Below are 55,815 nucleotides of genomic sequence, written 5' to 3' on the forward strand. Positions count from 1 at the left end.
CTGGGGAAGCACACCGTTCGTTCCTTGGGGGGCTGGCCCTCTGGCGACAGCCGGATTCCCCTCGGCCGCGGTTGTGGTCGGCGTGGCGCGGGCGTATGGCCGCGAGCCTGTGGTTTGCCCTGGTCGCCGCTCCGATCCCGAGCGTGGCCAGCATACCGCACTGGGCGAGCTGGCCCAGGGTGGCGGATGCCGAGCTGGCTGAATTGCGCGGCGGTTTCGTCGGCAATGATTTTCGCATTGATTTCAGCTTCGAGCACATTGTCCGGATCAACGGCGAACTAAGGGCGCACACCGTCATGCGCCTGCCGCTGGATGCCGCGAACGGTGGGGGTGCCGGCGTACAGCTGGTGCAGAACGGTGCTGGCAACCAGGTCGCGCTGCAGGCGGGGGACGGGGCGCGGCTGGCGCGGGGGCTGGGCGCGCTGACGGTAGGCCCGGGCGGGGTACAACACGGTGCCACGGCGATGGCGACGGTGATCCAGAACACGCTGGATAATCAACTGATTCAGAACCTGAAGCTCATCCGGGTGGATTTGTCCGGGCTGGGAAGCATTCGCCAGATGGGCTGGCAACAGCGGGTCGATCAAGGGGTGGTGGAGTCGCTGCGCTGAGGCGTGGCGCGGGGCACCCGGTAGGGGCCGGTCATCCACCGGCCCCTGCGCTACCGCGTCCTACCAGCTCATAGGCAGCTTGAGGGTGAGTTGGAGATCTGGCGCCTGCTCGGTAACGCCTATTCCCAGCGACAGGTTCAGATTGGTGGCCGCGCTCAGACGGTGGGAGACGCCCAGCAAGAAGCTGCCCACCTGAAAGCGATCGAAGGTGGCGTCGATGCCGGCATCGTTTTCCCGCCGCGTCTCGAACACGATGCTGTGGTCATAGCCCAGGCTGAAGGAGGTGCGGTCGTTGATGGCGAAACCCAGCCCGAAGCCAAAGCCCAGCGCATCGCCCGGATCGATCTTGCCGATGGTGCCGCCCACGTCCCGTTCGATATTCCACAAATAGCTGATGCTGCCGTAGAGGATGGCGGGGTCGCTGGGGTACAGGAAGGTGAGGCTGGGCTGCACCGACCAGAAGCCCGAGCCGGTAGGCTGTTCGGCGAAGACTTCGCTGATCAGCACCCCATCCTTGTCGCGCAGTTGCTGTCGGTCCACCTCGAACGGGTCCCGGCCGGTGCGCGATTTCACCCGCAGATTGCCAATGACGTAGGGCCAGCCATTGCGGGCCTGGTTGAACTGGTAATGCAGACCGAACTCGATGTCCCCCAGCCCACTGCCATCGGAGTCCCGGATCAGGTCGCTGTTGTTGCCCTGCAGGAGCTCTCGCTCGCGCACGCTCTCTTCCTTGTAGGTCCACGGCACGCGCAGGTCCACATCCAGCCGTCGGCTCAGGCCGTAACGAAACCCCAGGCCCAGGGTGAGGGTGTCGCGCTGGGTTTCGCTGACATTGATCAAGCCGATGGCGATGGCAGGGATGACCGTGTAGCCATCGATGGCGACCTGGGTGGCAGTGGAATGGACGTACTGCAGGGAGGGTTCGAAAATCAGCTTGCCCTGGGGGGTGAGTACGCTGCGTTCATCGAAGATCGCCGCGACATCGGCCTGCCCGGGGGCGCTTGGCTCGGGTGTGTCGTCCGCCTGTGCCAGGCCCCAGGTACTCGCGGCCAGCAGCAGGCTGGTGAACTTTCGCATGGTCAAACTCCATTTTATTGTGGCGGGCGTCCTGGCCCTTCCCCGCAAGGCTTCGCGGGGCCCTTGTTGCCGCCGCGCTGCTCGTCCCAGAGCGTGACGCGGCGTGCCGGCCGATGATCGACTGCGGCCTGTTGCTTGCGGTCCCGTGCCTTGGCTGCTGTCCGCTTCGACGCCATCCGCTGGTGCCCCCTTCCCGGCTCGGCCGTTACTCCTGGGGAGACACAAGCAAACACTTTGCCATCTCGCAACCGGCTGATATGGCGGCCTTTTTTTCAGGGCGCCCGGCCGCGCCCTGCATCAGTCTTGTGGCGCCTGTTCAGTGGCTGAGGCGGAACTTGTCCATCAGCCGGTACAGGGTGACGCGGGAAACACCCAGCCGGCGGGCGGCCTGGGAGACGTTGCCGCGGGTATGCTCCAGGGCTTGCTGGATTGCGGCCTGCTCGGCCTGGGCACGGGCCTGGCTGAGGGTGGTGGCGCCGATTAACCCGGTGCCACGCTCCAGCCCCAGTTCGGCGGGTCCGATCAGGCGTTTTTCGCACATGATCATGCTGCGGCGCACTCGGTTGATCAGCTCCCGGACATTGCCCGGCCAGTGGTGTTCGCGCAGACTCTGCAGCGCCTGCTGGCTGAAGCCGCGCACCTGGGGGTTGCGATCGGCGCTGAAGCGTTCGAAGAAAAAACGCGCCAGGGTCTCCACATCGTCCAGCCGCTCGCGCAGCGGGGGCATGTCCAGTCGCAGCACATTGAGGCGGTAGTACAGGTCTTCCCGGAAATGGCCTTCCCGCACCGCCTGTTCAAGGTTGACATGGGTGGCGGCGATGACGCGTACGTCCACGTGGATGCTCTGGTTGGAGCCCACCCGCTCGATTTTCTGCTCTTGCAGGAAACGCAGCAGGCTGGTTTGCTGATCCAGCGGCAGATCGCCGATTTCGTCGAGGAACACGGTGCCGCCGCTGGCGGATTCGAGGCGGCCGAGCTTGCGCTGCTGGGCCCCGGTGAAGGCGCCCTTTTCATAGCCGAACAGCTCGGATTGAATCAGGTTGGCGGGCAGGGCGCCGCAGTTGACCGCGACGAAAGGGCCGTTGGCTCGCTCGGAGCGCTCGTGCACCGCCAGGGCCGCCAGTTCCTTGCCGGTGCCGCTCTCGCCCTGGATGAGCACCGGTGCGTCCACATGAGCCACCTTGCGGATGTTTCGGAACAGCCGGCGCATGATCGGACTCGCGCCCACCATCTGGTACTCGCTCTGGGGGCCTTCGCTGGGCGGCGTGCTGGTCTTCAGGCTGGCCATGCCGTAGGCATGGCCCAGGGTGACCTCGAGCCGGTCCAGGTCCGCGGGCAAGGTGTGAAAGTCGAAAAAGCAGCTCTGGATAAGGCGCCGCAGGCCCTCGTGGGCAAGCCCGCTGGCGGGGAGCATGGCGACCCATTCCACCGGGCTGTCGGCCAGGACGGTGTCCTGGTAGCCGGCGTCCGCCTTGTCGCCAAGCAGCGCGAGGCCCACCCGGAAATCACCGCTGGCGCTGAGCTCGCGTAAACGCTTGGTATCGGAGATGGTGAGTACGTCCCAGTGTCGGTTCAGGGACTGAAGATCGAAACCCGCTTCCACGCCATCGGGTTTCAGGCATAAGAGTTTTCGTTCACCCATAAAACAAGCCTTCCCTGCTCGTTTGATTGGAGTTTTTTATCGGCCTTGCTGTACCGCAACGCAACATGGATGATCCACTTTCTTGCGCCACTATGCAATCCCCCGTGGTCGGCGTAAAAACTCTCCGAGGGGTAGTCGCTGTCTGGTTCGGTGCCGTGGAGATTCGCTGGTGATTCGAACTGCGGGACTGGAGGATTTGTCGGCACTGCTGGTGCTGGAGGCGCAGGCTTTCGCCGGCGACAGGATCAGCCGGCGAAGCTTCCGCCATCTGCTGACACGGGCTCATGCACTGACTTTGGTGGACGAACGGGACGGGGGGCTGGCCGGTTACGTACTGTTGCTGTTTCGCCGCGGCCTGTCGTTGGCGCGGTTGTACTCCATCGCGGTGGCGCCTGACTGGCGTGGCCAGGGAGTGGCGAGCGGGCTGGTGACGGCGGCGGAGCACGCGGCGCTGGATCATGGCTGTGTGCTCATGCGCCTGGAGATCCGCCGCGACAACGCGCCCTCCCAAGCGCTGTTCGTCGGCCTGGGCTACCGGCCCTTCGGCGAGATAAGCCATTATTACGAGGACGCGGCGGATGCGCGGCGTTACGAGAAGTATCTGCACGCCCAGCCCGGCGCCCCGGTACGCCGCGTGCCCTACTACCCGCAGAGCCTGCCCTTTACCTGCGGGCCGGCCTGCCTGCTGATGGCCATGGCGGCGCAGGACCACAGCCTGCGCCCCGACCGGCTCGAGGAACTGCATTTGTGGCGCGAGGCCACCACCATCTACATGAGCTCGGGCCATGGCGGCTGCGGCCCGCACGGTCTGGCGCTGGCAGCGCACCGGCGGGGATTCGATGCGAGCCTGTACCTGGGTGCGCCGGGGCCGTTGTTCATGGATTCGGTGCGAGACCCGGGCAAGAAGGCGGTCATGGCGTTGGTGCAGGAGGATTTCATGGCCCAGTGCCGCGCGGCGGGTCTGGCCGAACATTTCGGGGCGCTGGGCCTGGACGTGCTGGAGGCGTGCCTGCGCGACGGCGGCCTGGTGCTGGTATTGATCAGCTCCTGGCGTTTCTATCGGGAGAAGTCTCCCCATTGGGTAGTGCTGAGCGGAATGGATGAGCGTTTCTGCTATATCGCCGATCCCTGGCTGGATGAGGATTCCCGCCGGGCCCCCACGGATTGCCTGCAGGCGCCGGTGCCGCGGGGGGAGTTCGAGCGCATGGCTCGTTATGGGCGGGCCAACGAGCAGGCGGCGGTGGTCATCGGCCCTCGGCGAGGGGCGCGCTGAACCATGGGCCGATTGCTGATCGTGGTGGATGCGCTCAAGGACTGGCGCCCCTATTATCCCAGCGAGAATCTCATCAGCGTCGACGATTACCTGTTCGGGGGCTGGCGGGATGCGCCCGCCGGTACCCGGGTGATCAATCTCTGCCGCCGCTACAAATACCTGTCCACCGGTTACTACTGCTCGCTGCTGGCCGAGGCGCGGCGGCATCGGGTGCTGCCCTCGGTGCGCACCATCAACGATCTGAGCCGCAAATCCCTGTACAGCCTCAATCTGGAGGGGCTGGGGAATGAGGATCTGCAGAAGCCGCTCGACAAGGTTTGCGGCCCACGGGAGCAGCACCACACGCTGCTGGTGTATTTTGGCCGCACCGAGCGCCCGGAATTGGCAGAGCTGGGGCGACAGTTGTTCGAGGTCTTTACCGCGCCCATCCTGCGGGTGGACTTTCGCCGTCAGGAGCAGTGGCGTATCCACGCGGTGAGCACCCAGGGTTTTCACAAACTGGTGGGGCAGGAAGAAGATTGCTTCGCCGAGGCGTTGGATACTTTCAGCCGGCGTATTTGGCGCCGAGCGCGCGCCCGACGCCCGGCCCGCTACGATCTGGCCATATTGCAGAATCCCGGGGAGGCGCTGCCGCCCTCCAATACCAAGGCCTTGAAGCATTTCATCCGCGTGGGGCGGGAGCTGGGCGTGGAGGTGGAGCTGATCGAGAAGCGCCACTATGCGCAACTTGCCGAGTACGATGCCCTGTTCATCCGCGAGACCACGGCGATCTCCGACCACACCTACCGCTTCGCCACCCGCGCCGAGAGCGAGGGGCTGGTGGTGATGGATGATCCGCAATCCATCCTGCGTTGTACCAACAAGGTCTATCTGGCCGATTTACTGCAGACTCACAAATTGCCCACACCCCGGGGGCGGATACTGCACCGGGGGCGACCGGCTGATCTGGCGCACCTGGAGGCGGAACTGGGCCTGCCGTTGGTGCTGAAAATCCCCGACGGTTCCTTCTCCCGGGGCGTGATCAAGGTGCACAGCCGTGAAGAGCTGCCCGGGGCGGCCGCCGAGCTGTTCCAGCGCTCGGAACTGATCCTCGCCCAGGAGTACGTCTACACCGAATTCGACTGGCGCATCGGGGTGCTCAACCGTAGGCCCATCTTCGCCTGCCGCTACTTCATGTCGAAGGGCCACTGGCAGATCGTTCAGCACGGCCCGGACGGGGCCTTCAGCGAGGGGGCGGGGGAGGCCATGGCGGTACACGAAGCCCCGCCCGCGGTGGTGAAGACCGCGGTGAAGGCGGCGGGGTTGATCGGTGATGGGCTCTACGGGGTGGACCTCAAGCAGACGCCGAAGGGGGTGTATCTGATCGAGGTTAACGATAACCCCAACCTGGATGCGGGGGTGGAGGATGGATACCTGGGCGATGAACTCTACCGCGTCGTACTCGGGGAGTTCATGCGGCGGGTGGACCTGTGCCGAGGCCGCTCCCGCTGATCCAGATCAAGTCTGTCCCCGCCAGGTTCGCCTAGCATGCCTCCATGATCTCGGGGCTTGGCCCCCCAGGCGCTGAGCAGGCAGGAGGCGCGTGCCATGGAACCCGTCCGCTTCGATGCGGCCCTTTACCGCAAGTACGACACCGCGGGGCCGCGCTACACCAGCTACCCCACCGCGCCGCAGTTCCACGAAGGCTTCGATGAGAGCGCCTATCGGGAACAGGCGCGGCTCGGCAACGAAGACCCCATCCCCAAGCCGCTCTCGCTGTATGTGCACATCCCCTTCTGCGAGAGCCTGTGCTACTACTGCGCCTGCAACAAGATCATCACCCGGCACCGGAACAAGTCGGTGCGGTATCTGCAATACCTGAACCGGGAGATCGCGCTGCAGGGGCGGCTGTTCGACGATGATCGGCAGGTGGAGCAGTTGCACTTCGGCGGCGGCACCCCGACCTACCTCAGCGACGAGCAGTTGCAGGCGCTGATGGTCGAGCTGGGTCAGCGTTTCAACCTGGCCGAGCCCGCCCGGCGCGAGTTCTCCATTGAGGTGGACCCCCGCGCCCTGGGGCCGGAGACTTTGCCGGTGCTGGCCGCCGAGGGCATGAACCGGATCAGCATGGGGGTGCAGGATTTCGACCCGGCGGTGCAGCGGGCGGTGAACCGCCTGCAGAGCTTCGAGCTGACCGAGGCCGCGGTGCGCCAGGCCCGCGAGAGCGGTTTTCGCTCCGTGAGCCTGGACCTGATCTACGGCCTGCCGCTGCAGAACCTGGCAAGCTTCGAGCGCACCCTGGATCAGGTGCTGAGCCTGCGTCCCGAGCGCCTCGCCATCTACAACTACGCCCATCTGCCCCATCTGGTGAAGGCTCAGAAGCTCATCCGCCAGGCCGATCTACCCAGCCCCCCGGTGAAGCTGCAGCTGCTGGCGTTGAGCATCGAGCGGCTCACCGCCGCGGGCTATGTGTACATCGGCATGGATCACTTCGCCCGCCCGGACGATGAGCTGGCGCTGGCCCGCGAGCGCGGAGACCTGCAGCGCAACTTCCAGGGCTATTCCACCCACGCGGATACCGACTTGGTGGGGCTGGGCAACACGGCCATCGGCAAGCTGGCCCACAGCTACAGCCAGAACCTGAAGACCCTGAACAGCTACTACGCCGAGCTGGATGCCGGCCGCCTGCCCGTGTGGCGCGGCGTGCGCCTGGACGATGACGATCGGCTGCGCCGGGATGTGATCAACCGCCTGATGTGCCAGGAGCGGCTGGATTACAGCGAGGTGGAGGAGCGCCACCACATCGTCTTCCGCAATTACTTCGCCGCCGAACTGCGGGCACTGGAAAGCATGGCGGTGGACGGGCTGCTGGAGATCGAGCGCCGCGGCTTGCGGGTGACCCCGGTGGGGCGGTTGCTGCTGCGCAATATCGCCATGGTCTTCGATAGCTACCTGAACCACGACCAGGGGCAGACGCGCTTCTCGCGCACCGTCTGAGCAGGTCTCAGGCGGCCATCTCCCGGCGCAGCAGCGCAATCACCGGGGCGGTGTCCGGCATCGCCCCGCGCCAGAGCCGGAAGGATTCGGCGGCCTGTTCCACCAGCATGCCCAGCCCATCGCAGGCGAAGCCCGCGTTGCGCGCCCGCGCCCAGCGCACGAAGGCGGTGGGTTCGGCGGCATAGACCATGTCGTAGCAGCCGGCCCCGGCGGCCAGCAGCGCCTCGGGCAGGGGCGGGAGTTCACCGCTCAGGCCCGCCGAGGTGGCGTTGATGACGATATCGAAGGTCTCCCCCGCCAGCGCCGGATACCCCATGCCTTGGACCGGAACCTGGCCCTGGAAGTGGGCGGCCAGTTCCTCGGCGCGGGCCGGGGTGCGGTTGGCGATGAGGATCCGTGCTGGCGCTTCGGCCAGCAGCGAGGGCATCACGCCACGGGCCGCACCGCCGGCCCCCAGCAGCAACAGGCGGCGCCCGCCAAGGTGCGCGCCCTGGGCGTGCAGATCCCGCACCAGGCCGACGCCGTCCGTGTTGTCCCCATAGAGCGTACCGTCGTCGCGCAAGGCCAGCGTGTTCACCGCCCCCGAGCGCTCGGCGCGCTCGCTGCGTGCATCAGACAAGGCCCAGGCTTGCTGCTTGAAGGGCACGGTGACGTTCAGGCCGCGTCCGCCCTCGGCGAGAAATCGCCGCACGGTCGCCTCGAAGGCGTCCAGCGGCGCCAGCAGCTTCTCATAGCGCATGGCCTGCCCGCATTGCTCGGCGAACAGGTCATGGATGCGTGGCGAGCGGCTGTGGGCGATGGGGTTGCCGATCACGGCGTAGCGATCCATGGCGTATCTCTTAACCGAAAGCGGTCTGCAGGGCCCAGAAGAATATGACGGCGAGAAAGCCGCCGGCGGGGAGCGTGACGATCCAGGACATGAAGATGGTGCGCACCACGCTCAGGTCCAGCGCCGCCAGGCCGCGGGCGAGCCCTACGCCCAGTACCGCCCCCACCAGCGTGTGGGTGGTGGAGATAGGCAGGCCCGTGCCCGAGGCCAGCACCACGGTGGTGGCCGCGGAGAGTTCGCAGGCGAAACCGCGGCTGGGGGTGAGCTGGGTGATGTTCCGGCCCACCGTGGCGATGACCCGCGCGCCCAGCATCAGCAGGCCGGCGACGATGCCGATGCCGCCGATCAGCAGCACCCACACCGGCAGGCCCGCGGATTGGCCCACATCGCCGCCGCTTTGCACCACGCTGATGATGGCGGCCATGGGGCCCACGGCATTTGCCACATCGTTGGAGCCGTGGGCGAAGGCCATGGCGCAGGCGGTGACGATCATCAGCACGCCGAAGATTCGTTCCACGTTGGTGTAGTGGGATTCCCGATCGGCATTGGGATCGATCTTGATGCGGTTGATGGCGAGTTTGCCGATTACCGCGACGACCGCGCCCACCAAGGCGGCGTAGGTGTAGGCCTCCACGGTGCTGAGGTCCATGTTCAGGTTCTTCAGGCCCTTCAGGAAGGTCACCAGAGACATCATGAAGCCGGTGAGAAAGATGTAGATCGGCACGCAGCGTTTGGCGGCCCGTACCGGGTCGTCGCGGTCCAGGATCAGCGTCTGCACGGTGCGGAACATCAAATAGGCGATGCTGCCGGCGAGCAGCGGCGAGACCACCCAGCTGGCAACGATGGTGGCCACTTTCGGCCACATCACCGCCTCCCAGCCCAGCGCGGCGATGGCGAAGCCGACGATGGCGCCGATGATGGAGTGGGTGGTGGAGACAGGCCAGCCCATGCGCGAGGCGATCAGCAGCCAGCAGCCGGCGGCCGCCAGAGCGGCGAGCATGCCCCAGACCAGGATGTCCGGTTGCCCCATGACCAGGCTGCCGTCGAGGATGCCCTTGCGGATGGTGGCGGTGACCTGGCCGCCGGCGAGCACCGCCCCGGTGAACTCGAACACCGCCGCGATGATCACGGCCTGCTTGATGGTGAGCACGCGGGAGCCCACCGAGGTGGCCATGGCGTTGGCCACGTCGTTGGCGCCGATGCCCCAGGCCATGAACAGGCCGAAGGCGGCCGCCAGAATCAGGTAGATGGTGCCGTATTCCATAGGGTGTTCCCCTGGGTTCTTTCGGGCGTTGGAATTACTTGGCGAGCATGAGCTGCAGGCGGCTGCCCACCCGCTCGGACAGATCGGCGAGCTTGCCGGTCCACTCGATGATCTTGTAGAGGAAGATCACGTCCACCGGGGGTAGCTCGTCCTCGAGCTTCTGCAGCTCGGCGCGGATGCGAATCTGCATGTTGTCGGTGTCCTTCTCGACCGCGCTCAGCTCATCGAGCAGCCTGCTGACGCGCTCCACCTCGGAGCCGCGAAAGCCGGCCTCCACCAGTTCGTCGAACTCGTTGACCACCCGTAGGGCCACGTTCACCGCTTCACTGGAGCGGCGCAGATAAGCGAGAAACTCTTCGCGGATAGCTTCGGGCAGGCTCATCTTGCGGCCCAGCACCAGGCCCGCGATGTCCTTGGCCTGGTTGGCGATGTTGTCCTGGGCACGCAGCAACTCCAGCAGGTCCCGCCGGTCCACCGGCATGAACAGGCTGTTGGGCAGATGCAGGCGCAGCTCGGTTTTCATCTCGTCGGCCTCGTCCTCCAGGGCCGCCACCCGCTGCTGGGCGCGGGCGACTTCCGCGTAATCGGCGCGGGCTACGGCGCTGAACAGGGGGATGAGCTCGCGCACGCAGTCGGCGACCTTGTTCATGTGCTGCTGCAGCGGCTTGACCGGGGAGCTGCCGAAAATGCCGGAAAAATAGCTCTTCTGGATCATTGCGTAGGTCCTGTGCAGGGGGCGGTTTCAGGAATCCTGGAGCCAGCGAACCGCATCGGGTGCGTAATAGCTGAGAATGCCGTCAGCGCCGGCGCGCTTGAGGCTGGTGAGCGCTTCCAGCACGCAGGCCCGTTCGTCCAGCCAGCCGGCTTGGGCGGCGGCCTTGAGCATGGCGTACTCGCCGCTCACCTGGTAGGCGAAAGTCGGGGCGCCGAAGCGCACCTTCACCCGGCGAATGATGTCCAGATAGGGCAGGCCGGGCTTGATCATGACCATGTCGGCGCCTTCCGCCAGATCCAGCTCCACCTCGCGCAAGGCCTCGTCGCTGTTGGCCGGGTCCATTTGGTAGCTGTGCTTGCCCGCGCCCTTGAGGTTGCCCGCCGAGCCCACCGCGTCGCGGAAGGGGCCGTAGAAGGCGGAGGCGTATTTGGCGGCGTAGGCGAGGATGCGGGTGTTGCGGTGATCGCGCGCCTCCAGGGCGTCACGGATCGCGCCGATGCGCCCGTCCATCATGTCTGAGGGGGCCACCACATCGGCGCCGGCCTCCGCGTGGCTCAGCGCCTGGCGCACCAGGGCGACGCTGGTCTCGTCGTTGAGCACGTAGCCGTCTTCGTCCACCAGGCCGTCCTGGCCGTGGCTGGTGTAGGGGTCCAGGGCCACGTCGGTGATGATCCCCAGTGCCGGCAGCTCGCGCTTGAGCGCGCGTACGGCGCGCTGGGCGAGGCCGTCCGGGTTCCAGGCCTCTTCGGCACCCGCGCTCTTCTGCGAGGCGTCTACCACGGGGAACAGGGCGATGGCGGGGATGCCCAGCTCCGCCGCCCGCGCGGCCTCTTCCAGCAGCAGGTCGATGGAGCGACGTTGCACGCCGGGCATGGAAGCCACCGGCTCGCTGCGCTGCTCGCCTTCGAGCACGAACAAGGGGTAGATGAAATCGTCCGCGCCGAGGTGGGTTTCGCGCATCATGCGCCGCGAGAAATCGTCACGGCGCATGCGGCGCAGGCGGGTTCGGGGAAATCCGGGCCGGGGGTCCGAGGGCATGGGCACTCCTGACTGACCTTGGGGGTTCACAGACCCGTGCGGGGGCAAGCTGCGCGGATTATGCCTGCAAAGCCGGTTGTTAACAAAGATGTCATGAAGGGTGTGGTAATCGGCGACCATGGGGGCGGTCAGTGTCGCCTCAAGGCCGGTGGGGCGGGTCCAGATCCAGCTGCTTGCGGGCCCAGTCCAGCACACGTTGCACACGGGGCGCGCACATGGCCTGGGCCTGGGCGAGGCTCACCCAGCGATACTCGTGGTGCTCCGGCCGGCCCAGTTCCTCGGAAATGCCCATTACCACGCGCTGCTCGGTGGTCTCCGCCAGGTGGTAACGGGCGACCTTGCCGCGGGCGTAGGGCCCGGTTTCGATGAAGTCGTGGCCCCAGTGAAAGGCCAGTTCGGTGATGCCGGTCTCTTCCTGCACCTCGCGCAGGGCGGCCTCGAAGGGGGTTTCACCCCGCTCGACGCCACCCTTGGGGAAGTCCCAGTACTGGTAGGCGCGCAGTAGCAGAAAGCGCCACTCGCCCCGCTCCCTGCGGATCACGACCACGCCGGAAGAGAGGGTGCGGATGCGCATGGCTCAGGCCTGCTGCTCCGGGTTTCCGCCGTGGTAGGCGGGGCTCAGTTCATGCACCGCCTGTACCATCGCCGCCGCGTGCTCCGGCGGTACCTCCGGGTGGATGCCGTGGCCGAGGTTGAACACATGGCCACTGCCGGGCCCGTAGCTGGCGAGCACCTTGGCCACTTCCGCGCGGATGACGTTCGGCGGGCCGTACAGGGTGGTCGGGTCCAGATTGCCCTGCAGGGCCACCGTGTCGCCCACCCGTCGGCGGGCGTCGCCCATGTCCGTGGTCCAGTCCAGGCCCAGGGCGTCGAAGCCGGCCTCGGCCATGCTCTCCAGCCACTGGCCCCCGCCCTTGGTGAAAAGGACCACGGGAATCTTTCGGCCGTCCGGTGTCTCGCGGCGCAGCCCCTGGAGGATGCGGGCGCAGTAGGCCAGCGAGAACTGCTGGTAGGCCTCGGGGTTGAGCACGCCGCCCCAGGAGTCGAACAGCATCAAGGCCTGGGCGCCGGCTTCCACCTGGGCGTTGAGATAGTCGGTGACCGCGGCGGCGGTGCGGGTGAGCAACTGATGGAGCACATCCGGGCGCTCGTAAATCATGCCCTTGATATGGGCGAAGAACTTGCTCGGGCCGCCTTCCACCATGTAGGTGGCCAGCGTCCAGGGGCTGCCGGCAAAGCCGATCAGCGGCACCCGCCCGTTGAGCTCGCGGCGGATCAGGCTTACCGCGTCCATCACGTAGCCCAGGTCATCGAAGGGGTCGGGGATGGGCAGGGAGTCCACGGCGGCGGCGGAGCGCACCGGGTTCCTGAAGCGGGGCCCCTCGCCGGGCTCGAAGTACAGGCCCAGGCCCATGGCGTCGGGAATGGTGAGAATGTCCGAGAACAGGATGGCCGCGTCCAGCGGGAAGCGCTCCAACGGCTGCAGGGTGACCTCGCAGGCGAGCTCGGGGTTCTGGCACAGGTCCATGAAGGAGCCGGCCTTGGCGCGCACCTCGCGGTACTCGGGGAGATAGCGGCCGGCCTGGCGCATCATCCACACCGGAGTGCGGTCCACAGGTTCGCGCGCCAGGGCGCGTAGCAGCCGGTCGTTGCTCAGTTCAGTCACGGATTGATAACCCACCACTAGAAGAACGGGGCGTCAGTTTAGCACGGGCCGTGGAGAGGGAGAGGAGGGGTGCAACCGCGGAGCGCTGAGATCCGCAGAGGGAAAAGGTTCACCACAACGACACAGGCGCGCCAAAGCGCCAAAGAAAGACCGATAAGGCGCTTTGTGCTGTCGCGCACTGTCCGTGCCGGTGTTTTTTTAAGGCGTTTCGCCTTTCCTCTGCGAGTCTCTGCGCCTCCGCGGTTAAACGACGTCAGACGTCCAGGTAGTTGAGAATGCCCTTGGCGGCCTCGCGGCCCTCCCACACGGCGGTGACCACCAGATCCGCGCCACGGACCATGTCGCCGCCGGAGAAGATCTTCGGGTTGCTGGTCTGGCCGCAGAGCTCTCCCTTGGCGATCTTCACCCGGTCGCGTTCGTCCACCTCGATGTTGAAGTCGTCGAACCAGGGCGCGGGGCTGGGGCGAAAGCCGAAGGCGATGATCACCCGGTCGGCGGGAATGATTTCCTCGCTGCCCGGCACCGGCTCGGGGCTGCGTCGGCCGCGCTCGTCCGGCGCGCCCAGACGGGTGGTGATGACCTTCACGCCTTCCACCCGGCCGTTGCCGACGATTTCCACCGGCTGGCGGTTCCACAGGAACTGCACGCCCTCTTCCTTGGCGTTGGCTACCTCGCGGCGGGAGCCGGGCATGTTCGCCTCGTCCCGGCGGTACGCGCAGGTGACGCTGGCCGCGCCCTGACGGACAGAGGTGCGATTGCAGTCCATGGCGGTATCACCACCGCCCAGAACCACCACCCGCTGGCCTTCCATGCTGATGTACTCGCCGCCGTAGCCCATCAGCCGATTGATGTTGGAAACCAGGAAGGGCAGCGCCTCGTGTACGCCTTCCATGTCCTCGCCGGGGAAGCCGCCACGCATGTAGGTGTAGGCGCCCATGCCGAGAAATACGGCGTCGTATTCCGCCAGCAGCTGGTCCATGGTCACGTCCTTGCCCACCTCTGTATTGAGGCGGAACTCCACGCCCATGCCTTCCATCAGCATGCGCCGGGTCGCGATGACCTCTTTTTCCAGCTTGAAGGGGGGGATGCCGAAGGTGAGCAGGCCGCCGATCTGCGGGTATTTGTCGAACACCACCGGCTGCACGCCATTGCGCACCAGGATGTCGGCCGCGCCCAGCCCGGCGGGGCCGGCGCCGATCACGGCGACCTTCTTGCCGGTGGGCACCACGCCGTCCATGTTCGGGCGCCAGCCCTGCTTGACGGCTTCATCGGTGATGTACTTCTCCACCGAACCGATGGTGATGGCGCCGAAGCCGTCATTGAGGGTGCAGGCACCCTCGCACAGCCGGTCCTGGGGGCAGACCCGGCCGCAGACTTCCGGCAGGGAGTTGGTCTTGTGGGAGAGCTCGGCGGCCTCGAACAGATTCCCCTCGGCCACCAGTTTCAGCCAGTTGGGGATGTAGTTGTGCACCGGGCACTTCCACTCGCAGTACGGGTTGCCGCACTCCAGGCAGCGCCCGGCCTGGGCGCAGGCCTGATCCTGCTCGAAGCCGGCGTAGATCTCCTTGAATTCCCGGATGCGCTGCTCGGGGCTGATCACGCGGGGCCCCTGGCGGGGGACTTCGATGAACTGGAAAACGTTCTTGCTCATGTCGGTATGCTCTCTCGGCTCGCCGCCTCAGGCGGCGCGGCGCAGGGTGTCCAGCAGGCTCTGGATGTCGGCGGCCTTGGGTTTGACCAGCCAGAACTTGCCCACGTAATCGCGGAAGTTCTCCAGCACCTCCCGGCCCCAGTCGCTGCCGGTTTCCGCCACGTAGTCGGCGATCAGGTTGCGCAGATAGCCGCGGTGGGCCTCCATGCTCTCGGAGAGCAGGCGGTTGATGTCGATCAGCTCATGGTTGTAGCGGTCGACGAACTGGTTATCCAGGTCCAGCACGAAGGCGAAGCCACCGGTCATGCCCGCGCCGAAGTTCAGGCCCGTGGCGCCCAGCACGCAGACCACGCCACCGGTCATGTATTCGCAGCCGTGATCGCCCACCCCTTCGACCACCGCCAGCGCACCGGAGTTGCGCACGGCGAAGCGCTCGCCGGCCAGCCCCGCGGCGTAGAGCTTGCCGCCGGTCGCGCCGTACAGGCAGGTGTTGCCGATGATGGTGGTCTCCTGGGTCTTGAAGACGCTGCCAGCGGGCGGGTGAATGACCAGCTTGCCGCCGGCCATGCCCTTGCCCACGTAGTCGTTGGCATCGCCTTCCAGGTGCATGTGCAGACCGCCGGCGTTCCATACGCCGAAGCTCTGGCCGGCGGTGCCGGTGAGTTTCAGCACGAGGGGCTTGTCGCTCATGCCCAGATTGCCGTGGCGGCGGGCGATTTCGCCGGACAGTCGCGCGCCGATGGAGCGGTGGGTGTTGCGCAGGGTGTAGCTGAACTCGCCGCCGCTCTTGGCCTCGATGGCGGGCAGGGCGTCGGCGACCATCTGCTCGGCAAGCTCTCCCTTGTCGAAGGGCAGATTGCGCTCCACACCGCACAGCCGCGGCCGCTCGGCGGGTACGCCGGCATCCGACAGGATGGGGCTGTAGTCCAGCCGGCCCTGACGCTCGGTTTCGCCGGGCAGCACTTCCATCAGGTCAGTGCGGCCCACCAGGTCCTCCAGGCGGCGCACGCCGAGCTTGGCCAGCCACTCGCGCACTTCCTCGGCGACGAAGCGGAAGTAGTTGGAAACCCGCTCCGGGCTGCCGATGAAGTGCCGCAGCCGCAGCACGTCCTGCTGGGTGGCGACGCCGGTGGGGCAGTTGTTCAGATGGCAGATGCGCAGGTACTTGCAGCCCATGGCGATCATGGGGGCGGTGCCGAAGCCGAAGCTCTCCGCGCCCAGGATGGCCGCCTTGATCACGTCCAGGCCGGTCTTCAGGCCGCCGTCGGTCTGCAGGCGGATGCGATCGCGCAGATTGTTCCTGCGCAGTACCTGGTGGGTCTCGGTCAGACCCAGCTCCCAGGGGCCGCCGGCATACTTCACCGAGGTCAGGGGCGAGGCGCCCGTGCCGCCGTCGTAGCCGGCGATGGTGATCAGGTCCGCGTAAGCCTTGGCGACACCGGCGGCGATGGTGCCCACGCCGGCTTCCGCCACCAGTTTTACCGAAACCAGCGCTTCCGGATTGACCTGCTTCAAGTCGAAGATCAGCTGCGCCAGATCCTCGATGGAGTAGATGTCATGATGCGGCGGCGGCGAGATCAGCGCGACACCCGGCATGGAGTAGCGCAGCCGGGCGATGATGTCGTTGACCTTGTGACCGGGTAGCTGGCCGCCTTCGCCGGGCTTCGCGCCCTGGGCCAGCTTGATCTGCAGCACCTCGGCGTTGACCAGATAATGGGGCGTTACGCCGAAGCGGCCGGAGGCGATCTGCTTGATCTTGGACATGCGCTCGGTGCCGTAGCGGGCGACATCCTCGCCGCCCTCACCGGAATTGGAGCGCGCGCCCAGGCGGTTCATGCCGATGGCCAGCGCTTCGTGGGCCTCCGGGGAGAGGGCGCCCAGGGACATGCCGGCGGAATCGAAGCGCTGGGTGATGGCCTCGATGGGCTCTATCTCGTCCAGCGCCAGGGGCTGCTCCGCAAGCTTCAGACCCAGCAGATCGCGCAGCACCGTCACCGGGCGGGTGTTCACCAGCTCGGCATAGCGCTTGTAACGCTGGTAATCACCGGTTTCCACCGATTCCTGCAGCGCGCGCACCACCTCCGGGTTGTAGGCGTGGTACTCGCCATTGTGAACGTACTTGTAGACGCCGCCCTGGTTGATGGGCTTGCGCTTGGCCCAGGCCAGCTCCGCCAGTTGCTGCTGGTCTTCTTCCAGATCGGCGAAGTTGATGCCCTGGATGCGGCTGGTGGTGCCGGTGAAGCACAGATCCACCACCTCGTCGTGCAGGCCGACGATTTCGAACAGCTGCGCGCCGCGGTAGCTGGCGATGGTGCTGATGCCCATCTTCGAGAGGATCTTGTACAGGCCCTTGTTGATGCCCTTGCGGAAGTTGCTGCCCAGCTCCAGTCGCTCGGCGGCCTTGATCTCGCCGGTGCGCAGCTGATCGGCCAGCACATCGTAGACCAGGTAGGGGAAGACAGCGGAAGCGCCGTTGCCGATCAGTACGGCAAAGTGGTGCGAATCCCGCGCCGTGCCGGTCTCGACGATGATGTTGGCGCTGCTGCGCAGGCCTTCGCGCACCAGACGCTGATGCACCGCGCCGGTGGCCAGCAGGGCGTGAATCGGCAGCTTGCCTTCGCGGATCTGACGATCGGACAGCACCACCAGGGTCTTGCCCGCGCGCACGGCGGCCTCGGCCTGCTCCGCCACAGCCTCGATGGCTGAGCGCAGGCCGCGGGCCGGGTCGTAGTTCAGGTCGATGAGTTCGTGAGCGTAGTCCGGGTCGTCCTGGCGCAGCAGGGCACGGAACTTGGCGCCCGAGAGCACGGGGGATTCCAGCACCAGGCGCTTGGCGTGGGCCTCGGTCTCCTCGAACAGGTTCTTCTCGCGGCCCAGGCAGGTCTCCAGGGACATGACGATCTGCTCGCGCAGCGGGTCGATGGCCGGGTTGGTGACCTGGGCGAACTGCTGGCGGAAGCTGTCGTAGGGGGAGCGCAGCTGTCGGGAGAGCACCGGGAAGGGGGTGTCGTCGCCCATGGAGCCCACCGGCTCCTGGCCGCCCTGGGCGGTGACCCGCAGCACCAGTTCACGTTCCTCGAAGGAGACGTTGAACATCTTCTGGTAGGCCAGCACCGCGGCGCTGTCCAGGGGCTCGGCCTGGTCGGCCGGGTCATGTTCCACGGAATGGGCGTGGGCCGCCAGCCAGCGCTTGTAGGGCTTGCGGTTCTTCAGCTGCTCGTCGATGTCCTCGGGCAGCAGCAGCTCGCCGGTATCGGTGTCGGCGGCGAGCATCTGACCGGGCTTGAGCCGGCCCTTGCGCACCACGTCCTCGGGCTGGTAGTCCCACACGCCGATCTCGGAGGCCAGGGTGATGTGCCGGTCCTTGGTGATGACCCAACGCGCCGGGCGCAGGCCGTTGCGATCGAGCACACAGCCGGCGTAGCGGCCGTCGGTGAGGACGATGCCCGCCGGACCGTCCCAGGGCTCGATGTGCATGGAGTGGTATTCGTAGAAGGCTCGCAGGTCCGGATCCATGGAGTCCACGTTCTGCCAGGCCGGCGGCACCAGCAGGCGCATGGCGCGGAACATGTCCACACCACCGGCCAGCAGCACCTCGAACATATTGTCCATGCTGGAGGAATCCGAGCCTTCGCTGTTCACCAGCGGGCGGATGTCGTCCATGTTCGGGATCAGCGGCGATTCGAAGATGCCGGCCCGGGCATTGGCCCAGTTGCGGTTGCCTTCGATGGTGTTGATCTCGCCGTTGTGGGCCAGGTACCGGAAGGGCTGTGCCAGGCGCCACTGGGGCAGGGTGTTGGTGGAGAAGCGCTGATGGAACACGGCGAGCGCCGCCGCCATGCGTGGATCCTGCAGGTCCAGGTAAAACACCGGCAGATAGCTCGGCATCACCAGGCCCTTGTAGGAGAGCACGCGGCTGGAGAGGCTGGCGATGTAGAACACCTCATCCTCGGCCAGAGCGTTCTCGGCGCGGCGGCGGCCGATAAACAGATGCCGCTCCAGGTTTGCCTCGCTCATCTGCGCCGGGGCGTTGACGAAGAGTTGCTCGATCAGGGGGAGGCTGGCCAGCGCTTCTTCACCGCAGGCCTCCGGGTTCACCGGCACCGGACGCCAGCCGGCTATGGTGAGGCCCTCGGCCTGCAGTTCCCGTTCCATGGTCTCCCGGGCGATCCGGGCGGCGCTCTCGTCCTGGCTCAGGAAGACGGCGCCCACGGCATATTGTTCACCAAGAGGGATCCCGGCTTCGTCCGCCACGGCGCGCAGGAAGGAATCCGGGCGCTTCAGCAACAGACCGCAACCGTCGCCGCTTTTCATGTCGGCGGCCACCGCGCCGCGGTGGGTCATGCGTGTCAGTGCCTGGATGGCGGTCTTCACCAGCCGGTGGCTGGGGGTGCCGTCCATGTGGGCGATTAGGCCGAAGCCGCAATTGTCCCGCTCGAATTTGGGGCGGTACAGGCCACGATGTTCGCTGTTTTGATAGCTCACGGGAACAAGGCCTCTCTTGTGTTGAACGATAAACCAAGCCCTCTCGGCGCGCCGCGGGCGGGTTGGGCGCGGCACCGGGTTTGGCGCCGCGGAACCCCTCTCGGCGAAAAAAAAGGCGAAGCAGTATACAGTCGGCGCCGCGCCGCATCAATAAGAAACGGTTTCGGCAGGCTCGCGGTGACAGCTAAGCGGGTCTTGAGAGGCGAGAGACGGGGCTCGGGTGGCGGGCGGCTTCAGGCCGCCCGGTGGTAATGGTTGAGGGTGCGCTGCAAGGCGGTGTCATCGAAATCGCGGCTGATCACGGCATCGCCCAGTGCCCGCAGCAACACCAGGCGCAGTTGGCCGGCCTGGGCTTTCTTGTCTACGGCCATCAGGTCACGAAAGCGCTGCGGGTCCAGGTCCGTCGGCGGCGCGGTGGGCAGTTCCAGCGCGCGCAACAGGGCCTCTACCCGTTGCCGGTCCTCGGTCGCGAGCCAGCCCAGTTCCGCTGACAGCCGAGCGGCCATGGCCATGCCCGCGCTCACCGCCTCGCCGTGCAGCCAACTGCTGTAGCCGGTGTGGGTCTCCACGGCATGGCCGAAGGTGTGGCCGAGATTGAGCAGGGCGCGCTGACCCTGTTCGCGCTCGTCGGCGGCGACCACTTCGGCCTTGTTGCGGCAGGAAGCATACACAGCGTCTATCAGGGTGTCGCCGTCACCCGCCAGCAGGGCTTGCGGGCGCGCCTCCAGCCATTCCAGGAAGGGCAGGTCGCGGATCAGGCCGTATTTGACGACCTCCGCCAGGCCCGCCCGCAGTTCCCGCGGCGGCAGGGTGGCGAGTGTGTCGGTATCGGCCAGCACCAGTTGCGGCTGGTGGAAGGCGCCGATCATGTTCTTGCCCAGGGGGTGGTTTACGGCGGTCTTACCGCCCACGGAGGAGTCCACCTGGGCGAGCAGGGTGGTGGGGATCTGGATGAAGTGCACGCCGCGCTGGTAGGTGGCGGCGGCGAAGCCGACCATATCGCCGATCACGCCCCCGCCCAGGGCGATGAGGGTGCAATGGCGATCGTAGCGGCCTTGAAGCAGCTCATCGTAGATGCGCCCGGCGGTTTCCAGGGTCTTGTAGCGCTCGCCGTCGGGCAGGATGAGGGTGCCTGGGCGGTAGTCCGCCAGGCTGTCCTGCAGGCGGGCCAGGTACAACGGCGCAACGGTCTCGTTGCTGATGATCAGCACTTGGCTACCGTGCACATGGGGGCGGATCAGCTCCGGGCGGTCCAGTAGCCCGGGGCCGATATGAATGGGGTAGCTACGCTCGGCCAGTTCCACGATGAGGGTTTGCATATCCTGGGACACTAGAGAGTCTCCGTGGGCCGCGCGGCCCGCTCCAGTTGTTCGGTGATGTGCCGCACCAGGCTTTTCACGCCGCCGCGGTCGGTGTCGACGATCAGATCGGCGACCTCCCGGTACAGCGGGTCGCGCTCGGCGAGCAGGGCGGCGAGCCGGGCGCGGGGGTCGGCGGTCTGCAGCAGCGGGCGGTTGCGATCGTGACGGGTGCGCTGCAGTTGCCGATCCACCGAAGTGCGCAGGTAGATGACGGTGCCCCGGCCGCCAAGGTGGCGGCGGTTGTCGGGAGTGATTACCGCGCCGCCGCCCGTGGCCAGCACGATGCCCGGTTCGCGGGTGAGTTCTTCGATCAGGCGCGCTTCGCGCTCGCGAAAGCCGGCCTCGCCCTCGATCTCGAAGATCACCGGGATGCGTACCCCGGTGCGCTCTTCCAGGCAATGATCGCTGTCCACGAAGCGTAGCCCCAGCGCCTGGGCCAGGCGCCGGCCGATGGTGCTCTTGCCCGCCCCCATGGGGCCGACCAGAAAGATGCTGCGGCTGGCTGAACTCATGAGGGCAAACTATACCAGCAAACGCCTCGCTCCCGCGTCCCTGCGGTCGGTGGGTCAGGGAAGTTTATCCGTGCCACCCCGGTGTGGGAGCGGCGTTGGTCGCGAGCCCCGCAGATGCACGGCAAGCGAAAGAAAGGGCCCCGCAGGGCCCTATACTTTCTTCGCTTCGAGCGCGGAGCGCTTATTCGACGCTCAGGCTCTCCTTGAGGATCTTCGGCGTGACGAACACCAGCAGCTCGCTGCGGGCATCGATGTCGTTGGTGGAGCGGAACAGATAGCCCACCGCCGGCAGTTCGCCGAAGAAGGGCACCCGGGTGGTGTCCTTGCGGTTGGTGCGCTCGTAGACACCGCCCAGCACCACGGTCTCACCGTTGTCCACCAGCACCTGGGTGGTGACCGACTGGGTGTTGATGGCCGGGCCGGCAAGGGTGGTTTCGCCTACGCTGTCCTTGCTCACCTCCAGATCCAGCAGCACCCGGTCGTCCGGAGTGATTTGCGGGGTCACGGTCAGCCCCAGCACGGCTTTCTTGAAGGACACGCTGGTGTTGCCGGCGGAGCTGGCTTCCAGATAGGGGATTTCCACGCCCTGCTCGATGGTGGCGGATTTCTTGTCGGCGGTGATCACCCGCGGACTGGAGACGATGTCACCGCGGTTCTCGGCCTCCATGGCGGATAGCTCCAGCTGCAGCAGCCAGCTGCCGATCCGGCCGATGGCCAGGCCGATGTTGCCCGCGCCCACCACGGGCAGGTCCACCATCAGCGGATCTCCGACGTTGCCTGCGGGGAAGCCGCGGCGGCCGCCGATGCCGTAGTCGGGGTCGGAGCCGGTGTTGCCGGTAGTGTCCGAGCCGGAGACGCCGAAGCGCACGCCCAGGTCCTTGCTGAAATCATCGCTGGCGATGACGATGCGCGACTCGATCAGCACCTGCTTGACCGGGATGTCCAGCTCCGTAACCAGTGCGCGGATGGCGCTCAGGTTCTCGGCGGATTCGCGCAGGATCAGGGTGTTGGTGCGTGGGTCGACGATCAGGCTGCCGCGTTCGCTGATCAGGCCGGCTTCGCCGGATTGCAGCAGGGTGGCGATGTCCTGGGCCTTGGCATAGCTGACCTGGAGCAGTTCCGAGCGCAGCGGGGCCAGTTCCTTGACCTGCTGGCGGGACTCCAGCTCCAGACGTTCTCGGGCGGCAATTTCCTCGGCCGGCGCGATCAACATCACGTTGCCGTTCTGGCGCTTGTCCAGCCCGCGGGTGCGCAGGATGATGTCCAGCGCCTGGTCCCAGGGGACATTCTGCAGCCGCAGGGTGATATTGCCGGTAACGCTGTCGCTCACCACCAGGTTCAGCCCGGTGAAATCCGCCAGCAGCTGCAGCACGGAGCGCACTTCGATGTCCTGGAAGTTCAGCGACAGGCGCTCGCCGGTGTAGTGGGTTTCTTCCCGCTCGCGCTGGGCCTGCTCCTCGGCGGTGAGCGGCTGCACCTCGATGACGAAGGTGTCACCGGTCTGGTAGGCGAGCTGCTCGTAATCGCCGCTGGCGCTTACCGTGATGCGCGCGTGGCGGCCGCTCTGGCGGGCATCCACCGTCTCCACCGGGGTGGCGAAGTCGGTGACGTCCAGGCGACGGGCCAGGCGATCGGGCAGGGTGCTGTTTCGCACCTCGGCGATGATCTGGCCGCCTTCCTCGCGCAGGTCCACCGAGGCGTTGGGGTCGCTCAGGCTGAGTATGATCCGGGCGGTGCCCTCGGCGGTGCGGCGGAAGTCCAGAGCCTTCAGGCTGGCACCGTCGCCGCTCGTCCGAGCGGCCGTTCGGGAGCTGCCGCCGCTGGCCGCGGCGGAGGTGCTGGCCGCGGCGTTGTCCAGCAACACATGGATCCGGTTGCCGTCTACGCGGGTCTCGTAACCCACCAGTTGGGCGAGCTTGATTACCACGCGGGTGCGGCCGCCGGCCGCGGCCGTGGTGACGCTCTCCACGTTGCCGGCGCCGATGTCCATTGTGGGATCGCTCAGGCGGTTCTCGGTATCCAATAAATCCAGTGCGATGCGGGCCGGGTCCTCGATGGTGAAGCTGCGCGGCTGATCCGTCGGGTTCTCCAGGCTCAGGGTAAGCTGGACCCGGTTGCCCGGCAGGGTGGAGAAGTCGATATCGGTGAGCGCGTTCTGGGCGGCCGCGCTCTGACTGCCCAGCAGCAGCATGGCGGCCAGTGCGAACAGCCTCTTGGCGAACCGGTGCTTCGCGCGAGCAATACGAGTGGATTGTTTTATTGTCATCTTGTGGGCTCCCACCAAAATCATTCCTTAACCGCCAGTGAGGCTTCGCGCTCCATCCAGCCGCCACGGCCGTTCGGAACCAGCTCGACCAGTGAGGCTTTCTGGTCGCTCAGGGCAACGATGCGGCCGTGGTTCTGGCCCATGTGATTGCCCGGTTGTACCCGATGGATGGTGCCGCCGGGGTCGCGAATCAGACCCCAGAGCATGCCGTCTTGCTGCAGGGTGCCCACCATGCGCAGGGCATCCAGCGGGAACTCTTCCAGCACCTCACGCGGGCGCGAGGGGTCCGGTCGCGGACCGCTGGTATCGGCCACGGCCGGTCCGTCCGCCGCTTCGCCGAAGCGCAGCTCGGCGAAGGGGTTGCGCAGGTCCGCGGTGCGTTCCGGATAGGTGTAGGACTCGAAGGGCGGCATCTCCGGTACCGGCTCTATGGGTGCCGCGGGCCGCTGCTTTATGCGGGCGATTTCGCCCTGCAGATCGGACATGTCCTGGCTGCAGCCGGCCAGCCCCACAAGGCTTGCGGAAAGTATCAGTGCCGCCAGAGGGCGCGCGTTCAAGCGTTTCATTTCGCGTCTCCCTCCTCGACGTACCAGTAGGTCTTGGCGGTCAGGTTCATCACCAATTGCTCACCCGCCGGGGCGATGTCGATGTCGTGCAGGGTGACGATGCGCGGCAGGTTGGCCACGCCGCTGACGAAGCGGCCGAACTCGTGGTAGTCACCCCGTACGCTGATCTGCACAGGCAGTTCGGCATAGAATTCCTGGAGGCGCTCCCCGCTGGGGCGGAACAGGTCGAATTCCAGACCGCTGGCGAGGCCCGTCTGGGAGATGTCCACCAGCAGCTTGGAAACTTCCGCTCGGCTGGGCAGCTGGCGCAGCATGTCGCCGAAGGAGCGGCGCATGTCGGCGAGCTGCTGCTCGTAGGCTTCCAGGTTGGCGGCGCGCTTTTGCTTGAAGGCCAGGGTTTGCAGCAGTTCCTTCTCCTCGGCGGCCACCTTCTTCAGATCGTCCTGCTGATGCTGCCAGTCGAACCACCAGCCGGCCACCACCACTGCGACGAAAGCCAGCACCAGCAGCACGGCCTTGGCGGGCCAGGGCCAGCTGCCGATGTTGTTGAAATCCAGTTCGTTGATCTTGTTCAGGTCCATCAGCGGGCCTCCTCGTCGTCAGGCACCGACTGTCGCACCTGCAGGTCGAAGCTGCTGATGCGCGTCTGGCCCTGCTCGCTGACCTGAATCACGTTCAGCTTCGGGTCGCTGAACCAGTCCGAGCTGTCCAGGTTCTCCATGTAGCGGGAGATGCGGGCGTTGGATTCGGCGCGACCGGCGATGGCCAGCTGGACGCCCGATTGCTTGAGGCTGCTGAGGTGCAGACCTTCGGGCAAGGTGGTGCTGAGTTCCTCGAAAAGATGCACCACCCCGCTGCGGCCGGCTTGCAGCTTCTGAATGACTTCCATGCGTGAGATCAGCTGGCGCTTGGTTTTTTCCAGATCCTGGATCTTCGCGATGCGCGCATCCAGGGCGGTGATTTCCTGTTGCACCAGCCGATTGCGTGCCTTCTGAAAGTCGACGCGGTCGGCGAAGTACATATGGCCGCCGAACCAGGTGGCGGCCCCCAGGACCAGCGCACCGACCAGGATGGCGATGAATTCCTGCTGGCGCTTCTTGCGCAGTGCCGCGCGCCAGGGGAGTAGGTTTATTTTTGTCATTTTAGTCGAAGCCCCTCATGGCAAGGCCGCAGGCAATCAGCAGGGCGGGCGCGTCCTCGCTGAGCATGTGCGGGCGTACGCGTGAGGACACCGGCATGTTGGCGAAAGGGTTGGCCTTGCTGGCCGGGGTTCCGGTGTAGTCCTGGATCAGCTCCGCCGCCCCGGGGATGGCCGCGCAACCGCCGGCCACCAGGACATGGTCCACGCTGGCATGCTGGCCGGAGCTGAAGAAGAACTGCAGCGACCGGGCCACCTGCTCGGCCATGGTCTCCTTGAACGGCGCCAGGACTTCGTCCTCGTAGCTGTCGGGCAGACCGCCCTGGCGTTTGGCGCGTCCGGCCTCTTCGTAGGACAGGCCGTAGCGGCGCATGATCTCCTCGGTGAGCTGGCGGCCGCCGAAGATCTGCTCGCGGGTGTAGATGATGCGCTGATTCTCCAGCACGGTCAGCGCCGTCATGGTGGCGCCTATGTCCACCACCGCCACGGTCTGATCCGCGCCGCCGGGCAGGCTCGCCGCCATCAGCGAGTAGGCGTTCTCCATGGCGTAGCTTTCCACGTCCACCACCTGCGCGCTGAGCCCGGCCGCCTGCAGCACATCCACCCGGCTCTCCACGTTCTCGCTGCGCGAGGCTACCAGCAGCACTTCCGCCTCGTCGGCGTTGCCGGCCACCGGGCCCAGCATCTGGAAGTCCAGGTTGACCTCCTCCAGCGGGTAGGGCACGTACTGATCGGCCTGCAGCTCGATCTGCGCCTCCATCTCGTCCTCGCTCAGGCTCGCCGGCATGGTGATGACCTTGCTGATGGCGGAGGAGGCGGGGACGGCGACCGCGGCGGTCTTGGCCTTGGACTGCGAGCGGCGCACCGCTGCCTTGAGGGCCTCGGAGACCGCTTCCGGGTTTTCGATGCGTTTCTCCACCACGGCATTGGGTGGCAAGGGTTCCACCGCGTAACACTCGACGCGATACCGCGCATCGGCCCGACGCAGCTCAAGTAATTTCACGGCGGTCGAACTGATGTCGATCCCGAGAAGGGGAAGGTGTTTCTTACCGAGCAAGCCCACTTATTTTTTCCTTATAGGTTTGCGGCTTTCTGAGGGGTATATGCAATATCGCATTCAAACGCAAGCACAACTTCAGGTCAAGGCGGCCAAACTGGGAACGTCGTCGACGTTGCGAGCCTTCCGGCTGTTATACTGCCGCCCTGTCGAAAACCTGCGCTGGCGCATAAAACATGAAGCGTACCCTCAACCGACTATTCCTGTTCTTCCTGGCCGCCGGTCTCGCCCTGGGGCTATTGGGCCTGGTGGGCGTCGGCGCGGCTTATTTGGTGCTGGCCCCGCAGTTGCCCTCCGTGGAAAGCCTGCGGGACGTTGAGTACCAGGTGCCTTTGCGGGTCTATACCCGGGAAGGTGATCTGATCGCCGAGTTCGGCGAGAAGAAACGCACGCCCCTGAGCTATGACGAATTGCCCCCCGATTTGGTCAATGCCTTCATCGCGGCCGAAGACGAGCGTTTCTTCGAGCACCCGGGGGTAGATTATCAAGGACTTTTGCGCGCGGTCTGGTACCTGGTTCGCACTGGGGAGAAGGGGCCGGGTGGTAGCACTATCACCATGCAGGTGGCTCGCAACTTCTTCCTCAGTCGCGAGAAAACCTACCTGCGCAAGGCCAACGAGATCCTGCTGGCTCTCAAGATCGACCGTGAGCTGAGCAAGCCTCAGATCATGGAGTTGTATCTCAACAAGATCTATCTGGGGCATCGTGCCTACGGGGTGGGCGCGGCGGCCCAGGTGTATTACGGCCAGCCGATCGCGGCGCTGGATCTTGCGCAGATGGCAATGATCGCCGGGCTGCCCAAGGCGCCGTCGAGGGACAATCCGGTGACCAACCCCGAGCGAGCGAAAGAGCGCCGGGCGTACGTTTTGCGTCGCATGCGCGAACAGGGCTTTATCGATCAGCCGACCTACGAGCAGGCGCTGGGCGCGCCGGTGACCGCTCGCACCTACGAAGAGCGCCCCGAGGTGGAGGCGCCTTATGTGGCCGAGATGGCACGCGCCGAGGTGGTGGCGCGCTTTGGCGAGGAGCGGGCCTACTCGGCGGGCTACAAGGTGTTCACCACCGTGGAAGCGGCTCGCCAGCGCGCGGCCGTGGCGGCCCTGCGCCAGGGGCTGCTGGATTACGATCGGCGCCATGGTTACCGGGGGCCGATCGAGACGTTGGAGCTCGCGGCGCTGGAAGATGAGCAGGCGCGCCTTGGGCGGCTGCGCAAGCACGCGGTGGTGGGCGGGCTGATGCCCGCGCTGGTGCTGGCTGTGGATGAGCAGGGAGCGGAGCTGCTGTTGCGCAGTGCCGAGCGTGTGCGGCTGCCGTTCGCCGCCATGAATTGGGCGAAGCCTTTCGTGAACCGTGAGGTGGTGGGGGCGGCGCCGAAGACGCCCGCCGAGGTGTTGAGTAGCGGCGATGTGGTTCGGCTGCAGGCGGTGGGTTCGGGCTGGGTGCTCGCCCAGGTTCCGCAACCGGAAGGGGCGCTGGTGGGCCTGGAGCCACAGAGCGGCGCCATACGCTCACTGGTTGGCGGCTTCGACTTCTTCGACAGCAAATTCAATCGCGCCACCCAAGCGCGGCGCCAGCCGGGTTCCAGCTTCAAGCCCTTCATTTATTCAGCAGCCTTGGCAGCGGGCATGACCCCGGCCACCGTGATCAACGACGCCCCGGTAGTGTTCGATGATCCGGCGCTGGAGGATACCTGGCGGCCCAAGAACTACAGCGGCCGTTTCTACGGCCCGACCCGTCTGCGCGAAGCGCTGGTGCGCTCGCGCAATCTGGTCTCCATCCGCGTGCTGCGCGAGATCGGTATCGCTTACGCCATCGATTATCTGCAGCGTTTCGGCTTTCCCGGGGGTAGCCTGCCGCGGGATCTTTCCCTGTCCCTGGGGAGCGCGAGTCTGACGCCGCTGGAGTTGGCTCGGGGCTATGCGGTGTTCGCCAATGGTGGTCATCAGGTCCAGCCTTATCTGGTCGAGGAGATCTACGACGATGGCGGCAAGCGGGTCTACCGCGCGCCGCTGGTGCGGCTGTGTGAAGGCTGCGAGGAGGAACCGGCGGCACTGGTCGTGCCCGTGAGCGCCGAAGGCGGTGAGGCGCTGGTGCCGCGAGAGCGGCGGGACGCGCCGCGGGTGCTGGATGCCCGCAATGTCTACTTGATGAACGATATGCTGCGGGACGTGATTCGACGCGGCACCGGGCGGCGTGCGCTGAGCCTGGGGCGGCGTGATCTGGCCGGCAAGACAGGTACCACCAACGCCCAGCAGGACGTATGGTTCACCGGCTACAACAGCGCCCTGGTGGGGGTGGTCTGGATGGGTTTCGATCAGCTCCAGCCCCTGGGGCGGGGTGAGACCGGTTCGACGGCCGCGCTCCCGGTGTGGGTGTCCTATATGGGCCAGGCACTGAAAGGCGTGCCGGAGGCGGATCCGGCTCGGCCTGCTGGCCTGGTCAGCGTGCGTATCGACCCGGAAAGCGGGCGTGCCGCGCGAGCCGAGAACCCCGGTGCGGTGTTCGAACTGTTCCGGGAAGACCGGGTACCGGAGCTGGAGCCGCCGGGCGCCGGTGCGCCGGGCAGCGGTTCGGCGGGTGGTGAGCGGCCCTTGTTCTAGCCGGTCGGGAGGCTCTGATGACCAAGCGCGGCAGCAATGCGGATGTGCGCATGCGCGAGCGCCTCGCCCAGGAGGCGGCTCGGGTGATGGCCGAGGAAGGTGTGGGAGATTTCGCCGCCGCCAAACGCAAGGCGGCGCTGCGCCTGGGGGCGCCGGATACCCGCAACCTGCCCCGAAACCAGGAGGTCCAGGCCGCGCTGATGGAGTATCAGCGGCTGTTTCAGGCCGAAAGCCAGCCGCGTCGTCTGCGCCAGCTACGTGAGGCCGCGCTGGAGGCGATGGCCTTGCTGGCGCCCTTTCGCCCGGCGCTGGTGGGTTCGGTGCTCAGCGGCACCGCCAGCGAGCACTCCGACGTGAACCTGCATCTTTTCGCGGAAACCCCCGAAGATGTGGCATTCTTCCTCATGGATCGACAGATTCCCTTCGAGACCGACGAGCGCAAGCTCCGATACGGTGTCGATCAGTGGCGGGACTGGCCGGTAATACGCTTCCTGGCCGGGGATGTGATGATCGATCTGACCATATTCGACCCGGCGGGCGGGCGCGAGCCGCCCCGCAGCCGGGTGGATGGCCGGCCCATGGAACGCGCAGGCGAAAGTGCGGTGCGGGACCTGCTGGCGGAGGCCTGAGGAGCGACAATAACGCGCCTCGACCTTCAGGGGGTGTGCGCCTATTCCAGAGCCCGGGCGGGGCTCCGCTCAGGCAGCGCACTGCTTTTCATCGCTCGGCCTCAGAATCGTGGGCCGCCGCCGACCGTACCAAGCCCAGGGCTCGCACCTATCCTCGCGGGGTGTTGTTGCCACCCTGCTCAAGCTCAGTTGCCAAGTGTTTGGCCATAAAAAAACCGGAGCGCCAGGCTCCGGTTTCCATGGGGCGCTGGAGGCGGCTTAGCGCTTGTGCACCGCCACGTAATCGCGCTTGGCGGCGCCGGTGTAGGACTGGCGGGGGCGGCCAATGCGCTGCTCCGGGTCGCTGATCATCTCTTCCCACTGGGCGATCCAGCCCGGGGTGCGGCCCAGGGCGAACAGCACCGTGAAGAACTCGGTGGGGATGCCCAGGGCGCGGTAGATGATGCCCGAGTAGAAGTCCACGTTCGGGTAGAGCTTGCGCTCCACGAAATAATCGTCCTTCAGGGCGATTTCCTCGAGCCGCATGGCCAGTTCCAGCTGCGGGTCGTCGCTCATGCCCAGTTCGTCCAGCACCTCGTGGCAGGTCTTGCGGATGATGGTGGCGCGCGGGTCGTAGTTCTTGTAGACCCGGTGGCCAAAGCCCATCAGGCGGAAGGGGTCGTTCTTGTCCTTCGCCTTGTCGATGAACCTCGGCACATTGTCGGCGCTGCCGATCTCCTCCAGCATGTTCAGCACCGCCTCGTTGGCGCCGCCGTGGGCCGGACCCCACAGCGCCGCGCAACCCGCCGCCATGGCGGCGAAGGGGTTGGTGCCGGTGCTGCCGGCCAGGCGCACAGTGGAGGTGGAGGCGTTCTGCTCGTGATCGGCGTGCAGGATCAGCAGCTGGTCCAGGGCCTTCTCGGCCACGGGGCTGATCTCGTAGTCCTCGCTGGGACGGGCGAACATCATGCGCAGCAGGTTGCCGGCGTAGCTCAGTTCGTTGCGCGGGTAAACGAAGGGCTCGCCGAGGATCTTCTTGAAGGCCGCGGCCGCGATGGTGGGCATCTTGGCGAGGATCCGGTGAGCGCACAGGCGCCGGCTTTCCGGATCGTTGATGTCGATCTGGTCATGGTAGAAGGCGGACAGGGAGCCGACCACCGCCGTGAGCATGGCCATCGGATGGGCGTCGTAATGGAAGCCGCCGAAGAAATCCTTGATGCTCTCGTTCACCATGGTGTGCCGGGTGATGGAGTCCTCGAAGCCTTCCAGCTCCCGCTTGGTGGGCAGTTCGCCGTTCATCAGCAGGTAGCTCACCTCCAGAAAGGAGCTCTGCTCGGCCAGCTGGTCGATGGGGTAGCCGCGATAGAGCAGCACGCCCTTGTCGCCGTCGATGAAGGTGATGTCGCTGCGGCAGCTGGCAGTGGAGGTGAAGCCCGGGTCGTAGGTGAAGTAGCCGAGTTCGCCGTACAGCGTCTTGATGTCGACCACGTCGGGTCCGTGGGTGCCCTCGCGAATGGGGAAGTCCACGCTCTTGCCGCTTACGTTATCGGTTATGGTGACGGTTTTCTTGGACATGCAAAGCTTCTCCTTAATTCGCCTCGCCGTGAGGGCGCTCACGGCCTGTTGCCGAAAACCTGTCCGCAATGCAACGGGCCCGGCTCGCTGACGAGCGAGTGGCAACCACGGAGTTGCCGGGCAGGCGGTCGGGAATCGGTGCCTGGGGCCTGGTTCGACCGCCATTGCGGCCGGGCGGTCCCGGGGGGGCGCTTGTGTGCGGCGCGCCATAAGGCCGCGCAGATAGTATCAATAATCCCAATACTGGAAAAGCAGATGGGCGCCAGATCGGCGGGGTTTTCGGTAACTTCTGCGAAACCATGGGGAATGTGTCGGCATTCTCGCGCCCGGTGGAGGGTATTGGGGCCGATGGGGATTGGGCGAACGCCTTCGACGGGCGGGCAGGGTGCGCGAGAGGAGTCTACGCATGCAGCGAGCACAAAAAAGGCGCCCATGTTGGGGCGCCTTTCGGGCTGGATCGTTCGCGCCTACTTGCGGCGGCTGAGGCCGCCGAACTTCTTGCGGAACTGGTCCACACGGCCGCCGGTGCTGGCGACGCGCTGCTTGCCGGTGTAGAAGGGGTGGCTGTCGCTGGAGACTTCCACCTTGACCAGCGGATATTCCTTGCCGTCTTCCCACTGGATGGTGTCCTTGGTGCGCACCGTCGAGCGGGTCTTGAAGGCGAAGTTGGAGGAGATGTCCTGGAACACCACCTCACGGTAATTCGGATGGATATCTTTCTGCATAAAGCACCTTTAATCCCAAGCCCCGGGGTCCGGGCCCGGGCACGGCCCCAAATACGAAGCCGGCAATCATAGTCGCCTCGGGTGGGGCTTGGCAAGGGAAGCGCCGATCAATTTCCATGGGTTTTGGATCAGTGTCGTGGGCGTGGTGCCTTGCTGCCTCGTGGGGCGCGTAACGGCAGTACGCGGGCGAGCGGCGGTGGCGGGGCGGGTGGGCGGCGGCCGCTGAATTGTTCCAGACGATCGAGCAGGCCGTCGCGGGCGAGGATGGATTCCCACATCATGCGCGATATGCGCAGGCAGGCCGACAGTGGCGTGGGGGCCCGGCGGCGCGCCTGATCGATCTGCCATTGCAGGCCCCGAAGCCGGCGTTGCTTGTCCGCCGGCGCTCGGGCAATGACTGCCTCGATGTGGGCGAGGCGGCGGGCCTCGAAGGCCTCGGGGTCGGTGCGGGCCAGCTGGACCCAGTCGTCGAAGCTCATGCTCCGGCGGCGCGGCTTGCCTGTCCCTGTCATCGTCTGCCCCCCCGTGTTGCCGGCGGTTGGTGATCGGTTCAGCGTGTGCTGTGCGGCCTGGATCAGCGGTGCGCCTCCACGCCTCTGGGGCGCCGAAACCGAGGCCGCCCCCCAGGGGCCGGTGACAAGCCACGGCTTTGGCCGGCGTCGCGCTGGGTCCGTACAGGCAGAGCTTGGGGCTTCCGCCGACCATTATAAGGGATGGAAGGCGCGGATGCGGTCGAGGCGGATCTGCACGTGGTAGCCTTGGCAGTCTAGGGCAAGCAGGTATTCGGCCTGCTCGCAGGTGTTGAGATTGAGCGGTGTGAGGGGTTCCACCCGGGTCTGGCCCGCGTCGGTAAGCCAGGCGGTGCGCAGGCGCAGGCCGTGGAGTATGGCCACTTCCAGTTCCGCGTGGCGCTGCGAATGGATCGGCTTGTAGTCGCTCATGACTTAAATATAAACCCGGCTGGGAATCCCTCAAGCCGCAGGAGTCATTTATGTATGCTGCACTGAAGCACATTCACCTGCTGGCGGTGGTGCTGAGCATCGCGCTTTTCCTGTTTCGCGGCGTGCTGATGCTGCTTGGCTCGCGGTTGCTGCGGGCCCGGGTGTTGCGGGTGCTGCCCCATGGGGTGGATACCGTGCTGCTGATCAGCGCCCTGGCCTTGGCTTGGCAGTTTTATCGGTGGCCGGCGGTGGGGCATGACTGGATACACGCCAAGCTCATCGCCCTGGTGTGCTACATCGTGCTGGGAACGGTGGCCCTGAAGCGTGGTCGCACGCTGCGGGGGCGGGCGCTGGCGCTGGTCGGGGCGCTGGTGGTGTTCGCCTATATCGTGATGGTGGCGCTGAGCAAGCAGGTGTGGCCGTTTTAGTCCGCTGCTTCGCTTCGCTGTAGCGCGGCTACGGTTGCCGCGGCAGGAACAGGGCCTGCAGGTCGTTTAGCCAGTTCAGGCCCTCGGTCGTGGGGCGGATATGGCCGTTTTCGATGGCCAGCCAGCCGCGGGCTCGCGCCTGCGCCAGCGGGGCGGCGAAGTCTTCGCTGGCAAGCCCCGTGCGGGCGAGCATCAGTTCGCGCGGGAAGCCCTCGGTCAGGCGCAGGGCGTTGAGCATGAATTCCAGCACTCGGTCCTCCCGTGATACTTCCCGCTCCTCCGCCAAGGCCTGCGGGCCTCCGGCGGCCTGTTGCCAGGCTCTTGGCAGCCGCAGCCGGGTGCGCCGTGTGATGCGTTCGCTGCCTGCGTCGCTGAGCTTGCCGTGGGCGCCGGCACCCACCGCCAGATAATCGCCGAACAGCCAGTAGTTGAGGTTGTGTCGGGCGCGCCGGCCGGGGCGCGCATAGGCCGAGATCTCGTAGTGCTGGTAACCGGCCTCGGCGAGCCGCGCCTGGCAGGCCTCCTGGATGGCCCAGGCCTCATCCGGGTCGGGCAGCCGGGGTGGGCGGGCTGCGAAGGCGGTGCCGGGCTCCAGGGTAAGCTGGTAATGGGAGAGGTGCTCCGGCGCCAGCGCAATGGCTTGCTCCACGTCGGCCAGCGCCTGGGCACGGTTTTGCCCGGGCAAGGCGTACATCAGGTCCAGGTTGATATTGTCGAAGCCCGCCGCGCGTGCCGCGGCCACGGCACCCAAGGCTTCCTCCGCGCCGTGGACCCGTCCCAGGGCATGCAACTGTTCGCCGTGAAAGCTCTGTACGCCGATGGATAGCCGGTTGATGCCAGCGGCGCGGAAGCCCTCGAAGCGGGCCTGCTCGAAGGCGCCGGGGTTGGCTTCCAGGGTGATTTCGGCATCGGCTGCCAGCGGGACCCGCGCCCGCAGGCCGTCCATGAAACGGGCGATGGCTTCGGCGGGGAAGAGGCTGGGGGTGCCGCCGCCGAAGAACACCGTTTCCACCGGTCGTCCTTCGGCGGAAGCCGCTTCGTAGTCCAGGTCCCGCAGCAGGGCGTCCACATAGTCGTCCGACGGCAGCTCGCCACGCAGGGCGTGGGAGTTGAAGTCGCAGTAGGGGCATTTGCGCACGCACCAAGGCAGGTGCACGTATAGCCCCAGCGGGGGTGGCTCGGTCGTGGGGGGGGTGGTCTCGCCCATGGCGGCGCTCAGCGCAGCCGCTCCGGCAGTGTCTGCAGCAGTGCGCGCAGGGCGCGGCCGCGGTGAGAATGGCGGGCCTTGTCCTCGGGGCTCAGCTGCGCCGCCGCGCGGTCCGCATCCAGCGCGTGAAAGATCGGGTCGTAACCGAACCCGCCGTCACCGACGGGTGCTTCCAGGATGCGCCCTTCCCAGCTGCCGTGGCAGATCAGCGGCGTGGGGTCTGCGGGGTGGCGCATATAGGCGAGCACGCAGTGAAAGCGGGCGCCGCGCCGCGCGGCAGGAACCCCGCGCAGGGCCTCCAGCAGCTTGCGGTTGTTCTGCGCATCGTCCGCCTCCGCGCCGGCATAGCGGGCGGAGTAGATGCCCGGCGCGCCGTTCAAGGCATCCACTTCCAGGCCTGAGTCGTCCGCCAGGGCCGGCAGGCCGCTGTGGCGAGCCGCGTGGCGGGCCTTGAGCAGGGCGTTTTCGATGAAGCTCAGCCCGGTCTCCTCGGGCGAGACAATGCCCAGCTCCCGCAGGGTAATCAGTTCCACCGGCAGGTCTGCCAGCAGTTGCGCCAGCTCTCGGACCTTGCCCGCATTGTTGCTCGCCAGGCAGATGCGCATCGCTCAGTCCTCCAGGGCTGCGCGCTGCTGTGCCAGCAGCCCTTCGATGCCGCTCTGGGCCAAGGCCAGCATGCGCTGCAGCTCATCGGGCCGGAAGGCATGGCCTTCGGCGGTGCCCTGGATCTCGACGAAGGCGCCGGCCTCGTTCATGACCACGTTCATGTCCGTTTCCGCCTCGGCGTCCTCCAGATAGTCCAGGTCCAGCACAGGCTCCCCGCGATACAGGCCCACGGACACGGCAGCCACCTGGCCAAATAGCGGGTTTCGTTTGATTTTCTTGCGTTTCAGCAAGCCGCGCAAGGCGTCGGCCAGCGCCACGTAGGCGCCGGTGATGGCGGCGGTGCGGGTGCCGCCGTCGGCCTGCAGCACATCGCAATCGAGGATGATGCGTCGCTCGCCCAGGGCTTCCAGGTTGACCGCGGCGCGCAGCGCGCGGCCGATCAGGCGTTGGATCTCCACGGTGCGCCCCTGCTGGCGCCCCCGGGCGGCCTCGCGGTCGGAGCGGCTGTGGGTGGCGCGGGGGAGCATGCCGTACTCGGCGGTGACCCAGCCGCGACCGGTGTTGCGCAGGAAGGGTGGCACCCGATCCTCCACGGTGGCGGTGCATAGCACCCGGGTTTCGCCAAACTCCACCAGCACCGAGCCTTCGGCGTGGCGGGTGAATTGGCGGGTGATGCGTACGGCGCGAAGTTCATCGGGGCGGCGGCCGCTGGGGCGCATGCGCTCTACCTCGGGGCTGTGGGCGGAGGGCAATGCTATCACAGGGGCTGCGCGACACCGGTGGCGGTTTCCGCCCCGGGCGAGCTTGCGTAAGATGCACCTCTTTACCTGCGGGAAGCGCGCAAGCTTTCCCGGCCCGGAGGGAGCCATGGTACGCAGTATGACCGCCTTCGAGCGCCGCGAGCGCCAAGGGGAGTGGGGCAGGATCAGTTGGGAGCTGCGCTCGATCAATCACCGTTATCTGGATATCTATCCGCGCCTGCCCGAAGAGTTGCGGACGCTGGAGCCGGCGCTGCGCGAACGGGTGGGGCGCAAGCTCGCCCGGGGCAAGGTGGAGTGCAGCCTGCGCTACCGGCCGGCGGTGGGGGTGAGCGCCGATGTGCAGCTGAATTGGTCCTATGCCGAGCAGCTGTTGGCGGCCTGCGAAGCGCTCTCGGAGAAGGCCTCTGGCGCGGCGCCGGTGAGCCCGGTGGAGCTGCTGCGCTTTCCCGGCGTGCTGAAAGAGCCCGAGGCCGATCTGGAGCCGGTGGTGCAGGCGGCGCTGGCGCTGCTGGACGAGACCCTGGACGGTTTCATCGCCAATCGCGAGCGCGAGGGTGAGCGCCTGGGCGAGCTGATCGCCGAGCGCGCGCAGCGTATCGCCGAGCTGGTGGTGGAGGTGCGTGGCCGGCGCGTCGAAGTGAACGCGCGGGTGCGCGAGAAGCTGCTGGCGAAGCTTGGCGAGCTGGACACCCAGGCGGACAGCGCACGCTTCGAGCAGGAGCTGATCTACCTGCTGCAGCGCCTGGATGTGGACGAGGAGCTGGACCGGCTGGAGACCCATGTGGCCGAGCTGCGCCGGGCGCTGGCGCGGCGCGAACCCATCGGCCGGCGGTTGGACTTTTTGATGCAGGAGTTGAACCGGGAGTCCAATACCCTGGGCTCCAAGTCGGCGGACACCGAGACCACCCAGGCGGCGGTGGAGATGAAAGTGCTCATCGAGCAGATGCGCGAGCAGATCCAGAACATCGAGTAACCCATGAGCGGCACCCTCTATATTATTTCCGCCCCCTCCGGGGCCGGCAAGACCAGCCTGCTGCGCGCCCTGGTGGCCGCCGTGCCCGAAGTGGTGGTTTCGGTCTCCCACACTACCCGCGCGCGCCGCCCTGGCGAGCTGGACGGACGGGATTACCATTTCCTCGACCACCAGGAATTCGAGGCGCGGGTGGCCCGGGGCGAGTTCCTGGAGCACGCTCGGGTGTTCGGCAACCTCTACGGCACCGCGCGTGCCCAGGTGTTGGCGCGGCTGGAGGCCGACCAGGACGTAATCCTCGAGATTGACTGGCAGGGCGCTCGCCAGGTGCGCGAGGCCATGCCCGAGGCAGTGTCCATCTTTATCCTGCCGCCGTCCCGTGGCGAGCTGGAGCGTCGTTTGCGCGGCCGCGGCCAGGACAGCGAAGCGGTGATCGAGGCGCGCATGCGCGAGGCGGAAAGCGAACTCTCCCACTACGCCGAGTACGATTACCTGGTGGTGAACGACGACTTCGAGCTGGCGCTGGCGGATCTGCGCGCGCTGGTGCGTGCCCGACAGTTGCGCCGCGAGGCTCAGGCAAGGCGCCTGCGCGGGGTGTTGACCGAAATGCTGGGCAAGTCCTGAGCCGGTCCGGGCGACCCCTGCCCATCCTTGCCGAAGCGGCCTTGGCCGTGGGAGCCTTGAATAAACCCACCAGCTGCGCGAGCAGCCGGCTCGCGGCCAAGGGCGCTCACATAGGGGGTATTTGTCGCGATGGCGCTGTGTACACTTTCGATCCCTGCCGCATGGGTCTAGTATTGTACGGCTAGACCGTTACCTATCGCTGGAGAGATACATGGCACGAGTTACCGTAGAGGACTGCCTGGAGTTCATGGACAACCGCTTCGAGCTGGTGCTGGTCGCGTCCAAACGCGCCCGTCAGGTTGCCAATGGCTCGGAGCCCTTCGTGCCCTGGGAGAACGACAAGCCCACCGTGGTGGCGCTGCGCGAGATCGCCGAAGGCCATGTGACCCGCAAGATCCTCGAAGCCAAGCCGGTCGTGGAGTTTGAAACCGCCACCGAGGAAGGTAGCGCGGAAGGGGCCGATACGCCCCAGGCGGAGCCGGGCAATGAGGCCCAGTCCGGAGAATAAGGAGTTCATGGCGCGCCCAGACCCGCTTTCTTCGCAGGAGAGTCCCACCGCGGACCATGCCAGCAAGGCGGTGGAGCTGTGCGCGTTCCTCGGGGACTATATGGACCCGAGCCAGGTGGAGGCGGTGCGCGAGGCGTACCGTTTCGGGGCCGAGGCCCACGAGGGGCAGAGCCGCATGTCCGGCGAGCCCTACATCACTCACCCCCTGGCGGTGGCGCGCATCCTCGGCGAGATGCGGCTCGATCATCAGAGCATTGTCGCCGCCATCCTCCATGACGTCATAGAAGACACCCCCATGGTCAAGGACCAGTTGGCGGAGCGCTTCGGCGAGGAAGTGGCGGAACTGGTGGATGGGGTGAGCAAGCTCACCCAGATGGACTTCAAGAGCAAGGCCGAAGCCCAGGCGGAGAATTTCCGCAAGATGGTGCTGGCCATGTCCCGGGACATCCGGGTCATCCTGATCAAGCTCGCCGACCGCCTGCACAATATGCGCACCATCTGGGTGATGCCGGCCCACAAGCGCCGCCGCATCGCCCGCGAGACGCTGGAGATCTACGCCCCCATCGCCCAGCGCCTGGGCATCAACAGCGTGCGCATCGAGCTCGAGGACATGGGGTTCGCCGCGCTCTACCCCATGCGCTACCGGGTGCTCAAGGAGAAGATCCGCCGCCAGCACGGCTCGCGCCGGGAGATCGTCAGCAAGGTGGCCGAGGAGCTGCAGGCGCGGCTGGTAGAGGCCGGGCTGGAAGGCGAGGTGATCGGCCGCGAGAAGCATCTGTGGAGCATCTACCAGAAGATGCGCTCCAAGCAGTACAACTTCGCCGACATCTTCGACGTCTACGGTTTTCGCATCATCGTCGACAACGTGGACACCTGCTACCGGGTGCTCGGCGTGATGCACAACCTCTACAAGCCCAAGCCCGGCCGCATCAAGGACTACATCGCCATTCCCAAGGTGAACGGCTACCAGTCCCTGCACACCACCCTGGTGGGGCCGCGGCGCATCCGCATCGAGGTGCAGATCCGCACCGCCGACATGGACCGAGTGGCCGAAGCGGGAATCGCCGCCCACTGGCTCTACAAAGAGCAGGCCAATACCGCCACCAGCAACGCCCATGCCCGGGCCCGGGAATGGGTCAAGGGCCTGCTGGATCTGCAGCGGAACGCCGGCAACTCGATGGAGTTCATCGAGAACGTCAAGGTTGATCTGCTGCCGGACGAGATCTATGTATTCACCCCATCGGGGGACATCCTGCAGCTGCCCCGTGGCGCCACGGTGGTGGATTTTGCCTACGCCGTGCATTCGGACATCGGCGACGCCTGCATCGCGGCCATGGTGGATCACCGGCTCACGCCCCTGCGCACGGGGCTGGAGACCGGCCAGACCGTGGAGATCATTACCGCCCCGGGTGCCAAGCCCAACCCCGCGTGGCTGGATTTCGCCGTTACCGCCAAGGCCCGCACCGCCATCCGCCATTCCCTCAAGCGCCTGAAGGGCGCGGAGGCGGCGGACTTGGGACGGCGGCTGGTCAACCAGTCGCTGGAGGCGCTGAGCCAGCGACTGGAAGATTTGCCGGAGCAGCAAGTGCTGGATGCGTTGGAGCAGCTGGGCGCCGATGATCTGCAGGCGTTGCTGGAAGAGGTGGGCCTGGGTCGGCGCATGCCCTGGCTGGTGGCGCAGCGTCTGAGCGGCATCGCCCTGGTGCCCGAACAGGCGCCGGAGACCGAGCGCGGTCGCGCCCAGCAGCTTACAGTGCGCGGTACTGAAGGCACGGTGGTCACCTTCGCCGGCTGCTGTCACCCCATCCCCGGCGATCCCATCGTCGGTTTCGCCACCGCCGGGCGCGGCGTGGTGATCCATCACGAAGACTGCAAGAACATTCGCGAGTACCGCAATCAACCCGAGAAGTGGATCGACGTGCAGTGGGAAAAGGACACCCACGGCGAGTTCCCGGTGGTGATCGCGGTGGACGTGGTGAACAAGCGCGGTGTGCTCGCCGATGTGGCCGCCACCATCTCGGGGCTGGAGAGCAACATCGAGGCGGTGACCATCGAGGAGCGCGAGGGCATGATCGCCACCATCCGCATCACCATGGGGGTGCGCGACCGCGTACACCTGGCGCGCGTGCTGCGCCGCCTGCGGGTGCTCAACAGCGTGCTCAGGATCGTCCGGCGCAAGGGCTGAGGTGCGCGCCGCGGGGCTGTGGTTTAAAGTGTGATCCACCTCCCGGAACACCATTGAACGACACGGACGAGAGCCTTATGCGCAAGATCATTTCCACCGACGCCGCCCCCCAGGCCATAGGCACCTACTCCCAGGCCGTGCAGGTGGGCGATACCGTCTACATCTCCGGGCAGATCCCGCTGGACCCCGTTACCATGGAACTGGTCAGCGACGATATGGAGGCCCAGATCCGCCGGGTGCTGGACAGCCTTGCCGCCATCTGCCAAGCCGCGGGGGGTTCGCTGGATGACGTGGTCAAACTCAACATCTTCCTGCCGGACCTGGGGCATTTCGCCTTGGTGAACGCCATCATGGCCGAGTATTTTCGCGAGCCCTATCCCGCCCGGGCCGCTATCGGCGTGGCCAGCCTGCCGAAGGATGTCGGCGTGGAGATGGACGCCGTCATGGTGCCCGGCAGCCGCTGAGGGCATTCATGGCCGATCATGCCCGCCTGGCGGACCAGGCCGTCACCCGCCTGAGCGGCGTGGGTCCGCGCCAGGCCGAACGGCTGCGCAAGCTGGGCATCCACAGCCTTCAGGATCTGCTCTTCCACCTGCCCCTGCGCTACGAGGACCGCACTCGACTGGTGCCCCTGGGGCAGTTGCGCGAGGGTATGCATTGTCTGGTGGAAGGCGAGATCGAACTGGCCGAGGTGGTGCAGGGGCGCCGGCGGCGGCTGGTGTGTCGAATCGGCGACGGCAGTGGCTTTCTCAATCTGTACTTCTTCCATTTCTACCCCCAGCAGGTGGCCCGGCTGCGGCGCGGACTGCGTCTGCGCTGCTTCGGCGAGGTGCGCGGCGGCCCGGGCATGCTGCAGATGGTGCACCCGGAATACGAGCCCGCCGCCGACGCGCGCCCGGGCGAGCAAGCCGGCCTCACCCCCATCTACCCGGCCACCGAGGGCCTGCGCCAGGCGAGCCTGCGCAAGCTGGTGGATCAGGCGCTGGCGCTGCTGGCCCAGGGCGGGGAGCTGCAGGACTGGTTGCCGGAGGCGGCCAGGTTGGGGCTGCCCAGCCTGGCCGAGGCGCTGCACTATCTGCATCGGCCGCCGCCGGATGCGCCGGTGGAGGAAGTGCTGGAGGGGCGCCATCCCTGCCGGCGACGCCTCGCGTTGGAGGAGTTGCTTGCCCATCACCTGAGCCTGCGCCGCCTGCGCCAGGAGCAGGAGGCCATTTCCCGGGCGCCGGTGCTGCGCGGCGGCGAGCCGCTGGTGGCGCGTTTTCTCGAGGGGCTGCCCTTCGAGCTGACCGGCGCCCAGCGTCGGGTGGTGGCCGAGGTGGAGGCGGACCTGGCGCGCGAGAGTGCCATGCTGCGTCTGGTGCAGGGGGATGTGGGCTCGGGCAAGACCGTGGTGGCGGCGCTGGCCGCGCTGCGCTGCGTGGGGGCGGGCTACCAGGCGGCGATCATGGCACCCACCGAATTGCTCGCCGAGCAGCACTACCGCAACTTTAGTCAGTGGCTCTCGCCCCTGGGGCTGAAGGTGGACTGGATGAGTGGGCGGCTGGGGGTGCGCAAGCGCGAGGCTGCGGTGGCGCGCCTGCTCAGCGGCGAGACCCGTGTGGTGGTGGGCACTCACGCCCTGTTTCAGGAGAGCGTGCAGTTCCAGCGCCTGGGCTTGGTGATCGTCGACGAGCAGCACCGCTTCGGCGTGCATCAGCGCCTGGCGCTGAAGGAAAAGGGCCATCAGGGCGATTCTCAGCCCCACCAGTTGATCATGACCGCCACGCCCATTCCCCGCACCCTGGCCATGACCGCCTATGCGGACCTGGATGTCTCGGTGATCGACGAGCTGCCCCCGGGGCGTACCCCGGTGCGCACGGTGGCCCTGGCCGCGACCCGTCGCGAGGACGTGATGGCGCGGGTGCGCGAAGCCTGCGCCCAGGGCCGGCAAGCCTACTGGGTATGCACCCTGGTGGAGGAATCCGAGCTGTTGCAGGCCCAGGCCGCCGAGGAAACCGCCCGGTTGCTGACCGAGGCGCTGACGGGGCTGCGGGTAGGCTTGGTGCACGGGCGCATGCGCGGTGCCGACAAGGAGGCGGTGATGGGCGCTTTCGCCGCCGGCGAGCTGGACCTGCTGGTGGCCACCACGGTCATCGAGGTGGGGGTGGATGTGCCCAACGCCAGCTTGATGATCATCGAGAACGCCGAGCGCCTGGGCTTGTCGCAGTTGCATCAGCTGCGCGGCCGAGTGGGGCGCGGGCAGGCGGCGAGCAGTTGCGTGCTGCTCTATCAGTCGCCGCTCTCGCGCACCGCGCGGGCCCGCCTGAGTGCGCTGCGCGAGACCAACGACGGTTTCGAGATCGCCCGCCGGGACCTGGCCATCCGCGGGCCCGGCGAATTCCTGGGCACGCGCCAGACCGGCGAACTGCAGTATCGGGTGGCGGAGCTGGAACGGGACGGCGATCTGCTGCCTCGGGTACAGGCACTGGCCGAGCGTCTGCTGGCCGAGCGCCCGCAGGCCGTGGCGGGTCTGATACGCCGCTGGGTCGGGCAGGGCGAGCGGTACAGCCAGGTGTGAAGCGCCGGCCTCAACGGGCATACTACGGCCCTTGAAAATCGGCAGCAGGATGATTCGGTGAGACTTCGCAGGCGAGCAACCCTCTGGCGGCCGCGCTTCGACATCGTACAGCAGCGCATCCCCCCGGCGCTCAAGGGCTGGCTGGATGAGCCCGGCTCGCTCACGGCGCGGCTGGCCGCGCGTTGCGGCGGGCCGCTGGATGTGACTGTGCTGCGCGCCCGCTGGGGACGCGCCCTGCTGGATGAAGCGCAGCAGCTGGGGCAGCCCTACGGCGGGCTGGACTGGGTGCGGGAAGTCACCCTGGGTTGCCGCGGCGTGCCGTGGATCTATGCCCGCTCGATCATTCCGCGTACCAGTCTGCGTGGGCGTCAGCGGGCCCTCCTGCGCCTGGGGGCGCGCCCGCTGGGCAGCGTGCTGTTCGGGCCGGCGGACATACGCCGCGGGGCCGTGCAGATCGCTCGCCTGGGGCCCGGCGACCAGCTCTACGAACAGGCTCGGCCTCATGCCGGGGGCGCAGCGGAGCGGCTCTGGGCGCGGCGTTCGGTGCTGCGGGTGGCGGGGCGGCCGCTGCTGGTGGCGGAGGTGTTTTTGCCCAGGCTGCTGGAGGCGATAGATTCGGCCTGCCCGGTGGGCGGGGACTGATGACAGCTTTCCTCCAAGGGGCGGTTCCTGGCCGCGTTGCCCCTCAGGGGAAAGCGCGCCGGGGCAAGCGCGGCCAGGAGCCGCTCTTGCGGGGTCGAAAACGGCAACAGGATCGAGAGCACCATGATCGCGACTAGCCATCCCTGGATGACCCGCCTTGGGGCCTACGCTCGGCTGGCCCGGCTCAACCGACCCATCGGCAATTTCCTGCTGCTCTGGCCCATGCTCTGGGCTTTGTGGATCGCCGCCGAGGGGCTGCCGGATCTGAAAGTGCTGCTGGTCTTCCTGCTCGGAGTGTTGGTGATGCGCGCCGCGGGCTGCGTGATCAACGATTTCGCCGACCGGCGCATCGACGGCCATGTAAAGCGCACCCGCCATCGGCCGCTGGCCACCGGCGAGGTGAGCGCCCGGGAGGCGCTGGTCCTGTTCGTGGTGCTGTGCCTGCTGGCCTTCGGCCTGGTGTCGCTGATGAATCCGCTGACGATTCAGCTATCGTTCGTCGGCGTGCTGCTGGCGGCCAGCTATCCCTTCATGAAGCGTTACACGCATTTTCCCCAGGTGCACCTGGGGGCGGCCTTCGGCTGGGCCGTGCCCATGGCCTATGCGGCGCAGACCGGGGAGTTGGCGCCGGTGGCCTGGCTGGTGTTCATCGCCGCGGTGATCTGGGCGACGGTTTACGATACCCAGTACGCCATGGTGGATCGGGACGATGACCTGAAGATCGGCGTCAAATCCACCGCGGTGCTGTTCGGTGAGCAGGATCGGCTGATCGTCGGCCTGCTGATGGGGCTGATGCTGCTGGCGCTGCTGCTGGTGGGACAGCGGGCCGGCCTGGGGTGGGTCTACTTCCTGAGCCTGCTGCCCGCCGCCGCGTTGTTCGTCTATCAGCAGTGGCTGATGCGCGAGCGCAGGCGGGAGGAATGCTTCCGTGCCTTCCTCAACAACAACTGGTTCGGTGGGGTGATCTTTCTGGGCATAGTGCTGGATTACCTGCTGGTCTAGAGCGGCATCGATCAATGCCTCCGAGAGTTTGGGGCTTTCGCGGCCCAGGCCGCGAAAGCTGTCGCCCTCAAACCTGAGGAGCACCCGACTGGCGCAGCGCCCCGAGGACGGTGGTCGGTGCGCCCTTAGCCGCGTCCGGCTCGGGCGACTACCCACAGTTCCACCTCCGCCGCACCCGCCTGGCGCAGCGCCCGCGCGGCGGCGTAGGCCGTCTCGCCGGTGGTCATCACATCGTCCACCAGCGCCAGCCGCAGCCCCGTGGCCGCTACGTCGGCGCGGAAGGCATCGTGCAGATTGCCCGCGCGTCGCCGCGCAGGCAGGCGGCTCTGGGTCACGGTGTCTCGCACGCGCCGCAGCAGGGCGGGGCGCAGGGGCAGTCCGAGCCGCCGCCCCAGTCCCCGGGATAGCTCCAGAGCCTGATTGTAACCGCGCTGACGCAGGCGGCGCGGGTGCAGGGGTATCGGCACCAGGGCCTGGGGTGGTGTCGAGTGGTTCAGGCGTGGCGCCAGCCGGGCGCTCAGCAGGCTGGCGAGCAGGGCGCCGGCGGGCAGGTCAGCATGAAACTTCAGGCGCTTGATCCAGCCGTCCAGTGGCGGGGCATAGGGGCCGGCGGCCAGGCAGCGGCTTACCGGCGGCGCTTGTGCCTGGCAACGGGCGCAGTCCAGCCCGCCGCAGTCAGGTTCGGCGCACAGCGGGCAGCCATCGCGCAGGCGGGGCAGCTCGTTGGCACAGTCCTGGCAGAGCCCCGCGTCCACCGTGGGGGCGTGACATAGCCGGCAGGGTTGGGGTAATTCGCGAACCTGCTCAAATAATGAGCGAATGTAAACCCAGGTCGCGGCGGAAATATTGACAGGGGTGGCGCGCACGATGAGACTCCCCAGGGTCGCGCCCGGCAGTGCGGTACGGCTGCCGACGGTGCCCCGTCAGATTGGAGGAACCATGTCCCAACATCAGCCCGGCCTTCGTCACGATTGGACGCAGCAGGAAATCGAAGCCCTGTTCGCGCTGCCCTTCAATGATCTGCTCTACCGCGCTCACGGCGTGCACCGTGAGCATTTCGAGCCCAACACCGTGCAGGTCAGCACCCTGCTCAGCATCAAGACCGGCGCCTGCCCCGAGGACTGCAAGTACTGCCCCCAGAGCGTGCGCTACAACACCGGGCTGGAGCGTGAGGCGCTGATGGAGGTGGAGCGTGTGCTGGAGGCTGCGCGCCGTGCGCGGGAAGCCGGCGCCACCCGCTTTTGCATGGGGGCCGCTTGGCGTAGCCCCAAGGGCAAGGAGCTGGTGCAGGTGGCGAAGATGATCGAGGGCGTGAAGGCCCTGGGCCTGGAGACCTGCGCCACTCTCGGCATGCTCGACGACGAGCAGACCCGGACCCTGCGCGAGGCGGGGCTGGATTACTACAACCACAACGTGGACAGCTCCGAGGAGTTCTACGGGGAGATCATCACCACCCGCAGCTATCAGGACCGGCTGGATACGCTGGAGCGGGTGCGCGCCTCGGGCATGAATGTTTGCAGCGGCGGCATCGTCGGCATGGGCGAGAGCCGCGCCGACCGCGCTTCGATGCTGCGTACCCTGGCGAACCTGCCGGAGCACCCGCAGAGCGTGCCCATCAACCAGCTGGTGCAGGTAGAAGGCACGCCGCTGTCCGGGCTGGAGCCGCCGGACATGCTGGAATTCGTGCGCACCATCGCCGTAGCGCGCATCCTCATGCCGAGCTCCTATGTGCGCCTGTCCGCCGGGCGTACCGAGATGAGCGAGCAGCAGCAGGCGCTGTGTTTCTTCGCCGGCGCCAACAGTGTTTTCTACGGCGAGAAGCTGCTGACCACCGGCAATCCCGACACCGAGGCCGATCGGCGCCTGTTCCAGCGTCTGGGGCTCAAGTTCGAAGCCGCCGCGTCCGGGCCCGAAGAACAGGCTCATGCCTGCGGCGGATGAGCGCGCCGCGGATCCCTGGGATCTGACCGGGGAGCTGCGGGAGCAGGCGCGGCGGCAGCTGTACCGCCGCACCCGGGTGCGCGAGGGCGGCACCCCGCGGCTGCGCGAGCGGGGGCGGGAGCTGCTGAATTTCTGCGCCAATGATTATCTGGGCCTGAGCGAGGATCCTCGCGTGGTGGAAGCGGCGCGGGCCGCATTGGCTCGGGATGGCGCCGGCAGCGGTGCGGCGCACCTGGTGAGCGGGCATCGCCCGGAGCATCAGGCATTGGAAGAGGAGCTCGCCGACTGGCTGGGCCGGGAGCGCGTCCTGCTGTTTTCCACCGGCTATATGGCGAACCTGGGCGTGCTCGACGCCCTGCTCGGGCGCGCGGATCTGCTCCTCCAGGATCGTCTGAACCATGCCTCTTTGCTCGACGGTGGTCGGCTGTGCGGCGCGCGCATGCGGCGTTACCCTCACGGGGATGCGGCGCAGGCGGCCCGCTGGCTGGCGTCGGGGGAGCATCGTCGCCGCCTGCTGGCCACCGACGGCGTGTTCAGCATGGACGGGGATCTGGCGCCGCTGGATGCGCTGGCGGCGGCTTGTGCGGCGAGCGGCGCCTGGCTGATGGTGGACGATGCCCATGGGCTGGGAGTGCTGGGGCCCCAAGGGCGGGGCAGCGTCGCGCATTTCGGCCTCAGCCAGACCCAGGTGCCGGTGCTGCTGGGCACCCTGGGCAAGGCCTTCGGCAGTTTCGGTGCCTTCGTGGCCGGCTCCGAGGCGCTGATCGAGACCTTGGTGCAGCGTGCCCGCACCTTCATCTATACCACCGCGGCCCCCACCGCGCAGGCAGCCGCCAGCCGCGCGGCGCTGCGGATCATTCGCGAGGAGCCCGAGCGGCGGGAGCACCTGCAGGTGCTCATTCGCCGCTTTCGCGCCGGCGCGGAATCCCTGGGGCTCGCGCTGTTGCCCTCCGCTACCCCCATACAGCCCCTGGTGCTGGGGGGCGCGGGCGCGGCACTGCGTGCCGCCGAGGCCCTGGCGGCCCAAGGTCTGCTGGTCAGTGCCATACGCCCGCCCACGGTGCCCGCCGGCACCGCGCGGCTGCGTATCACCCTGAGTGCGGTGCACAGCGAGGCTCAGGTGGATCGACTGCTGGAGGCACTGGCTCGGCTCCGCCTGGGGCAGGCATCATGAGGCTCGCCATCAGCGAGCATGGCCAGGGGCGAACGCTCTGCCTGCTGCCGGGCTGGGGCATGTCCGCCGCCCTCCTGCGGGACTGGGCCGAGCGGCTCGAGGGTTTTCGGGTTCTCCTGGTGGATCTGCCCGGCCAGGGGGGAAGCGCCGACGTCGCCTATAGTCTGGAGAGTCTGGGTGCGGCCTTGGCGGAACAGTTGCCCCGGGATGCGCTCTGGCTCGGTTGGTCGCTGGGTGTGCCGCTGTTGCTGCGGGCGGCGTTGCGCGGCGCGCCGGAGGGCATGCTGCTGGTGGCCGGCTCGCCACGTTTTCTGCGGGCCCCGGGCTGGTCCGGTGTGCAGGCGCTCGCGCTGCGGGCCATGCGCGAGCGCCTGGAGGCGGAGCCCGCCGCCGTCTGGCGTCAGTTTCTCGCCCTCCTGGGGCAGGCTTCGCCGGCGGATCGCAAGCTGGCGCGGTCCCTGCTGCGTCGCCAGCCTCGGCCGGGCGGGTCTTGGGGGCTGGCCAGTGGCCTGGCGGTGTTGGCGCAGGCGGATCTGCGGGCGCAACTTCCCCACCTGCACTGCCCCTTGCTGTGGTTGGCCGGGGCGCGAGACCCCCTGGTGCCCGTCGCAAGCCTGGTCGAAGCGGCCGCGGCCTCGCCCCGGGGTCGGTTGCGCGTGCTGGCGGAGGCCGGGCATCTGCCCTTCTGGAGTCATGATGAGGAGTGCGCGCAGGCCTTGCGCGCCCTGATGGAGTGGATCGATCAATGAGTAACGAGCAGAAGCCCTGGGTGCCGGACAAGCGCTGGGTTTCCCGATCATTCGCCGCCGCCGCGGGCAGCTACGACGAGGTGGCCGTGTTGCAGCGGGAAGTGGCCGATCGCCTGCTGGAGCGCCTGGAGCTGGTTCGCCTGAGCCCGGAGCGCATCCTGGATGCAGGTTCCGGTACCGGCTATGCCAGTGCCGCGTTGCGCCGCCGTTACCCCGGGGCGCGCCTGTATGCCCTGGATATCGCCCAGCCCATGGCCGCAGCCAGCCGCGACCGCGGCAGCTGGCGACGGCGCATACACGGTGTCTGCGGTGACGCGGAGCAGCTCCCCCTGGCCAGCGCCAGTATCGATCTGGTGGTCTCCAGTCTGGCGCTGCAGTGGTGCCGTGATCTGGATGCGGCGCTCACCGAGTTCTTCCGCGTACTGCGCCCGGGCGGCTTGCTGATCTTCACCAGCTTCGGCCCGGACACGCTGCGCGAATTGCGTACCGCCTGGGCGGCGGTGGATGAGTACAGCCACGTCAACGCCTTCGTGGACATGCATGACGTGGGCGATGCCCTGGTGCGAGCCGGCTTCGCCGATCCGGTGCTGGACGTGGAGCCCTTTACCCTTACCTACGAGGCGGTGCCCGACCTGATGCGTGATCTGAAGGCCTTGGGGGCGCATAACGTTACCGTCGGGCGGAATCGGGGGCTGACCGGTCGCGGCCGGCTGCAGGCGATGATGCGCGCCTATGAGGACTTCCGTGATGCGCAGGGGCGGCTGCCCGCCAGCTACGAGGTGGTGCACGCCCATGCCTGGATGCCCGAGCGTAAGCCCCAGCGCCTGCGCGAGGATGGTACCGTGATGGTGCCCATCGGCCGCATCCCGCGGCGAGGGGGCTGAATCTTGGGCGGTGTGTTCATAGCCGGCACCGACACCGAGGTGGGCAAGACCGTGGTGGCGGCGGGGCTGATGCATGCCCTGCGAGCGCGGGGGGTTCGGGTGGGCGCCATGAAGCCCGTGGCCGCCGGCTGCGAACGCACCGAGCAGGGTTTTCGCAACCCCGATGCGCGAACGCTGGGGGCCCAATGCACCGAGGCCCCGCCCTATGAGTTGCTCAATCCCTACGCGCTGGAGCCGCCCATCGCGCCCCATCTTGCCGCCCAGGCACGCGGGCTGCGGCTGAGTCTCACGCTGATCCAGCAGGCCTACGCGGCTCTGCGCTCGGAGGCGGACTTCATGGTGGTGGAGGGTGCCGGCGGCTGGCGGGTGCCACTGGATGGCCACTATGACATGGCCGATATTCCACGCCTTCTGGGCTTGCCGGTGGTGCTGGTGGTGGGCGTGCGGCTCGGCTGCATCAGCCATGCCTTGCTCAGTGCCGAGGCGATTGCCGCCGACGGCTGCCGGCTGGTGGGCTGGGTGGCCAATGTGCTGGAGCCGGGCGAGGCCGGTGCGCCGGCACAGATCGATACCCTGCGCCGGCGGCTTGTCGCGCCCCTGCTGGGGGTGGTGGAGCGCCTGACGACCCCTGCGCCCGCCCTGGTCGCGCAAGCGCTTGATCCCACGCCCTTGTTGTCCGGCTGAGTGCCCTCAAGGCAACACCCCGCGCATCGCAGGGTTTTCTAGGCCTGGTGACTGCACTACACTATCGCGCGACAGGAACCTCGGGGGGCTTCTGCCTGTCGACCCGACTCGGGCGGCACCAGGGCGCGCCACGAAGTTCGGCCTTCCACTGTGCCGCGGGGACCGCGGATGCGATCAAGCACGCTTGCCGTTCAGCCGTCTCAGGCCCGGCATGGCTCGTACGCGAGACCACTGGCGTGACGGCTGCGAGTTGCTGATCGGCGCCGGAGCAGGGGGGTGTGGCGCAGGGGGGTGCCGCACGGATTCTCATTGTTGGAGAGAGCGTGGGATGAATTTCAATAAGCGACTGAGTGCGATTGGGGCGCTGTTCGCCCTGTTGCTGGCAGCAGGGCCGGCGGCAGCGGACTTCTCCCTGTTGAACATGACGCAGGGGGCCACGGACATCAGCCGTCAGGTCTACGGCCTGCATATGACCATCATGTGGATCTGCATCATTATCGGCATCGTGGTGTTCGGGGCGATCTTCTGGAGCGTCATCCATCACCGCAAGTCCAAGGGTGTGAAGCCCGCGCAGTTTCACCACAGCACCACCGTCGAGATCGTCTGGACGGTGATTCCCATGCTGATCCTGATCTTCATGGCCGTGCCCGCCACCAAGGTGCTGGTGGACATGGAAGACAGCACCGAGGCCGACATGACCGTCAAGGTCACCGGTTATCAGTGGAAGTGGCATTACGACTATCTGGACGAGGATATCGCCTTCTTCAGCAACCTGGACCAGCAGAGCCGTATCGCCCGTCTGCGCAACCCCGCGGTGGCGCCCGGGGATGTGGAAAACTACCTGCTGGAGGTGGACCGCCCGCTGGTGGTGCCCGTGGGGCAGAAGATCCGCTTCCTGCTCACCTCCAACGACGTGATCCACGCCTGGTGGGTGCCGGATCTGGGCTGGAAGAAGGACGCCATTCCCGGATTCATCAACGAGGCCTGGGCCCGTATCAACGAGCCCGGTATCTATCGTGGTCAGTGCGCCGAGCTCTGTGGCCGCGACCACGGCTTCATGCCGGTGGTGGTGCACGCCCTGAGCCAGGAGGACTATGCGGCCTGGGTGGCGGAGCAGTCCGGCGACGCTGCCGCGTCGGCGAAGCCCGAAGAAGTGGTCGTCCAGGCTGCGGCGCAGCCCGGGCAGCAGCCCGCCGCCGCCCAGGCGGACCCGCAGGCGGCTTCCGCCGAGCTGAGCAGGGATGAGCTGATGGCCCAGGGCGAGCAGGTCTACCAGGCCAACTGCCAGAGCTGCCACGGTGCGGCCGGCGAGGGCATGGGCAGCGTGTTCCCGGCCCTGGCCGGGGGCGCGATCACCACCGGGCCGGTGGATGGTCACATCGACATCGTGCTCAACGGCAGCGCCCGGAACCCGGCCATGGCCGCGTTCGGCGCCATGCTGAGTGACGAGCAAATCGCCGCCGTGGTCACCTACGAGCGGAATGCCTTCGGCAACGACACCGGCGATCTGGTTCAGCCCGCCGATGTGCAGGCGGCCCGGTAACGGGTTGGTATTGAAGAGGACAGCGTGATGACTGCGACGACTCACGAGAACCACGGGCACGCCCCTAGCGGCCTCGGCCGCTGGCTGCTCACGACCAACCACAAGGAAATCGGCAGCCTGTACCTGCTGTTCGCCCTGCTGATGTTCTTCATCGGTGGCGCCATGGCGATGGTGATCCGCGCGGAGCTGTTCCAGCCCGGTCTGCAGGTGGTTGATCCGTATTTCTTCAACCAGATGACCACCATGCACGCGCTGGTGATGATCTTCGGTGCGGTCATGCCGGCGTTTACGGGGCTGGCCAACTGGATGATCCCGCTGATGGTGGGCGGCCCGGACATGGCCCTGCCGCGGATGAACAACCTGTCGTTCTGGATCCTGCCCTTCGCGTTCATCATGCTGCTGTCCACCCTGTTCATGCCGGGTGGCGGCCCCGCGGGCGGCTGGACCATGTATCCGCCGCTGATGCTGCAGACCGGCGCGGCCTTCCCCTTCGTGATCTTCGCCGTCCATCTGATGGGGCTGAGCTCCATCATGGGCGCGATCAACGTGGTGGCCACGGTGCTGAACATGCGCGCCCCGGGCATGACGCTGATGAAGATGCCGCTGTTCGTGTGGACCTGGCTGATCACCGCTTTCCTGCTGATCGCCACCATGCCGGTGCTCGCGGGCGCGATCACCATGCTGCTCACCGATCAGTACTTCGGCACCAGCTTCTTCAACGCCGCCGGCGGCGGTGACCCGGTGCTCTACCAGCACATCTTCTGGTTCTTCGGGCACCCCGAGGTGTACATCATGATCCTGCCCGCGTTCGGGATCGTGTCCACCATCATCCCGACCTTCGCCCGCAAGCCGCTGTTCGGTTACAGCTCGATGGTGTACGCCACCGCGTCCATCGCCTTCCTGAGCTTCATCGTCTGGGCGCATCACATGTTCACCGTGGGCATGCCCCTGTCCGGCGAGCTGTTCTTCATGTACGCCACCATGCTCATCTCCGTGCCCACGGGCGTGAAGGTGTTCAACTGGGCGGCGACCATGTGGCGGGGCGCGATGACCTTTGAAACGCCCATGCTGTTCGCGATCGCCTTCGTCATCCTGTTCACCATAGGCGGCTTCTCCGGGCTGATGCTGGCCATCACCCCGGCGGACTTCCAATACCACGACACCTACTTCGTGGTAGCCCACTTCCACTACGTGCTGGTGACCGGTGCGGTGTTCTCCATCATCGCCGCGGCGTACTACTGGCTGCCCAAGTGGACCGGCTACATGTACAGCGAGACCTTGGGCAAGTGGCACTTCTGGCTGTCGGTGATCTCGGTGAACGTGCTGTTCTTCCCGCAGCACTTCCTCGGACTGGCCGGCATGCCGCGCCGTATTCCCGACTACGCGGTGCAGTTCACCGACTGGAATGTGGTCTCCAGCATCGGTGGTTTCGTCTTCGGCCTGTCGCAGCTGCTGTTCGTGGCGGTGGTGATCAAGTGCATCCGCGGCGGCAAGAAGGCCACCGCCCAGGTCTGGGAGGGTGCCGAGACGCTGGAGTGGACCGTGCCCTCGCCGGCGCCGTTGCACACCTTCGACACGCCGCCCCAGATCAAGTAAGGGCGGCGCAGGGAGTACGATCATGAGCCCGCGACATGACGATCAGTTTCGGACACCGGCCCGACGCCGCGGCATCGTGCGTACGGTCATCGTGTTGCTGGTGATCGTGCTGGCGGTGTTCCTGCTCTCGGTCCTGCAGCGCATATGAGCGGCGTGACTCCCGAGAATCGCCGCACCCTCCGCAAGCTGGCCCTGGTGGCGGTGTTGATGTTCGGCTTCGGCTTCGCCCTGGTGCCGCTGTACGACATCTTCTGCGAAGTCACCGGCTTCGGTGGGCGTGCGGTGCAGACTGGTACCGGCAAAATGGTCCAGGTGGACACCGATCGCCTGGTGACCGTGGAGTTCGTCGCCACGGTCAGCAACTCCGGCCAATGGGAATTTTACCCGCTGGAGTCGAAAATGCAGGTGCACCCGGGGGAGATCTACACCACCGAGTATTTCGCGAAGAACCTGCGTGATACGCCGCAGATCGGGCAGGCCAGCTACAATGTGGCGCCATCCAAGGTCGGCCGCTACTTTGCCAAGCCGGACTGCTTTTGCTTTACCCAGCAGCGTTTCGTCGCCGCGGAAGGTCGGAACATGCCGGTAACCTTTTTCATCGACCCGCAGCTGCCATCGGACGTGAACACGGTGACCCTGTCGTACACCTTTCACACCATCGACGGCTGACACCAACAAGAGCGCCATTGCGAAGAGGACTGGAAATGGCTCAAGCACAAGGTCACTACTACGTCCCCCACGAGAGCCACTGGCCCATCGTGGGCAGTGTCGGCCTGGCCGTATCGATGGTCGGTGCCTCCCTGTACCTGAACGGCAGCTCCGTGAGCCTGTGGATCCTGCTCACGGGCATTGCGATCATCCTGTTCATGATGGCCGGCTGGTTCCGCGACGTCATCCTGGAGAACGAATCCGGCAAGTTCGGCCCCGCCGAGGGGCGTTCCTTCCGTCAGGGCATGGCCTGGTTCATCTTCTCCGAGGTGATGTTCTTCGGCGCCTTCTTCGGTGCCCTGTTCTATGCTCGGGTGCTCTCCGTGCCCTGGCTGGGCGGCGATGACCCGTCCACCAGCCGCTATCTGTGGGACAGCGTGGTCCTCGCCTGGCCCACCGCCGGCCCCGGCTTCGGTGACCTGGAATGGGAGCCCATGGGGGCCTGGCCGCTGCCGACCATCAACACCCTGTTGCTGCTCACCTCCGGCGTGACCCTCACCATCGCCCATCACGCGATCAAGGAAGGGCGGCGGGCCAAAACCATCCTGTTCATGTGGGCCACCGTGCTGCTGGGCCTGACCTTCATGGGCGTGCAGGCCTACGAGTACTACGAGGCCTATGCGCACCTGAACCTGCGCATGGACACGGGCATCTACGGCTCCACCTTCTTCATGCTAACCGGCTTCCACGGCTTTCACGTGCTGGTGGGCGCGATCACCCTGTTGGTGATCACCCTGCGGCTGATGAAGGGCCACTTCAGCGCCGAGAACCACTTCGGCTTCGAGGCCGCGGCCTGGTACTGGCACTTCGTGGACGTGGTCTGGCTGGGGCTGTTCCTGTTCGTCTACATCCTCTGATGTCGCGGGGGAGCCGCGGCGCCGGCCTGGTGGCGCGCCTCCCCCGTGTCACGGCCATCAGGAGGTCAGAAGCGGGCTTTCATTGGGGCTGATGACCCCCGTCACCAGTCCCAGTAGCACCAGCAGGACCAGCGCCACGGATAGCGCTATCCGTACGGTCAGGGCACGCACGGTGCGGCGCGAAGTGCTGCGATCCCGGAACATGAACACCATGCCGGAGCCCAGGCTGATCAGAATTGCTATCAGGGCCAGCACAATCAAGCCTTTGAGCAGAAGGTCCATAGTATCTCCGTGGTCATGACAAGCGGGCATTATAGGCCTGCCCCCGGAGTCGAGCCATGTCCCGCTACAGTTTCCGCCCTACACTGATCCCCACGTTGGCGACCCTGGCGCTGCTGCCGCTGTTGTTGTCCCTGGGGCTGTGGCAGCTGGATCGGGCCGCGCAAAAGGAGGCCGCCATGGCCGCCCGCGAGAGCGGCCTGGCCGAGGCCCTGCTCGATCTCAATAACGCGCCACCGGCAGCGGAGCAGGCCATCCATCGCCGCGCACTGGCGCACGGCCGCTATGACACGGCACACCAGTTCCTGGTGGACAATCAGATCGTCCAGGGGCGGGTCGGCTATCAGGTGCTCACCCCGCTGCGCCTCGATGAGGGGCGGGCCGTGCTGGTGAGTCGCGGCTGGCTGCCAGCGCCGTCACGGCGCGACCAATTACCGGAGCTGGCCGTGGCCGAGACGCCGCGACGCGTGGAGGGTACCCTCGCCGCCGGTCCTTCGGTGGGGCTGCGGGTGGGGGAGGCCTCCGTCGAACAAGGCTGGCCGCGGCGCGTGCAGTACATGGACTACGAGTATTTCAACGCCTCGCTGCCCTATCGGGTGCTGCCCTACGTGCTGCAACTCGACCCGTCCGCCGAAGACGGGTATCGGCGCGAATGGGGCGCGACGGAGTTCGGCCCCGAGCGCCACCGGGGCTATGCGGTGCAATGGTTCAGCCTGGCGGCTGCACTGGTGTTGATCTATCTGTTGGTAAACCTGCGGCGCAGGGGAGATGCCGATCATGAATAAGCCGAAATCCGCCAGCGGTTCTCGCTGGGTCGTCGTGGCCCTGCTGCTGATTTTCTTCGCCCCCGTGCTGACCGCGATCTTTCTGGTGCAGAGCGGCTGGAGCCCCGCGTCCCACACCAATCGTGGTGAGTTGATCGCGCCGCCACAGCAACTGCAGCCCGGCACCCTGAACCCGGTGGGGGAGGATGGCGACGGACAGGCCCTGCGGGGCACTTGGACCCTGCTGCAGCTCTGGCCCACCGCCTGTGACGGCGACTGCCAGGCGCTGATGGATGAGCTCGGCCGCGTTCATCTGGCACTGAACAAGGACATGGACCGGGTGACGCGGGCGCTGATACTCCCCGACGGTGTGCCGATGCCGGAGTTGGCCGACGCGGTTCGGGGCTTCTCGGTTGCCGCCGGCACCTTGGAAGAGTGGGGCGCCGGCGCCGGTGGGGTGCAATTGTTGGACCCCCGGGGGTATCGAATGATGCGCTACCCCCTGCCGTTGGACGCTTCCGGCCTGCTGAATGATCTGGAGCATCTGCTGCGCCTGTCCGATGAGGAACA

53 protein-coding genes (1 of these 53 only partly in view) are annotated in these 55,815 nt (G+C 66.7%); 27 read left to right on the forward strand and 26 right to left on the reverse strand.

The window, feature by feature from the left end:
* Positions 1-95 precede the first annotated feature (95 nt).
* Positions 96-611 carry a hypothetical protein gene (locus GBG68_RS06195; RefSeq protein WP_152146062.1) on the forward strand — a complete coding sequence of 172 codons (516 nt, stop codon included), beginning with the start codon at positions 96-98 and terminating at the stop codon, positions 609-611.
* A 60-nt stretch (positions 612-671) separates the two neighbouring features.
* On the opposite strand, the gene GBG68_RS06200 is transcribed toward GBG68_RS06195, so the two are convergent.
* The gene (locus GBG68_RS06200) at positions 672-1,688 is read right to left on the reverse strand and encodes a hypothetical protein (protein ID WP_152146063.1); all 1,017 of its coding nucleotides are present in this window, start codon (positions 1,686-1,688) and stop codon (positions 672-674) included.
* Between the two features lie 316 nt (positions 1,689-2,004).
* A complete protein-coding gene (locus tag GBG68_RS06205; RefSeq protein WP_152146064.1) occupies positions 2,005-3,330 on the reverse strand; it encodes a sigma-54 dependent transcriptional regulator in 1,326 nt (441 codons plus the stop codon).
* A gap of 169 nt (positions 3,331-3,499) precedes the next feature.
* Between GBG68_RS06205 and GBG68_RS06210 the strand changes: the two genes are divergently transcribed.
* The 3 genes from GBG68_RS06210 (at position 3,500) to hemN (ending at position 7,579) form a co-directional block, all read left to right on the forward strand.
* Complete coding sequence (locus GBG68_RS06210) at positions 3,500-4,603, forward strand: GNAT family N-acetyltransferase/peptidase C39 family protein (RefSeq protein WP_152146065.1); 1,104 nt, start codon at positions 3,500-3,502, stop codon at positions 4,601-4,603.
* A gap of 3 nt (positions 4,604-4,606) precedes the next feature.
* Complete coding sequence (locus GBG68_RS06215) at positions 4,607-6,094, forward strand: RimK family protein (RefSeq protein WP_152146066.1); 1,488 nt, start codon at positions 4,607-4,609, stop codon at positions 6,092-6,094.
* 96 nt (positions 6,095-6,190) lie between these two features.
* Positions 6,191-7,579, forward strand: a complete 1,389-nt coding sequence (gene hemN, locus GBG68_RS06220) for an oxygen-independent coproporphyrinogen III oxidase (protein WP_152146067.1) — start codon at positions 6,191-6,193, stop codon at positions 7,577-7,579.
* 7 nt (positions 7,580-7,586) lie between these two features.
* Here the strand turns inward: hemN and aroE are convergent, their stop codons facing one another.
* The 15 genes from aroE to GBG68_RS06295 form a co-directional block, all read right to left on the reverse strand.
* Positions 7,587-8,408 carry a shikimate dehydrogenase gene (gene aroE, locus GBG68_RS06225; RefSeq protein WP_152146068.1) on the reverse strand — a complete coding sequence of 274 codons (822 nt, stop codon included), beginning with the start codon at positions 8,406-8,408 and terminating at the stop codon, positions 7,587-7,589.
* 10 nt (positions 8,409-8,418) lie between these two features.
* The gene (locus tag GBG68_RS06230) at positions 8,419-9,672 is read right to left on the reverse strand and encodes an inorganic phosphate transporter (protein WP_152146069.1); all 1,254 of its coding nucleotides are present in this window, start codon (positions 9,670-9,672) and stop codon (positions 8,419-8,421) included.
* 34 nt (positions 9,673-9,706) lie between these two features.
* A complete protein-coding gene (locus GBG68_RS06235) occupies positions 9,707-10,387 on the reverse strand; it encodes a TIGR00153 family protein (protein ID WP_152146070.1) in 681 nt (226 codons plus the stop codon).
* 27 nt (positions 10,388-10,414) lie between these two features.
* Positions 10,415-11,425, reverse strand: a complete 1,011-nt coding sequence (gene hemB / locus GBG68_RS06240) for a porphobilinogen synthase (protein ID WP_152146071.1) — start codon at positions 11,423-11,425, stop codon at positions 10,415-10,417.
* Between the two features lie 139 nt (positions 11,426-11,564).
* On the reverse strand, positions 11,565-11,999 hold the full coding sequence (locus GBG68_RS06245) for a bis(5'-nucleosyl)-tetraphosphatase (RefSeq protein WP_152146072.1): 435 nt from the start codon (positions 11,997-11,999) through the stop codon (positions 11,565-11,567).
* 3 nt (positions 12,000-12,002) lie between these two features.
* Positions 12,003-13,091: a uroporphyrinogen decarboxylase gene (gene hemE / locus GBG68_RS06250; RefSeq protein WP_152146073.1), complete on the reverse strand. Its 1,089-nt coding sequence runs from the start codon at positions 13,089-13,091 to the stop codon at positions 12,003-12,005.
* 253 nt (positions 13,092-13,344) lie between these two features.
* Positions 13,345-14,742 (reverse strand): FAD-dependent oxidoreductase, encoded by a 1,398-nt coding sequence (locus tag GBG68_RS06255; protein WP_152146074.1) that lies wholly within the window; start codon positions 14,740-14,742, stop codon positions 13,345-13,347.
* A gap of 27 nt (positions 14,743-14,769) precedes the next feature.
* Entirely contained in the window at positions 14,770-19,227 is a 4,458-nt protein-coding gene (gene gltB, locus GBG68_RS06260) for a glutamate synthase large subunit (protein WP_152146075.1), read from the reverse strand.
* Positions 19,228-19,460: 233 nt separating this feature from the next.
* Positions 19,461-20,546: a 3-dehydroquinate synthase gene (gene aroB, locus GBG68_RS06265; protein ID WP_152146152.1), complete on the reverse strand. Its 1,086-nt coding sequence runs from the start codon at positions 20,544-20,546 to the stop codon at positions 19,461-19,463.
* An 11-nt stretch (positions 20,547-20,557) separates the two neighbouring features.
* Positions 20,558-21,100: a shikimate kinase AroK gene (gene aroK / locus GBG68_RS06270; RefSeq protein WP_152146076.1), complete on the reverse strand. Its 543-nt coding sequence runs from the start codon at positions 21,098-21,100 to the stop codon at positions 20,558-20,560.
* A gap of 181 nt (positions 21,101-21,281) precedes the next feature.
* The gene (pilQ, locus tag GBG68_RS06275; RefSeq protein WP_226801682.1) at positions 21,282-23,366 is read right to left on the reverse strand and encodes a type IV pilus secretin PilQ; all 2,085 of its coding nucleotides are present in this window, start codon (positions 23,364-23,366) and stop codon (positions 21,282-21,284) included.
* Between the two features lie 20 nt (positions 23,367-23,386).
* A complete protein-coding gene (locus tag GBG68_RS06280) occupies positions 23,387-23,932 on the reverse strand; it encodes a pilus assembly protein PilP (RefSeq protein ID WP_152146077.1) in 546 nt (181 codons plus the stop codon).
* The gene (locus tag GBG68_RS06285; protein WP_152146078.1) at positions 23,929-24,513 is read right to left on the reverse strand and encodes a type 4a pilus biogenesis protein PilO; all 585 of its coding nucleotides are present in this window, start codon (positions 24,511-24,513) and stop codon (positions 23,929-23,931) included. Before GBG68_RS06285 ends, GBG68_RS06280 begins: the two co-directional genes overlap by 4 nt.
* Positions 24,513-25,073: a PilN domain-containing protein gene (locus GBG68_RS06290; RefSeq protein ID WP_152146079.1), complete on the reverse strand. Its 561-nt coding sequence runs from the start codon at positions 25,071-25,073 to the stop codon at positions 24,513-24,515. Before GBG68_RS06290 ends, GBG68_RS06285 begins: the two co-directional genes overlap by 1 nt.
* Before the next feature lies 1 nt (position 25,074).
* On the reverse strand, positions 25,075-26,133 hold the full coding sequence (locus GBG68_RS06295; protein WP_226801683.1) for a pilus assembly protein PilM: 1,059 nt from the start codon (positions 26,131-26,133) through the stop codon (positions 25,075-25,077).
* A gap of 170 nt (positions 26,134-26,303) precedes the next feature.
* Here GBG68_RS06295 and GBG68_RS06300 point away from each other — a divergent pair, with 170 nt between their 5' ends.
* Positions 26,304-28,727: a penicillin-binding protein 1A gene (locus GBG68_RS06300; protein WP_152146080.1), complete on the forward strand. Its 2,424-nt coding sequence runs from the start codon at positions 26,304-26,306 to the stop codon at positions 28,725-28,727.
* Positions 28,728-28,744: 17 nt separating this feature from the next.
* Positions 28,745-29,356: a hypothetical protein gene (locus GBG68_RS06305; protein ID WP_152146081.1), complete on the forward strand. Its 612-nt coding sequence runs from the start codon at positions 28,745-28,747 to the stop codon at positions 29,354-29,356.
* A 258-nt stretch (positions 29,357-29,614) separates the two neighbouring features.
* Here GBG68_RS06305 and GBG68_RS06310 read toward each other — a convergent pair whose 3' ends face one another.
* The 4 genes from GBG68_RS06310 to GBG68_RS06325 all read right to left on the reverse strand — a co-directional run bounded on the left by GBG68_RS06310 (position 29,615) and on the right by GBG68_RS06325 (position 32,576).
* Entirely contained in the window at positions 29,615-30,910 is a 1,296-nt protein-coding gene (locus GBG68_RS06310; RefSeq protein WP_152146082.1) for a citrate synthase, read from the reverse strand.
* A gap of 467 nt (positions 30,911-31,377) precedes the next feature.
* A complete protein-coding gene (locus GBG68_RS06315) occupies positions 31,378-31,635 on the reverse strand; it encodes a type B 50S ribosomal protein L31 (RefSeq protein WP_152146083.1) in 258 nt (85 codons plus the stop codon).
* 128 nt (positions 31,636-31,763) lie between these two features.
* A complete protein-coding gene (locus GBG68_RS06320) occupies positions 31,764-32,114 on the reverse strand; it encodes a DUF3135 domain-containing protein (RefSeq protein WP_193222242.1) in 351 nt (116 codons plus the stop codon).
* A 225-nt stretch (positions 32,115-32,339) separates the two neighbouring features.
* Complete coding sequence (locus GBG68_RS06325; RefSeq protein WP_152146085.1) at positions 32,340-32,576, reverse strand: transcriptional antiterminator, Rof; 237 nt, start codon at positions 32,574-32,576, stop codon at positions 32,340-32,342.
* 50 nt (positions 32,577-32,626) lie between these two features.
* On the opposite strand from GBG68_RS06325, the gene GBG68_RS06330 reads away from it, so the two are divergent.
* The gene (locus GBG68_RS06330; RefSeq protein ID WP_152146086.1) at positions 32,627-33,004 is read left to right on the forward strand and encodes a SirB2 family protein; all 378 of its coding nucleotides are present in this window, start codon (positions 32,627-32,629) and stop codon (positions 33,002-33,004) included.
* Positions 33,005-33,032: 28 nt separating this feature from the next.
* On the opposite strand, the gene hemW is transcribed toward GBG68_RS06330, so the two are convergent.
* From hemW to rph, 3 genes are read right to left on the reverse strand one after another with little or no spacing between them, the layout of a single operon-like run.
* On the reverse strand, positions 33,033-34,211 hold the full coding sequence (hemW, locus tag GBG68_RS06335) for a radical SAM family heme chaperone HemW (RefSeq protein WP_152146087.1): 1,179 nt from the start codon (positions 34,209-34,211) through the stop codon (positions 33,033-33,035).
* An 8-nt stretch (positions 34,212-34,219) separates the two neighbouring features.
* Positions 34,220-34,816, reverse strand: a complete 597-nt coding sequence (rdgB, locus tag GBG68_RS06340) for an RdgB/HAM1 family non-canonical purine NTP pyrophosphatase (protein ID WP_152146088.1) — start codon at positions 34,814-34,816, stop codon at positions 34,220-34,222.
* A gap of 3 nt (positions 34,817-34,819) precedes the next feature.
* Positions 34,820-35,536 (reverse strand): ribonuclease PH, encoded by a 717-nt coding sequence (gene rph, locus GBG68_RS06345; protein ID WP_152146155.1) that lies wholly within the window; start codon positions 35,534-35,536, stop codon positions 34,820-34,822.
* A 148-nt stretch (positions 35,537-35,684) separates the two neighbouring features.
* Here rph and GBG68_RS06350 point away from each other — a divergent pair, with 148 nt between their 5' ends.
* The 8 genes from GBG68_RS06350 to ubiA all read left to right on the forward strand — a co-directional run bounded on the left by GBG68_RS06350 (position 35,685) and on the right by ubiA (position 44,066).
* Positions 35,685-36,551: a YicC/YloC family endoribonuclease gene (locus tag GBG68_RS06350; protein ID WP_152146089.1), complete on the forward strand. Its 867-nt coding sequence runs from the start codon at positions 35,685-35,687 to the stop codon at positions 36,549-36,551.
* 3 nt (positions 36,552-36,554) lie between these two features.
* The gene (gene gmk / locus GBG68_RS06355) at positions 36,555-37,172 is read left to right on the forward strand and encodes a guanylate kinase (protein ID WP_152146090.1); all 618 of its coding nucleotides are present in this window, start codon (positions 36,555-36,557) and stop codon (positions 37,170-37,172) included.
* A gap of 211 nt (positions 37,173-37,383) precedes the next feature.
* Positions 37,384-37,680, forward strand: coding sequence for a DNA-directed RNA polymerase subunit omega (gene rpoZ, locus GBG68_RS06360; RefSeq protein ID WP_152146091.1), 297 nt, complete (start codon positions 37,384-37,386; stop codon positions 37,678-37,680).
* A 7-nt stretch (positions 37,681-37,687) separates the two neighbouring features.
* Positions 37,688-39,865 (forward strand): bifunctional GTP diphosphokinase/guanosine-3',5'-bis pyrophosphate 3'-pyrophosphohydrolase, encoded by a 2,178-nt coding sequence (gene spoT, locus GBG68_RS06365; RefSeq protein ID WP_152146092.1) that lies wholly within the window; start codon positions 37,688-37,690, stop codon positions 39,863-39,865.
* 77 nt (positions 39,866-39,942) lie between these two features.
* A complete protein-coding gene (locus GBG68_RS06370) occupies positions 39,943-40,329 on the forward strand; it encodes a RidA family protein (protein ID WP_152146093.1) in 387 nt (128 codons plus the stop codon).
* Positions 40,330-40,337: 8 nt separating this feature from the next.
* Complete coding sequence (gene recG, locus GBG68_RS06375) at positions 40,338-42,422, forward strand: ATP-dependent DNA helicase RecG (protein WP_152146094.1); 2,085 nt, start codon at positions 40,338-40,340, stop codon at positions 42,420-42,422.
* 57 nt (positions 42,423-42,479) lie between these two features.
* Positions 42,480-43,064, forward strand: coding sequence for a chorismate--pyruvate lyase family protein (locus tag GBG68_RS06380; protein ID WP_152146095.1), 585 nt, complete (start codon positions 42,480-42,482; stop codon positions 43,062-43,064).
* A 147-nt stretch (positions 43,065-43,211) separates the two neighbouring features.
* On the forward strand, positions 43,212-44,066 hold the full coding sequence (gene ubiA / locus GBG68_RS06385) for a 4-hydroxybenzoate octaprenyltransferase (RefSeq protein WP_152146156.1): 855 nt from the start codon (positions 43,212-43,214) through the stop codon (positions 44,064-44,066).
* Between the two features lie 125 nt (positions 44,067-44,191).
* Here ubiA and GBG68_RS06390 read toward each other — a convergent pair whose 3' ends face one another.
* Positions 44,192-44,932, reverse strand: coding sequence for a ComF family protein (locus GBG68_RS06390; RefSeq protein ID WP_226801685.1), 741 nt, complete (start codon positions 44,930-44,932; stop codon positions 44,192-44,194).
* Positions 44,933-45,005: 73 nt separating this feature from the next.
* Between GBG68_RS06390 and bioB the strand changes: the two genes are divergently transcribed.
* From bioB to GBG68_RS06435, 10 genes are all read left to right on the forward strand, one after another.
* On the forward strand, positions 45,006-46,007 hold the full coding sequence (gene bioB, locus GBG68_RS06395; RefSeq protein WP_152146096.1) for a biotin synthase BioB: 1,002 nt from the start codon (positions 45,006-45,008) through the stop codon (positions 46,005-46,007).
* Complete coding sequence (bioF, locus tag GBG68_RS06400; RefSeq protein WP_152146097.1) at positions 45,991-47,181, forward strand: 8-amino-7-oxononanoate synthase; 1,191 nt, start codon at positions 45,991-45,993, stop codon at positions 47,179-47,181. The genes bioB and bioF overlap by 17 nt, the downstream gene beginning before the upstream one ends.
* Positions 47,178-47,930, forward strand: coding sequence for an alpha/beta fold hydrolase (locus tag GBG68_RS06405; RefSeq protein WP_152146098.1), 753 nt, complete (start codon positions 47,178-47,180; stop codon positions 47,928-47,930). The genes bioF and GBG68_RS06405 overlap by 4 nt, the downstream gene beginning before the upstream one ends.
* The gene (gene bioC / locus GBG68_RS06410) at positions 47,927-48,814 is read left to right on the forward strand and encodes a malonyl-ACP O-methyltransferase BioC (RefSeq protein ID WP_152146099.1); all 888 of its coding nucleotides are present in this window, start codon (positions 47,927-47,929) and stop codon (positions 48,812-48,814) included. The genes GBG68_RS06405 and bioC overlap by 4 nt, the downstream gene beginning before the upstream one ends.
* A 12-nt stretch (positions 48,815-48,826) precedes the next feature.
* The gene (bioD, locus tag GBG68_RS06415) at positions 48,827-49,498 is read left to right on the forward strand and encodes a dethiobiotin synthase (protein ID WP_226801691.1); all 672 of its coding nucleotides are present in this window, start codon (positions 48,827-48,829) and stop codon (positions 49,496-49,498) included.
* A 328-nt stretch (positions 49,499-49,826) separates the two neighbouring features.
* Positions 49,827-51,041, forward strand: a complete 1,215-nt coding sequence (coxB, locus tag GBG68_RS06420) for a cytochrome c oxidase subunit II (protein ID WP_152146101.1) — start codon at positions 49,827-49,829, stop codon at positions 51,039-51,041.
* 27 nt (positions 51,042-51,068) lie between these two features.
* Positions 51,069-52,637, forward strand: coding sequence for a cytochrome c oxidase subunit I (gene ctaD / locus GBG68_RS06425; RefSeq protein WP_152146102.1), 1,569 nt, complete (start codon positions 51,069-51,071; stop codon positions 52,635-52,637).
* A 22-nt stretch (positions 52,638-52,659) separates the two neighbouring features.
* Positions 52,660-52,785, forward strand: coding sequence for a hypothetical protein (locus GBG68_RS14535; RefSeq protein WP_264297979.1), 126 nt, complete (start codon positions 52,660-52,662; stop codon positions 52,783-52,785).
* Complete coding sequence (locus GBG68_RS06430) at positions 52,782-53,306, forward strand: cytochrome c oxidase assembly protein (protein ID WP_152146103.1); 525 nt, start codon at positions 52,782-52,784, stop codon at positions 53,304-53,306. Before GBG68_RS14535 ends, GBG68_RS06430 begins: the two co-directional genes overlap by 4 nt.
* A 35-nt stretch (positions 53,307-53,341) precedes the next feature.
* Positions 53,342-54,202 carry a cytochrome c oxidase subunit 3 gene (locus tag GBG68_RS06435; protein ID WP_152146104.1) on the forward strand — a complete coding sequence of 287 codons (861 nt, stop codon included), beginning with the start codon at positions 53,342-53,344 and terminating at the stop codon, positions 54,200-54,202.
* Positions 54,203-54,259: 57 nt separating this feature from the next.
* On the opposite strand, the gene GBG68_RS06440 is transcribed toward GBG68_RS06435, so the two are convergent.
* Positions 54,260-54,484, reverse strand: a complete 225-nt coding sequence (locus GBG68_RS06440) for a twin transmembrane helix small protein (RefSeq protein ID WP_152146105.1) — start codon at positions 54,482-54,484, stop codon at positions 54,260-54,262.
* A 56-nt stretch (positions 54,485-54,540) separates the two neighbouring features.
* Between GBG68_RS06440 and GBG68_RS06445 the strand changes: the two genes are divergently transcribed.
* On the forward strand, positions 54,541-55,266 hold the full coding sequence (locus GBG68_RS06445) for an SURF1 family protein (RefSeq protein ID WP_152146106.1): 726 nt from the start codon (positions 54,541-54,543) through the stop codon (positions 55,264-55,266).
* Positions 55,259-55,815: the 5' portion of a hypothetical protein gene (locus GBG68_RS06450; RefSeq protein WP_152146107.1), read on the forward strand. It continues 37 nt past the right edge of the window; the window shows 557 of its 594 coding nt (coding positions 1-557); the start codon lies at positions 55,259-55,261; the stop codon falls past the right edge of the window. The genes GBG68_RS06445 and GBG68_RS06450 overlap by 8 nt, the downstream gene beginning before the upstream one ends.

This window comes from Alkalilimnicola sp. S0819, assembly GCF_009295635.1.
Lineage (GTDB): Bacteria > Pseudomonadota > Gammaproteobacteria > Nitrococcales > WHIW01 > S0819.

What these genes read in the sequence shown, in the direction of transcription:
- rph (WP_152146155.1), bottom strand. Translation starts at nt 35,536, where the DNA reads ATGCGCCCCAGCGGCCGCCGCCCCGATGAACTTCGCGCCGTACGCATC.
- bioC (WP_152146099.1), top strand. Translation starts at nt 47,927, where the DNA reads ATGAGTAACGAGCAGAAGCCCTGGGTGCCGGACAAGCGCTGGGTTTCC.
- GBG68_RS14535 (WP_264297979.1), top strand. Translation starts at nt 52,660, where the DNA reads ATGAGCCCGCGACATGACGATCAGTTTCGGACACCGGCCCGACGCCGC.
- hemB (WP_152146071.1), bottom strand. Translation starts at nt 11,425, where the DNA reads ATGCCCTCGGACCCCCGGCCCGGATTTCCCCGAACCCGCCTGCGCCGC.
- aroB (WP_152146152.1), bottom strand. Translation starts at nt 20,546, where the DNA reads ATGCAAACCCTCATCGTGGAACTGGCCGAGCGTAGCTACCCCATTCAT.
- GBG68_RS06235 (WP_152146070.1), bottom strand. Translation starts at nt 10,387, where the DNA reads ATGATCCAGAAGAGCTATTTTTCCGGCATTTTCGGCAGCTCCCCGGTC.
- GBG68_RS06300 (WP_152146080.1), top strand. Translation starts at nt 26,304, where the DNA reads ATGAAGCGTACCCTCAACCGACTATTCCTGTTCTTCCTGGCCGCCGGT.
- GBG68_RS06305 (WP_152146081.1), top strand. Translation starts at nt 28,745, where the DNA reads ATGACCAAGCGCGGCAGCAATGCGGATGTGCGCATGCGCGAGCGCCTC.
- spoT (WP_152146092.1), top strand. Translation starts at nt 37,688, where the DNA reads ATGGCGCGCCCAGACCCGCTTTCTTCGCAGGAGAGTCCCACCGCGGAC.
- GBG68_RS06330 (WP_152146086.1), top strand. Translation starts at nt 32,627, where the DNA reads ATGTATGCTGCACTGAAGCACATTCACCTGCTGGCGGTGGTGCTGAGC.
- pilQ (WP_226801682.1), bottom strand. Translation starts at nt 23,366, where the DNA reads ATGACAATAAAACAATCCACTCGTATTGCTCGCGCGAAGCACCGGTTC.
- coxB (WP_152146101.1), top strand. Translation starts at nt 49,827, where the DNA reads ATGAATTTCAATAAGCGACTGAGTGCGATTGGGGCGCTGTTCGCCCTG.
- GBG68_RS06255 (WP_152146074.1), bottom strand. Translation starts at nt 14,742, where the DNA reads ATGAGCAAGAACGTTTTCCAGTTCATCGAAGTCCCCCGCCAGGGGCCC.
- rdgB (WP_152146088.1), bottom strand. Translation starts at nt 34,816, where the DNA reads ATGCGCATCTGCCTGGCGAGCAACAATGCGGGCAAGGTCCGAGAGCTG.
- GBG68_RS06325 (WP_152146085.1), bottom strand. Translation starts at nt 32,576, where the DNA reads ATGAGCGACTACAAGCCGATCCATTCGCAGCGCCACGCGGAACTGGAA.
- ubiA (WP_152146156.1), top strand. Translation starts at nt 43,212, where the DNA reads ATGACCCGCCTTGGGGCCTACGCTCGGCTGGCCCGGCTCAACCGACCC.
- GBG68_RS06200 (WP_152146063.1), bottom strand. Translation starts at nt 1,688, where the DNA reads ATGCGAAAGTTCACCAGCCTGCTGCTGGCCGCGAGTACCTGGGGCCTG.
- GBG68_RS06195 (WP_152146062.1), top strand. Translation starts at nt 96, where the DNA reads ATGGCCGCGAGCCTGTGGTTTGCCCTGGTCGCCGCTCCGATCCCGAGC.
- GBG68_RS06435 (WP_152146104.1), top strand. Translation starts at nt 53,342, where the DNA reads ATGGCTCAAGCACAAGGTCACTACTACGTCCCCCACGAGAGCCACTGG.
- GBG68_RS06350 (WP_152146089.1), top strand. Translation starts at nt 35,685, where the DNA reads ATGGTACGCAGTATGACCGCCTTCGAGCGCCGCGAGCGCCAAGGGGAG.
- GBG68_RS06320 (WP_193222242.1), bottom strand. Translation starts at nt 32,114, where the DNA reads ATGAGCTTCGACGACTGGGTCCAGCTGGCCCGCACCGACCCCGAGGCC.
- GBG68_RS06445 (WP_152146106.1), top strand. Translation starts at nt 54,541, where the DNA reads ATGTCCCGCTACAGTTTCCGCCCTACACTGATCCCCACGTTGGCGACC.
- GBG68_RS06205 (WP_152146064.1), bottom strand. Translation starts at nt 3,330, where the DNA reads ATGGGTGAACGAAAACTCTTATGCCTGAAACCCGATGGCGTGGAAGCG.
- GBG68_RS06440 (WP_152146105.1), bottom strand. Translation starts at nt 54,484, where the DNA reads ATGGACCTTCTGCTCAAAGGCTTGATTGTGCTGGCCCTGATAGCAATT.
- GBG68_RS06215 (WP_152146066.1), top strand. Translation starts at nt 4,607, where the DNA reads ATGGGCCGATTGCTGATCGTGGTGGATGCGCTCAAGGACTGGCGCCCC.
- ctaD (WP_152146102.1), top strand. Translation starts at nt 51,069, where the DNA reads ATGACTGCGACGACTCACGAGAACCACGGGCACGCCCCTAGCGGCCTC.
- GBG68_RS06290 (WP_152146079.1), bottom strand. Translation starts at nt 25,073, where the DNA reads ATGACAAAAATAAACCTACTCCCCTGGCGCGCGGCACTGCGCAAGAAG.
- gmk (WP_152146090.1), top strand. Translation starts at nt 36,555, where the DNA reads ATGAGCGGCACCCTCTATATTATTTCCGCCCCCTCCGGGGCCGGCAAG.
- GBG68_RS06370 (WP_152146093.1), top strand. Translation starts at nt 39,943, where the DNA reads ATGCGCAAGATCATTTCCACCGACGCCGCCCCCCAGGCCATAGGCACC.
- GBG68_RS06285 (WP_152146078.1), bottom strand. Translation starts at nt 24,513, where the DNA reads ATGGACCTGAACAAGATCAACGAACTGGATTTCAACAACATCGGCAGC.
- recG (WP_152146094.1), top strand. Translation starts at nt 40,338, where the DNA reads ATGGCCGATCATGCCCGCCTGGCGGACCAGGCCGTCACCCGCCTGAGC.
- hemN (WP_152146067.1), top strand. Translation starts at nt 6,191, where the DNA reads ATGGAACCCGTCCGCTTCGATGCGGCCCTTTACCGCAAGTACGACACC.
- GBG68_RS06315 (WP_152146083.1), bottom strand. Translation starts at nt 31,635, where the DNA reads ATGCAGAAAGATATCCATCCGAATTACCGTGAGGTGGTGTTCCAGGAC.
- GBG68_RS06280 (WP_152146077.1), bottom strand. Translation starts at nt 23,932, where the DNA reads ATGAAACGCTTGAACGCGCGCCCTCTGGCGGCACTGATACTTTCCGCA.
- aroK (WP_152146076.1), bottom strand. Translation starts at nt 21,100, where the DNA reads ATGAGTTCAGCCAGCCGCAGCATCTTTCTGGTCGGCCCCATGGGGGCG.
- rpoZ (WP_152146091.1), top strand. Translation starts at nt 37,384, where the DNA reads ATGGCACGAGTTACCGTAGAGGACTGCCTGGAGTTCATGGACAACCGC.
- hemW (WP_152146087.1), bottom strand. Translation starts at nt 34,211, where the DNA reads ATGGGCGAGACCACCCCCCCCACGACCGAGCCACCCCCGCTGGGGCTA.
- GBG68_RS06405 (WP_152146098.1), top strand. Translation starts at nt 47,178, where the DNA reads ATGAGGCTCGCCATCAGCGAGCATGGCCAGGGGCGAACGCTCTGCCTG.
- GBG68_RS06230 (WP_152146069.1), bottom strand. Translation starts at nt 9,672, where the DNA reads ATGGAATACGGCACCATCTACCTGATTCTGGCGGCCGCCTTCGGCCTG.
- GBG68_RS06430 (WP_152146103.1), top strand. Translation starts at nt 52,782, where the DNA reads ATGAGCGGCGTGACTCCCGAGAATCGCCGCACCCTCCGCAAGCTGGCC.
- aroE (WP_152146068.1), bottom strand. Translation starts at nt 8,408, where the DNA reads ATGGATCGCTACGCCGTGATCGGCAACCCCATCGCCCACAGCCGCTCG.
- bioB (WP_152146096.1), top strand. Translation starts at nt 45,006, where the DNA reads ATGTCCCAACATCAGCCCGGCCTTCGTCACGATTGGACGCAGCAGGAA.
- bioF (WP_152146097.1), top strand. Translation starts at nt 45,991, where the DNA reads ATGCCTGCGGCGGATGAGCGCGCCGCGGATCCCTGGGATCTGACCGGG.
- GBG68_RS06245 (WP_152146072.1), bottom strand. Translation starts at nt 11,999, where the DNA reads ATGCGCATCCGCACCCTCTCTTCCGGCGTGGTCGTGATCCGCAGGGAG.
- GBG68_RS06310 (WP_152146082.1), bottom strand. Translation starts at nt 30,910, where the DNA reads ATGTCCAAGAAAACCGTCACCATAACCGATAACGTAAGCGGCAAGAGC.